At 70.6% G+C, this 48764-nt stretch carries 44 protein-coding genes; 16 read left to right on the top strand and 28 right to left on the bottom strand.

What is annotated here, in order from left to right:
- Positions 1-182 precede the first annotated feature (182 nt).
- From ACFQE5_RS15980 to ACFQE5_RS15995, 4 genes are read left to right on the top strand one after another with little or no spacing between them, the layout of a single operon-like run.
- Positions 183-1277: an alpha/beta fold hydrolase gene (locus ACFQE5_RS15980; RefSeq protein ID WP_379585934.1), complete on the top strand. Its 1095-nt coding sequence runs from the start codon at positions 183-185 to the stop codon at positions 1275-1277.
- A 13-nt stretch (positions 1278-1290) separates the two neighbouring features.
- The gene (locus ACFQE5_RS15985; protein WP_379585936.1) at positions 1291-1932 is read left to right on the top strand and encodes a hypothetical protein; all 642 of its coding nucleotides are present in this window, start codon (positions 1291-1293) and stop codon (positions 1930-1932) included.
- A 45-nt stretch (positions 1933-1977) separates the two neighbouring features.
- A complete protein-coding gene (locus tag ACFQE5_RS15990) occupies positions 1978-3735 on the top strand; it encodes a GMC oxidoreductase (protein WP_379585938.1) in 1758 nt (585 codons plus the stop codon).
- A complete protein-coding gene (locus tag ACFQE5_RS15995) occupies positions 3732-4724 on the top strand; it encodes a hypothetical protein (RefSeq protein WP_379585940.1) in 993 nt (330 codons plus the stop codon). The genes ACFQE5_RS15990 and ACFQE5_RS15995 overlap by 4 nt, the downstream gene beginning before the upstream one ends.
- 45 nt (positions 4725-4769) lie before the next feature.
- Here ACFQE5_RS15995 and ACFQE5_RS16000 read toward each other — a convergent pair whose 3' ends face one another.
- The 7 genes from ACFQE5_RS16000 to ACFQE5_RS16030 are packed head-to-tail and all read right to left on the bottom strand — an operon-like array spanning position 4770 to position 9594.
- On the bottom strand, positions 4770-4961 hold the full coding sequence (locus ACFQE5_RS16000) for a hypothetical protein (RefSeq protein ID WP_379585942.1): 192 nt from the start codon (positions 4959-4961) through the stop codon (positions 4770-4772).
- Positions 4943-6112, bottom strand: coding sequence for an acyltransferase family protein (locus ACFQE5_RS16005; protein ID WP_379585943.1), 1170 nt, complete (start codon positions 6110-6112; stop codon positions 4943-4945). The genes ACFQE5_RS16000 and ACFQE5_RS16005 overlap by 19 nt, the downstream gene beginning before the upstream one ends.
- Before the next feature lie 29 nt (positions 6113-6141).
- Positions 6142-6486: a fumarate reductase subunit FrdD gene (gene frdD, locus ACFQE5_RS16010; protein WP_379585945.1), complete on the bottom strand. Its 345-nt coding sequence runs from the start codon at positions 6484-6486 to the stop codon at positions 6142-6144.
- The gene (locus ACFQE5_RS16015) at positions 6486-6914 is read right to left on the bottom strand and encodes a hypothetical protein (RefSeq protein WP_379585947.1); all 429 of its coding nucleotides are present in this window, start codon (positions 6912-6914) and stop codon (positions 6486-6488) included. Before ACFQE5_RS16015 ends, frdD begins: the two co-directional genes overlap by 1 nt.
- Complete coding sequence (locus ACFQE5_RS16020) at positions 6911-7654, bottom strand: succinate dehydrogenase/fumarate reductase iron-sulfur subunit (protein ID WP_379585949.1); 744 nt, start codon at positions 7652-7654, stop codon at positions 6911-6913. Before ACFQE5_RS16020 ends, ACFQE5_RS16015 begins: the two co-directional genes overlap by 4 nt.
- A 4-nt stretch (positions 7655-7658) precedes the next feature.
- Positions 7659-9398, bottom strand: a complete 1740-nt coding sequence (frdA, locus tag ACFQE5_RS16025) for a fumarate reductase (quinol) flavoprotein subunit (RefSeq protein ID WP_379585951.1) — start codon at positions 9396-9398, stop codon at positions 7659-7661.
- 16 nt (positions 9399-9414) lie between these two features.
- The gene (locus ACFQE5_RS16030; protein WP_379585952.1) at positions 9415-9594 is read right to left on the bottom strand and encodes a hypothetical protein; all 180 of its coding nucleotides are present in this window, start codon (positions 9592-9594) and stop codon (positions 9415-9417) included.
- Positions 9595-10282: 688 nt separating this feature from the next.
- On the opposite strand from ACFQE5_RS16030, the gene ACFQE5_RS16035 reads away from it, so the two are divergent.
- The gene (locus tag ACFQE5_RS16035; protein ID WP_379585954.1) at positions 10283-10657 is read left to right on the top strand and encodes an OsmC family protein; all 375 of its coding nucleotides are present in this window, start codon (positions 10283-10285) and stop codon (positions 10655-10657) included.
- A gap of 39 nt (positions 10658-10696) precedes the next feature.
- Here ACFQE5_RS16035 and ACFQE5_RS16040 read toward each other — a convergent pair whose 3' ends face one another.
- From ACFQE5_RS16040 to ACFQE5_RS16065, 6 genes are all read right to left on the bottom strand, one after another.
- Positions 10697-11248, bottom strand: coding sequence for a hypothetical protein (locus ACFQE5_RS16040; protein WP_379585956.1), 552 nt, complete (start codon positions 11246-11248; stop codon positions 10697-10699).
- Between the two features lie 59 nt (positions 11249-11307).
- Entirely contained in the window at positions 11308-12732 is a 1425-nt protein-coding gene (locus tag ACFQE5_RS16045) for an APC family permease (RefSeq protein ID WP_379585957.1), read from the bottom strand.
- 43 nt (positions 12733-12775) lie between these two features.
- Positions 12776-14710 (bottom strand): primary-amine oxidase, encoded by a 1935-nt coding sequence (locus tag ACFQE5_RS16050; RefSeq protein ID WP_379585959.1) that lies wholly within the window; start codon positions 14708-14710, stop codon positions 12776-12778.
- An 86-nt stretch (positions 14711-14796) separates the two neighbouring features.
- Positions 14797-16338: a class I adenylate-forming enzyme family protein gene (locus ACFQE5_RS16055; protein ID WP_379585962.1), complete on the bottom strand. Its 1542-nt coding sequence runs from the start codon at positions 16336-16338 to the stop codon at positions 14797-14799.
- 5 nt (positions 16339-16343) lie between these two features.
- Positions 16344-17330 carry a phosphotriesterase family protein gene (locus ACFQE5_RS16060; protein WP_379585963.1) on the bottom strand — a complete coding sequence of 329 codons (987 nt, stop codon included), beginning with the start codon at positions 17328-17330 and terminating at the stop codon, positions 16344-16346.
- 86 nt (positions 17331-17416) lie between these two features.
- The gene (locus tag ACFQE5_RS16065; protein WP_379585965.1) at positions 17417-18673 is read right to left on the bottom strand and encodes an NAD(P)/FAD-dependent oxidoreductase; all 1257 of its coding nucleotides are present in this window, start codon (positions 18671-18673) and stop codon (positions 17417-17419) included.
- A 155-nt stretch (positions 18674-18828) separates the two neighbouring features.
- Here ACFQE5_RS16065 and ACFQE5_RS16070 point away from each other — a divergent pair, with 155 nt between their 5' ends.
- The 4 genes from ACFQE5_RS16070 (at position 18829) to ACFQE5_RS16085 (ending at position 22451) form a co-directional block, all read left to right on the top strand.
- The gene (locus ACFQE5_RS16070; RefSeq protein WP_379585966.1) at positions 18829-20397 is read left to right on the top strand and encodes a helix-turn-helix domain-containing protein; all 1569 of its coding nucleotides are present in this window, start codon (positions 18829-18831) and stop codon (positions 20395-20397) included.
- A 75-nt stretch (positions 20398-20472) separates the two neighbouring features.
- A complete protein-coding gene (locus ACFQE5_RS16075) occupies positions 20473-21255 on the top strand; it encodes a DUF2182 domain-containing protein (RefSeq protein WP_379585968.1) in 783 nt (260 codons plus the stop codon).
- A gap of 32 nt (positions 21256-21287) precedes the next feature.
- Positions 21288-21887, top strand: a complete 600-nt coding sequence (locus ACFQE5_RS16080; protein ID WP_379585969.1) for a DUF1326 domain-containing protein — start codon at positions 21288-21290, stop codon at positions 21885-21887.
- 132 nt (positions 21888-22019) lie between these two features.
- A complete protein-coding gene (locus ACFQE5_RS16085) occupies positions 22020-22451 on the top strand; it encodes a DUF5313 family protein (protein ID WP_379585971.1) in 432 nt (143 codons plus the stop codon).
- A gap of 4 nt (positions 22452-22455) precedes the next feature.
- On the opposite strand, the gene ACFQE5_RS16090 is transcribed toward ACFQE5_RS16085, so the two are convergent.
- The 3 genes from ACFQE5_RS16090 to ACFQE5_RS16100 all read right to left on the bottom strand — a co-directional run bounded on the left by ACFQE5_RS16090 (position 22456) and on the right by ACFQE5_RS16100 (position 24697).
- The gene (locus tag ACFQE5_RS16090; RefSeq protein WP_379585973.1) at positions 22456-23910 is read right to left on the bottom strand and encodes an amidase; all 1455 of its coding nucleotides are present in this window, start codon (positions 23908-23910) and stop codon (positions 22456-22458) included.
- Positions 23911-24012: 102 nt separating this feature from the next.
- Positions 24013-24303 carry a GlsB/YeaQ/YmgE family stress response membrane protein gene (locus ACFQE5_RS16095; protein WP_379585975.1) on the bottom strand — a complete coding sequence of 97 codons (291 nt, stop codon included), beginning with the start codon at positions 24301-24303 and terminating at the stop codon, positions 24013-24015.
- A gap of 112 nt (positions 24304-24415) precedes the next feature.
- The gene (locus tag ACFQE5_RS16100; RefSeq protein WP_379585977.1) at positions 24416-24697 is read right to left on the bottom strand and encodes a metal-sensitive transcriptional regulator; all 282 of its coding nucleotides are present in this window, start codon (positions 24695-24697) and stop codon (positions 24416-24418) included.
- 142 nt (positions 24698-24839) lie between these two features.
- On the opposite strand from ACFQE5_RS16100, the gene ACFQE5_RS16105 reads away from it, so the two are divergent.
- Positions 24840-27404: an AMP-binding protein gene (locus ACFQE5_RS16105; protein ID WP_379585979.1), complete on the top strand. Its 2565-nt coding sequence runs from the start codon at positions 24840-24842 to the stop codon at positions 27402-27404.
- Positions 27405-27448: 44 nt separating this feature from the next.
- On the opposite strand, the gene ACFQE5_RS16110 is transcribed toward ACFQE5_RS16105, so the two are convergent.
- The 8 genes from ACFQE5_RS16110 to ACFQE5_RS16145 form a co-directional block, all read right to left on the bottom strand.
- Positions 27449-28789: a flavin-containing monooxygenase gene (locus ACFQE5_RS16110; RefSeq protein WP_379585981.1), complete on the bottom strand. Its 1341-nt coding sequence runs from the start codon at positions 28787-28789 to the stop codon at positions 27449-27451.
- A 125-nt stretch (positions 28790-28914) separates the two neighbouring features.
- Positions 28915-31278 (bottom strand): DUF1989 domain-containing protein, encoded by a 2364-nt coding sequence (locus ACFQE5_RS16115; protein WP_379585983.1) that lies wholly within the window; start codon positions 31276-31278, stop codon positions 28915-28917.
- Positions 31279-31435: 157 nt separating this feature from the next.
- Positions 31436-31726, bottom strand: a complete 291-nt coding sequence (locus tag ACFQE5_RS16120; protein WP_379585984.1) for a hypothetical protein — start codon at positions 31724-31726, stop codon at positions 31436-31438.
- Positions 31727-32812, bottom strand: coding sequence for a hypothetical protein (locus ACFQE5_RS16125; RefSeq protein ID WP_379585986.1), 1086 nt, complete (start codon positions 32810-32812; stop codon positions 31727-31729).
- A gap of 336 nt (positions 32813-33148) precedes the next feature.
- Positions 33149-34141, bottom strand: a complete 993-nt coding sequence (locus tag ACFQE5_RS16130) for an NAD(P)H-dependent flavin oxidoreductase (RefSeq protein ID WP_379585987.1) — start codon at positions 34139-34141, stop codon at positions 33149-33151.
- A complete protein-coding gene (gene folD / locus ACFQE5_RS16135) occupies positions 34134-34988 on the bottom strand; it encodes a bifunctional methylenetetrahydrofolate dehydrogenase/methenyltetrahydrofolate cyclohydrolase FolD (protein WP_379585989.1) in 855 nt (284 codons plus the stop codon). Before folD ends, ACFQE5_RS16130 begins: the two co-directional genes overlap by 8 nt.
- A 10-nt stretch (positions 34989-34998) precedes the next feature.
- Entirely contained in the window at positions 34999-35904 is a 906-nt protein-coding gene (purU, locus tag ACFQE5_RS16140; RefSeq protein ID WP_379586277.1) for a formyltetrahydrofolate deformylase, read from the bottom strand.
- A 33-nt stretch (positions 35905-35937) separates the two neighbouring features.
- On the bottom strand, positions 35938-37272 hold the full coding sequence (locus tag ACFQE5_RS16145; protein WP_379585990.1) for an NAD(P)/FAD-dependent oxidoreductase: 1335 nt from the start codon (positions 37270-37272) through the stop codon (positions 35938-35940).
- Between the two features lie 167 nt (positions 37273-37439).
- Between ACFQE5_RS16145 and ACFQE5_RS16150 the strand changes: the two genes are divergently transcribed.
- On the top strand, positions 37440-38189 hold the full coding sequence (locus tag ACFQE5_RS16150; RefSeq protein ID WP_379585992.1) for an IclR family transcriptional regulator: 750 nt from the start codon (positions 37440-37442) through the stop codon (positions 38187-38189).
- A 19-nt stretch (positions 38190-38208) separates the two neighbouring features.
- On the opposite strand, the gene ACFQE5_RS16155 is transcribed toward ACFQE5_RS16150, so the two are convergent.
- Genes ACFQE5_RS16155 through ACFQE5_RS16170 form a run of 4 tightly spaced genes read right to left on the bottom strand, consistent with a single transcriptional unit; the run spans position 38209 to position 43348 of the window.
- A complete protein-coding gene (locus ACFQE5_RS16155; protein WP_379585994.1) occupies positions 38209-38871 on the bottom strand; it encodes a sarcosine oxidase subunit gamma in 663 nt (220 codons plus the stop codon).
- A complete protein-coding gene (locus ACFQE5_RS16160) occupies positions 38864-41749 on the bottom strand; it encodes a 2Fe-2S iron-sulfur cluster-binding protein (RefSeq protein ID WP_379585996.1) in 2886 nt (961 codons plus the stop codon). Before ACFQE5_RS16160 ends, ACFQE5_RS16155 begins: the two co-directional genes overlap by 8 nt.
- Positions 41746-42015 carry a sarcosine oxidase subunit delta gene (locus tag ACFQE5_RS16165; protein WP_379585997.1) on the bottom strand — a complete coding sequence of 90 codons (270 nt, stop codon included), beginning with the start codon at positions 42013-42015 and terminating at the stop codon, positions 41746-41748. Before ACFQE5_RS16165 ends, ACFQE5_RS16160 begins: the two co-directional genes overlap by 4 nt.
- Positions 42016-42052: 37 nt before the next feature.
- The gene (locus ACFQE5_RS16170) at positions 42053-43348 is read right to left on the bottom strand and encodes an FAD-dependent oxidoreductase (protein WP_379585998.1); all 1296 of its coding nucleotides are present in this window, start codon (positions 43346-43348) and stop codon (positions 42053-42055) included.
- Between the two features lie 249 nt (positions 43349-43597).
- Between ACFQE5_RS16170 and ACFQE5_RS16175 the strand changes: the two genes are divergently transcribed.
- The 5 genes from ACFQE5_RS16175 (at position 43598) to ACFQE5_RS16195 (ending at position 48656) form a co-directional block, all read left to right on the top strand.
- Positions 43598-44992: a glutamine synthetase family protein gene (locus tag ACFQE5_RS16175; protein WP_379586001.1), complete on the top strand. Its 1395-nt coding sequence runs from the start codon at positions 43598-43600 to the stop codon at positions 44990-44992.
- A gap of 109 nt (positions 44993-45101) precedes the next feature.
- Positions 45102-45953: a class II glutamine amidotransferase gene (locus ACFQE5_RS16180; protein ID WP_379586002.1), complete on the top strand. Its 852-nt coding sequence runs from the start codon at positions 45102-45104 to the stop codon at positions 45951-45953.
- Complete coding sequence (locus ACFQE5_RS16185; protein WP_379586004.1) at positions 45950-46735, top strand: GltB/FmdC/FwdC-like GXGXG domain-containing protein; 786 nt, start codon at positions 45950-45952, stop codon at positions 46733-46735. Before ACFQE5_RS16180 ends, ACFQE5_RS16185 begins: the two co-directional genes overlap by 4 nt.
- A 63-nt stretch (positions 46736-46798) precedes the next feature.
- Positions 46799-48211: an FMN-binding glutamate synthase family protein gene (locus ACFQE5_RS16190; RefSeq protein WP_379586006.1), complete on the top strand. Its 1413-nt coding sequence runs from the start codon at positions 46799-46801 to the stop codon at positions 48209-48211.
- Complete coding sequence (locus tag ACFQE5_RS16195; RefSeq protein WP_379586008.1) at positions 48204-48656, top strand: hypothetical protein; 453 nt, start codon at positions 48204-48206, stop codon at positions 48654-48656. The genes ACFQE5_RS16190 and ACFQE5_RS16195 overlap by 8 nt, the downstream gene beginning before the upstream one ends.
- The last annotated feature ends 108 nt before the right edge of the window (positions 48657-48764 follow it).

Raw genomic sequence — 48764 nt, forward strand, 5'->3', positions numbered from 1 at the left:
GCTGACCCGCCGGCTAGGGGGACCGGCGGGTCAGCGCGCCGACGGTGCGCCCAGGGGAGGGGCCGGGTGGGGCGACCGAGAGGCACGGACGCCCCACCCCTCACCGATCGCGCACGCCCACGCCGCGTGCACCGGCGGTCCGCGCCGCGACGTCGATGCCGTGCCCGACAGCGGGGAGAGGCATGACACGCGAGATCGCGCTGTACACGCTCGAGGGCGTTCCCGATGCGAGGATCACGACGCATCCGTTCAACACCGACGATGGTCTGGGGCTGAGCATGTTGCGGTTCGTCCGTGACCCGGCCGGTGACGTCGTCCTGATCATCCACGGGCTCACGACGTCCAGTGACATGTTCATCATGCCCGAGCACCGGAATCTGGTCCGGTTCCTGCTCGACAACGGCTTCACCGACGTGTGGACCCTCGACTTCCGGATGAGCAATCGGTTCCCCTACAACCGCGCCCGGCACCGGTTCACGATGGACGACATCGCGTTGTTCGACTTCCCGGCCGCGCTGCGAACGCTGCGTGCGGTGGTGGGCGAGCGGCGCGTGCATGTCATCGCCCACTGTCTGGGTTCGGTGTCGTTCATGATGAGCCTGTTCGGCGGTGCGGTCGGCGGCATCGCCAGCGTCATCGCGAACAGCGTGGCGCTCACGCCGCGCGTTCCACCGTGGTCGCAGGTGAAGCTCGCCGTCGCGCCGGATCTCGCGGAGTACGTCCTGGGCCTGCCCTACCTCGACCCGAACTGGCACCAGGAGCCGCGGTTCACCCCGGGCTGGCTGCTCTCCCGCCTCGTCGACCTGGTCCATCCGGAGTGCGACGTTCCGGCCTGCCACATGTTGAGCCTGATGTGGGGCACCGGCTGGCCCGCGCTCTACAGCCACGACAAGCTGCACCCGGTCACCCATGCCCGCGGCGGCGACCTCTACGGGGCCACCGGCGTGCACTACTACCGGCACGTCCGGACCATGGTCCGGGCCGGCCGGGCGGTCAAGTTCGACCGGCGGGACGCGCGCTACGACGCGTTGCCGGATGACTACCTCGCCGGGGCCGCCGAGGTCGGCACGCCGGTCCTGTTCGTCACCGGCGAGAAGAACCGGGTGTTCACCGACTCCAACATCGTGTGCTACGAACGGCTGGAGGCGGTCGCGCCGGGACGCCACGAGCTGGAGGTCATCCCGGGCTACGGCCACCAGGACGTGTTCATGGGCAAGGACGTGCACCAGGACGTGTTCCCGCGGCTGCTCGAGTTCCTCCAGCGACAGGGGGCCTGAGGTGGGCGAACCGGTGCCTCCGGCGAGCGAGGCCACTGCTGCCGGGCTGACCTTCCGGGAGCAGATGACGGGGCCGTTCGCCATGGGCGTCACCGATCCGCACGAGGGGGCCCGGATCGGCCGGCGCACCGGTTGGCGGCTCACCCTGCACGCCACGGTGACGATCGGCGACATGGCCGCGTTCGTCGCTGCGCCGCAGCATCCCGGCACCCTCGCGGGCGAGATCGAGTTCCCCGGGATCGTCGAGCGGCTGCCCTTCCGGGACGGCGTGTTCCAGCTCTTCGCGCCGTCGAAGGATCCGGACCTCACCCTGTTTCGCTACGAGGCGCCGGTCGTGCTGAACGAGCGCCCGCACTACCTGGCCGGGCGCAAGAACGTGCGCGACGACCCCGGATTCGACCTCTGGCCGGACACCACCACCCTCGACGTCCGCCTGCACGACGGTCCGGACGCCGGCGGCGAGGTGGTCGGTGCGGGAATCCTGCGACTCGGCGTCACCGATCTCGTCCGGCTGCTGCTGTCGATGCGGGTCCTGCACCCCGCGTCGCCCGCGCAGGCCGCGGGAGCGCTGGCGGCCTTCGCCGGCCTGTTCGCCCGCAATCTGGTCGAGAGCTACGTCCTGCGGCCCCGGGCCCGGGCGCGCCGGACCGGCTGACCGCGCCGCGGTGGACATCAGGGGCACCCGCCGAGGGAGACGCGCATGAGTGCACAGTCGTCACGTCCGGTCGAGCACGCCGACACGGTCATCGTCGGGTCCGGCTTCGGCGGGTCGGTCGCCGCCCATCGGCTCGCGGCGGCGGGCTGCGAGGTCGTCGTCCTCGAGCGGGGTCGCGCCTATCCACCCGGAACCTTTCCCCGCACCCCGCGGGAGATCGGCCGCGCGTTCTGGGACCCGAGCGAGGGCCTGCACGGGATGTTCGACGTCTGGACGTTCCACGGCTTCGACTCGCTGGTGTCCAGCGGCCTCGGCGGCGGGTCACTGATCTACGCGAACGTGTTGCTGCGCAAGGACGAGCGCTGGTTCGTGCACGAGGACCCGCTGCCGCACGGCGGGTACGAGGACTGGCCGGTCACCCGCGCGGAGCTGGATCCGCACTACGACGCGGTCGAGCGGATGCTCGGCGCCACCCCGTACCCGGTGGAGCACCCGGCCTTCGCCGGCACGCCGAAGACCGAGGCGATGCGGCGGGCCGCGGCCGACCTGGGGCTGGACTGGCAGCTCCCGCCGCTCGCGATCAGCTTTGCCCCCCGGCCGGGCGCCGAGCCAGGGATCGGGCTGCCGATCGCCGAACCGAAGCACGGCAACATCCACGGCCTGCCGCGGCGCACCTGCCGGCTCTGCGGCGAATGCGACATCGGCTGCAACGACGGCGCCAAGAACTCCCTCGACCACACCTACCTGTCGGCCGCGCAGGCCGACGGCGCCGACATCCGGACCCGCTGCGAGGTGCGCACGATCCGCCGGCGCGACGGCGGCGGCTACGAGGTCGGCTACGTCGTGCACGACCCGGCCACCGAGGGCCACCGCACCGCCACCCGCGAGCTGCCCGAACACACGATCACCTGTGATCGGCTGGTGCTGGCCGCAGGGACGTACGGCACCACCTACCTGCTGCTGCGCAACCGCGAGACGCTGCCGGGCCTGAACCTGCGCGCGCTCGGCACCCGGTTCTGCGGCAACGGCGACCTGCTCACGTTCCTGCTGCCGCCCGACGACCACCGGATGGGGACCACGGTCGACGCCAGCCGCGGCCCGGTCATCACCAGCGCGATCCGGATCGGCGACGCGCGCGACGGCGGGGACGCGACCGGGCGCGGCTGCTATGTCGAGGACGGCGGCTATCCCGGCTTCACCGCGTGGCTCATCGACTCGACCGACGTCACCGGCAGGCTCCTGCGGACCGGTGAGTTCCTCGCTCGGTGGCTGCTGGGATGGCTGCTGAGGTGGGAGGACACCAGCCTGAGCCGCGAGGTCTCGCGGCTCGTCGGCGACGGAACCCTCGCGGCGGGGGCGCTCCCGCTGCTGGGCATGGGCCGCGATGTCCCCGATGGGGTGATGGGCTTGCGGGGTGGCCGGCTGGACGTCGAGTGGACGACCGCGACGAGCATCGAGTACTTCGGCCGGCTCCGCGACGTCATGCGCCGCCTCGCCGACCACCTCGGTACCCGGTACGTCGACAACCCGATGTGGTTCTTCCGCCGGGTGGTGACGGTGCACCCGCTCGGCGGTGCGCCGATGAGCCGTCGACCCGACGACGGGGTGTGCGACGGGTACGGCAGGGTGTGGAACCTGCCGGGGCTGTACATCGCCGACGGTTCGGTCATGCCCGGCCCGGTCGGGGCCAACCCGTCGCTGACCATCGCGGCGCTGGCCGACCGGATGTGCACGCGGATGCTCACCGAGCGCGGCGGGGCGACGGCCCGGCCCCCGACGGGGCGGGCGGGTGGGTCACGGTGACCCGGATCGCCGTCGCGATCGTCCACGGCATCGAGATCTCGGACCCGGACTTCGCGGCGACGCCGACGCGGCTGCTGCGCCAGGGCTTCGCCCGCGAGCTCGGCGTACCGGTGGCCGACACCGAGGACATGCTGGTCGTCGAGCCCGTGCACTGGGCGCCGTACCTGGAGAGGCGCCAGCGCGAGCTGTTCGCGAAGATCTACCCCGCGCAGACCGGGCCGTCCTTCGTCGACGAACTGAGCCGGCTCATCAAGATGATCAACGCAGGCGGGGTGGCCGCGCTCGTGCCGTTCGTCGCCTCGCTCCTGAACCCCTTCCGGTGCGGCCTGCGCTCGCTTCGCTATCCGGCGGCGCGCTGGATGGTCGTTCACTTCGTGGGCGACGTCATCGCCTACGACCGCACCGCGGGCGCGACCAACTACACCGCCATCCACGAGACCTTCGCCCGGGGCCTCGCCGCGCTGGCCGACCGGGCGGGCGAGGACGCCCCGCTCTGCGTCATCGCCCATTCCTTCGGCAGCGTGCTGGCCAGCGACTACGTCTATGACCGGCAGCAGTCCGACCAGGGGCGGGCGCTCGTCGCCCCGGCCGTGGCCGCCGCCGCGGGTCCCTCCCCGCTCGCCCGCGGGGAGACGCTCGGGTGGTTCTACACGATGGGCAGCCCGCTGGCGCTGTGGAGCCTGCGCTATCCGGCCGCGGAGCTCGACCGGCCCATCGCCTTCCCCGGATCGGGTCTGGCCGACCGGTACCCGGGGTTGCCGGGCGAGTGGGTCAACTTCTACGACGCGGACGACGTCATCGCCTACCCGATGCGTGGCCTCAGCCCGGCCTATGCGCGCGTCGTCACCGAGGATCGCGCCGTCTCGGTGCACGGCTGGAACCCGATCTTCGCCACGCCCTTGGCCCACCCGTACTACTGGTCGGATCGGGCGGTCATGCAGCGGATCGCGCGCTCGCTCGCGGCCGCGTGGACGCTGATGGATCGCTGACCGGAACGGTCGTTCGCGTCCGAGGTGGAACCGTCAACCGGCGCCTCACCCGATGTCGGCCTGTTCGACGACGGCGCACAGGAGTTCGGAGCCGATCGGCGAGCGGGTAGCGCTCGGCACTCCGGCGTCCGTCACCAGGTACCGGTGCGCCGCGCGCACGTCGAGCGCCAGCCCCGCCCCGGTCGGCGTGCCGGGCCGGCGGATCCACCGTCCGCCGATCAGCCTGCGCCCGGCCACGGTCGTCCGTACCCCGTCATCGGGCGGGTCTCCGCGCGGCCGAAGAGCGCGACCAGCCCGGCGAGCACGACGGCGGGCACCACCAGCCACAGCGGCCGTTGGGCCCACCACGCCGCGGTGGGCTCGGGGTGGACCGCGAGCCCGATCGCCTGGACGAGGGCGAGCGTCACCAGCAGCGCCGTCATCTGCCACAGAAACACGGTCATGGCCACCGCGTTGACCGCGGCCACCGCCGTCCACGCCCGTTGCCGTCGCATCCAGGCCGACAGCAGCGGGCGCAGCAGCAGGATCACACCGAGCTGGAACACCGCCAGCGCCGCGACTCCCGCCGTGGTGGGGTACATGTGGCTGAGCCCGGCGCCCTCGGTGGCGACCATCGAGGCCGGGTAGACCTCGAGCGCGGCCACGACGATCAGGCCGACGAGGCCGGCTGCGGCGAGCGCGCAGCGCCGGGGCACGGGGTCGAGCATCCCGTCCCGCCACAGGTAGCCGAGCTGGTGCACGAACACCCACACCAGGACGGTGTTGACCCCGCCGAAGACCTCCAGTCCGGCGCCGAAACGCGCCAGGTCGACGGCGACCACGGCCGCGCCGAGCAGCGCCACGACGGGACCGGCCGCGCGCCGATGGGCCGCGGCGGTCAGCGGCACCAGCAGCACCACCCCCAGGTAGACGGCCAGGAACCACAGCGGCGTGACGACGATCGGGCCGTAGGCCGACACGCCCGGATGGTCCGGCACCGCGCTCGATGCCACCGCCTCGATCACCGCCCAGACCCCGAGGAACACCGCCCAGACCCCGAGGAACACCGCGGCCGGGCGGAGCAGCCGGACCAGCCGCCGACGCAGGAACGGCCATGTGCGGCGCTCGGCGCGATCCCAGGCCGTGAGGTTGGCGAAGCCGCCGATCAGGAAGAACACCGGCATGACCTGGAGCAGCCAGGTGGCCAGCCAGGCCAGCGGAATGTCGGCGATCGGGTTCGCCATGACGTACTGGCCGTCCTGGTGGCGGATGACCGACAGTGCCCAGTGCCAGACGACGACCACGCCGATGCAGAACGCCCGCAGCAGGTCGACGGTGCGGTCATGCGAGGCGGGGGTCGCCGCGATGCGACGGTGCAGAGCCCGGCGCACCGCGGGCAGCGTCGGCACCGGCTGATCTCGTGGCCGGGGGCGGGTCATCAGAACAGCACGATCACGGCCCAGACGGATCCGGCGACCGCTGCGCCGTAGCACAGCAGGTTGATCGGCACGCTCAGGCGCCTGAGCCGCAGGCCGTCAGAGAGGGTGTACCGGAACCGGTGGGCCCAGTGCAGCAGCGACAGCACACACAACCCGAGCAGCACGACCGTGGCGAGCGGATGGCTCAGCACGGCGAGCAGGTGCGCGTGCGTGGGCACCAACTGCCCCAGCGGGAACAGGACACCGACCAACAGCAGCAGCACCGGGACGAGCAGGGCGGACACCACCCCACCCGCGCTGAACAGCAGCCAGGCCACCGCCTCCGCGGACGACCGCTTCGCCATCACCACCCGCCCAACACGACCCGAGCCACGACCCCGGACACCACCAGCCACGCGGCGAAATGGCCCGCCGCGACCATCCGGGAGGGCAGCCGCCGCCCCCGCAGCCGGACCACCAGGGCCTTCGGGGCCAGGTTGAACCAGGTGATCGCGTGCAGGAGGACGAAGGCCAGCGCCACGACGTTGAGCACCAGCATCCCCGGTCGTCCGCTCGATGCGAGGAACCGCTGGTAGGCGTCGCTGCCCTGGTGGACAGCGGTGACCAGCAACAGCAGATACACCACGAACCAGGCGACGAACAGGCAGGACAGCTCGCGCAGCACGAACATCAGGTAGGTCCGGCGGTGCGCCCACCAGAACACCGACGTCCGCGGCCGGTACGGTCCGGCCGGGACCCGCTGCGCCGGGGACTCGGGTGCGCGCTCGCTCATCGCGCACCCCACGGCATCAGGACCGACCACAGCGTCCGGGTCGCCGCGGTGAGCTTGTAGCGCTGGATGGCGCCGGCCGGGTCCACGCCCTTGGGACAGGCGGTGGTGCACTCGCCGACGTACGTGCAGGCCCACACCCCGGCCGCGGTGGCAAGCAGGTCCAGCCGCTGGTGGGCGCCCTGGTCGCGGGAGTCGAGGTTGTAGCGCTGGGCGAGCGCGATCGCCGCCGGACCGAGGAAGTCCGGTTCGAGCCCGTACACCGGGCAGGCCGCATAGCAGAGCAGGCAGTTGATGCACATGCTGTACTGCGTGTACTCGGCCAGTTCGGCGGGCGTCTGCCGGAACTCGCCGTCCTCGACGCCCGGTTCGTCCTCCCGCACCAGCCACGGCTTGACCGTGGGCAGCTTGCGCAGGAAGTCGTCGATCTGGACGACGAGGTCGCGCACGACCGGGAAGTTCGCCAGCGGCTCGACCCGAACGGGGCCCGGCGCGTAGTCGGCGAGGAAGGTGCCACAGGTCAGTGCCGGGTCGCCGTTGACGGTCATGCCGCAGCTACCGCAGATGCCCATCCGGCACGACCAGCGGAACGACAACGTTCCGTCGAGCCGGTCCTTGATGTAGTTCAGCCCGTCGAGGACCGCCCACTCCTCGCGCAGTGGGACCTCGTACTCCTGGACCCTCGGCGAGGCATCGGTGCCGGGCCGGTAGCGGGCGACCTCCAGCGTGATCGTGTCGGGCATGCGCTCATCTCCCGTAGATCCGTTCGCCGGGTGGCCAGCGGGTGAGGGTCACCGGCAGGTAGTCGACACGCGGGAGGCCGCTCGAGTCGCGAACGACCAGCGAATGCGCCAAGAACCGGGCATCGTCGCGGTCCGGGAAGTCCGTGCGCTGGTGCGCGCCCCGCGACTCCTCGCGGCGCAGCGCGCAGGCCACGATGGTCTCGGCCACGTCCAGCATGAAGCCCAGCTCCAGGGCCGCGACCAGTTCGGTGTTGAAGGTCCGGCAGGTGTCCTCGATGGTGGCCTTGCCGAACCGTTCCCGAAGCTGCTGGAGCTTGTCGGCGCCCGCGACCAACGACTCGGAGTCGCGGTAGATACCGGCGCAGTCCTGGATGGTGTGCTGCATCTCGGTGCGGATGTCGGCGATCCGCTCCCGGCCGTCGCGGCGGGCCAGCAGGTCCCGCTCGAGGCGCCGCCGCTCGTCGGCGACCTGCGTCTCGATCGCCCGGCCCGGTCGGGTCGCGGCCGCGGAGGCGAACTCGGCGGCCGCGAGCCCGGCCCGGCGCCCGAACACCAGCAGCTCCGGCAGCGAGTTGGAGCCCAGCCGGTTCGCCCCGTTGATGCTCACGCAGGCGACCTCGCCCGCCGCATACAGGCCGGGGATGCCGGTGGCGCCGTCGAGGTCGGTGTGGACGCCACCCATCATGTAGTGCTGCACCGGCCGTACCGGGATCAGCTCGTGCACCGGGTCGATGCGCTCGTACCGCAGGCACAGCTCGCGCACGAACGGCAGCTTGCTGTCGATCACGGCCGTCCCGAGGTGGCGCAGGTCGAGATGCACCACCGGTCCGTACCGGGTGTCCACGGTGCGGCCCTTGCGCTGCTCGTGGACGAACGCCTGGGACAGCCGGTCGCGGGGGCCGAGCTCCATGCTGCGCAGCACCGGAGTGGGGCAGGGGGTGCCGAGGTCGTAGTCCTGCAGGTAGCGGTAGCCGTCCTTGTTGAGCAGCCAGCCGCCCTCCGCCCGGGCCGCCTCGGTGATCAGGATGCCGGTGAACGGCAGGCCGGTCGGGTGGTACTGGACGAACTCCATGTCCTTGAGCGGGGCGCCCGCGAGATAGGCCAGCGCCATCCCGTCGCCGGTCTTGATGTTGCCGTTGGTGGTGAACGGGTACACCCGCCCGCATCCGCCGGTGCACAGCACGACGGCCCGGCCGGTGACGGCCTCGATCCGGCCGGTGGCCAGCTCGATGCCGACCACGCCGTGCACCCGGTTCTCGTCGACCAGCAGCCGGGTCACGTACCACTCGTCGTAGCGGGTGAGCTGCTCGTACCGCAGCGAGGTCTGGAACAGCGTGTGCAGCAGGTGAAATCCGGTCTTGTCGGCGGCGAACCAGGTGCGCATCTTCTGCATGCCACCGAACGCGCGGACCGCGATCTCGCCGTCGGACCTGCGGCTCCACGGGCAGCCCCAGTGTTCCACCGTCCGCAGCTCGCGCGGTGCCTCGGCGACGAACGCCTCGACCGCGTCCTGGTCGGCCAGCCAGTCACTGCCCGAGATGGTGTCGTAGGCGTGCTCGTCCTGGGTGTCACCGGTCGCGATGACCGCCGCGGCGCCACCCTCCGCCGAGGCCGTGTGGCTGCGCATCGGGTAGACCTTGGACACGATCGCCACGTTCAGGCGCGGATGGGTCTGCGCGATGGCGATGGCGGCCCGCAGCCCGGCACCGCCACCGCCCACCACCACGACGTCGTGGTCCGCCATGCCGGAGCGTCCCCGCTCATTCGGCGTGTTCGGCGGACAGCTGGTTCACCAGGACTCTGCCGTCGTGCCGGGTGACCCGGGTGCGGCAGCTGCCGTCGTGGAACTGGTGCGAGATCTCCCGGCAGCCGCAGTCGTAGCGGACGTCGTCGCACACCATGCCGGAGCCGTCATCCTCGTGATAGCGGCTGCCGCTCACTCGCCGTCCGCACGGGGCGCTTTCCCCGGTGAATCCGGTGCTCGTACCGACCACGGTCCACCTCCTCACAGCGGGGCCGATCGGCTCCAGGCGCGGCGCGGGGTCGTGGTGGAGGGAACGGCCACGAGTGACGCGTTCGCTGCACATGGCACAGCCTGCGGGCGGCCGAGTCAAGCACGAATTGGGTGGGATCCCGAGTTTGGTCCCGTAGCCCGGGCGCGAGGTCCCGGTGGGGCTGTGAGCTGCGGTGGCGCTCCGCGGCTGCGGTGTCGCGCAGCAAGGACGGTGGCCGAACTCCGCCCCGCTCTCCGCGGGCGGGCACGGGCACATCCTCGAACCGTACCCATGCTGTGACCTCTGCCACAGAAAGTTCGACGCATTAAATCCGCCGCTATGGTCCACTACGAAAGACGGACGTTCAGATACGGCGCTCCTTATCTGACTGGAACACGCGTATCGACCGACCGAGCCCCACTATGTGGATACCCCCTGACCGAAGCTTCTCCGGAGGTTCGATGGAACGAGCGTGAACGTGTCTGAAATATGAGTTCGAGCTATCGCCGTCACATGCTCTGTGCTGGAGGAAAAGAGATTGTCCAAAGCATCCATCATTCCGTTTGCTCTGCACGGAAAGGGGACAGGTGTCCTCTCGACGGTTTCTGTCGAAGGATCCGAACACACTGCGACCATGGAGGGGCACCCCGCGTTCGGGGGCACAGAGTCCTACCTGAGCCCGCTCGACATGGTCCTGGCGTCGCTCGTGGCCTGCACCCAGGTGACCGGCAGGATCGTGGCAACCGGCATGAAGGGTGCGGAGCTGGGTGAGTGGGAGGTCGACCTCACCTCGCACCTCAGCAACGCGGTCCTCGTATTCGGCGAGGAGGGTTCGCCGAACTTCAACGACGTCGAGCTCAACGTCGCGGTGGAGACGAACATGTCCGAACAGGAGTTCGCTCACTTCACGAGTGAGCTGGAGCGACGTTGCCCCATGGCAGCCCTGTTTCGTGAATCTGGCGTCGAGTTCAAATTGAGCTGGTCGAACCGGCCACTGATGAGGACCTGACCGTCACGTACCTGAGAGTCGAGGGCTCACCGGTTCCGGCTAGGGACCGGTGAGCAGGCGGGTGAGGAGCTCCAGCTGGGCGTCCGCCTCGTCGGGGCGGAGCCGGACGGTGTAGGGCGGCAGCGGCGGGAAGTACAGGGCGGTGATCGTGCCGGCAAGGGGCCGCAGCTGCGCGGTCCGTCCCTGCGGGGACTCCGTGAGGCGGATCTCGGCGAGCTCGGCGCGCGCGATCAGCGGCCGGAGGGCGGGGTCCGAGCCGAGCGCGTCCGCCCACCGTCGGGCCGTGTCGCCCCTCGTTCGCGGGACGAATCGGCCGGGGCGCCCGAAGCGATAGCCGAGTGGGGCGATCGGCCGTCGTATTTCCTCGTTCGTTCCGGTCCACAGGGTGTCGATGAGGGCGCCGAAGATTCGGAAACAGGTCGCGAAGCCCACCTCGATCGCGATGTGCTGACCGATCCGGCCTCGGGCGTATCGGTGTTGCGGTTCGACGAGAGGATCCAGCCCGGCCCGGCGCATGGCCTCGACGGCGACCTCGAGAATCGTCTGGCGGCGGCCCGCGTAGAGCAGCGAAACGCGATGCCGCAGCGACAACGGTGCCAGCGGCCCCGGCGGGTGCTCGGATGGGCGGCCCCTCGCGTCGCCGCGCGCGGTCACTCCGGCCCGCCCCCGTCGGAGGCCGAAGCCGGGTGCGGCGTCTTTCGCGCGAGCGCGTAGGAGATCAGCGCGGCGAGCAGGGAACCGGCGAAAATGTAGAGGGACATGATGCCGTAGGTGGCGTGCAGTCCCTGGAAGGCGAAATAGAGCGCGAATCCCGTGCCCGCAGCGCCGATGATCGGCACCACGAGAGGGAGCCGGAACGGCCGGGCGACGGTGGGGTTGGTGAAGCGGGAGATGATGACCAGCAGGTGCCAGAAAATGTAAATGATCACCCAGGCATAGGTGCCCGCGAAGATGAGGGCGACCACGTCATGGAAGAAGATCGCGACGACGCAGTACAGCGCCGCGGTGACGAGGATGGCAACCCATGGCGTGCGGAAGCGGGGGTGCAGGTAGGCGAATGCCCGCGACAGCGGACCGAAGAGGTAACCGTCGCGGGCGACGCCGTAGAGAATCCGGGGCATCGCGGCGAGCACGATCACCATGGACGTGTACGTGGCGGCCGCGGTGGCCAATGCCATCAGGCCGCGTCCCCACCCGCCGAACATGGCGTCACCCACCACCAGTTGCGGGCAGCTGCCGTCGCAGCCGGCCGGCCCCAGCGCGGTGGTGGCCCATTGTCCGAGGGGTTGCGTGCCGCCCACGCCGGTGCCCATGAACGCGGAGGTGGCGAGGATGGCGAGCAGCCCGAGGATGATCCCGACCGGCAGGTTGCGCCGGGGGTTGCGGGTCTCCTCGGCCAACGGCGCGACGAACTCGATGCCGACGAAGCTCCAGTAGGCCAGGGCCAGGGCAGCCAGGATGGCGGACCATTCGAAGACGCCGATCTCGCCGGCCCAGTTGCTCGCCGACCACGATCCGGTGTTGGAGAACCCGGCCCAACCGGCGAGGCCGAACAGCCACCGGATGGCGAGCATGCCGACGAGGACGATCGCCTCGATGATCGCCATCGTCCGCACGTGCGCGAGATTGGGCAGCACGGCCAGCACCGTCATCGCGACGATCCACGGGGTGAGGCTGCCGGTGGCGTTGAACAGCGCCTGGAGCCCGAAGGAGCCCGCCGAGATCTCCAGCGCGCCCACGAGGCCGAACATGCCGTAGAACGCGAAGGCCAGGAAGATGCCGGTGATCGCCGAGGCTCCCCGCCAGGGGATCGCACGCGCGCCGTACTCGTAGAGCGCGCCGGCCCGCGGATAGGTGGTGGACAGCTCCGCGCAGGACAGGCCGAGGAACAGATTGATCAGAAAAGCGATCAACAGGGCGATGAGAAAGGCCAGACCGATGGTGAAATAGCCGACGAAATCGCTGACCAGGGTGCTGGCCGCGACGACGAGGCCGACCCCCGCCACAAAGACCGACCACGTTCCCAGCGTCTTTTCGAGCCTGGGCTGTTCCGTGCCGACAGCGTGGTTGTCCATCGGGGGCCTCCCCGATCAGTCAATGGTCAGCGGCAGTGTCCCATCAGCGGCAGTGCCCATTCATCGGGCGCGGCGCGTCCAGCGCGGGATTGCGGTCGAAGAACCCGGTCGGCTGCAGCGAGAACCCGGCGTACTGCGCGGGCATCACCGGCCAGTCCTCCAGCCGCGCGACGTGGTGGGAGCCGAAGGTGTACCAGACCACGAGGTCGGTGTCGGCCACCGGCCGGTCCGCCGCGGTCCAGCGGAGCAGCCCCTCGCCGCCCTGATGCTGGTTCGGGTACTCGCCCGCGGCATGCCGCTCCCGCTCCGCATAGGGCGTCACCCACAGATGGTGGGCCATGAAGCCGGCCCGCCGCAGCACACTCGCCTCGGGCCGCACCAGCGGCACGACGTTGTCGCGCGGCTTGAGCGCGTATCCCGTCGGCTCACCGACGGCGTTGCGCTCGTGCGGGTTGACGATCTTCCAGTACCGAGCCCGGTCCAGGCTCATCCGCCGCTGCGCGGCCAGCTCGGTGTCCAGCAGCGTCTCCCGGGTGCGGAAGGCGTTGCCCAGCGGGTTCTCCGGACCGGCCGGGTCGGTCTCGGTGTCGATCTCGTAGATCGAGTTGGCCACGCCGTCGACGTCGAAGTCCAGCCGCATGTTGAACACGTGCTGGTGAATCGGGGCGTAGAGGCCGTCGGCGTTGAGGAGTTGGCCGTGCGTCGGCCTGGTGCCCGGTGGCACGGCGCCGGTGGACATGATTCCGGTCAGCTTGACCTCGAACTGGATCGTCCCGTCCTGGTAGAGGTACCAGAAGAAGCCGTACTCGTAGTTGCCCACCGTCGCGATGAACGAGATCACCAGTCGCCGCGACCGGCGGACCTCGGTCTTGTCGGTGCGGAAGTCGGTGTGCTTCCACAGCAGGCCGTAGTCCTCCTCGTGCAGGCACACCGCGTTCGGGATCGTCACCGGGTCACCGTTGCCGTCGGCGACGACGCCATCGAAGTAGTAGATCTCGCCGAGGCAGTCGCAGCCGAACTCGAGCGGGTTCGCGAGCGTGCCGATGTTGTACTCCCCGGCGTCGAAGGCGTTCTTGCGCCGGTGGGTGGGTGCCGGGTCGCCGTAGGGCACGACCATCTCCGACAGCGACGCGCGGTGCAGCACGGACCGCTCGCGGTCGCCGTCGGTGTAGCGGACCGTGTGCAGCACCAGGCCCTCGCGCGGGGTGAACCCGACCCGCAGGCGCCACTTCTGCCAGCGCACCTCGTGCCCGTCGACGGTGAACGACGTTCCCTCGGGCTGGGTGATCGAGATCGGCCTCAGGTCGGTGCGCGGTGCCGGGACGTCCGCCGCGTCCGGCGCGTAGTTGCCCGGCTGCCGCGGGACGGCGATGACGCCGTGGTCCTCGATCTTCACCACACGTTTGGCGTTCGTGTCGACATAGACGATGAGGTTCTCGACGGGGTGGGCGTACCCGTTGTCGTCCGGGCCGTCCAACTTGATCCAGACCAGGGCGCGCAGCAGGCGCCCGGCCTCCTCGTCGCCGTAGTGCCCGGCCGACCACGGATCGACCATCACCCCGTCGAACTCGGTGATGCCGCGACGGCGCAGCGCGTCCTGGACCTCGGCGTCGGACTTGACGATCGTCTCGCACTCGAAGAACTCCTCGAGCAGCACCTGCGGCTGCACGCCGGGCACGTGCTCCCAGCGGGTCACCACGCCGTCCGACAGCGACACGACGGCCTCGTAGGTGTGCCCGCCGGACTTGTCGAGCACGATCGCGGCCGCCTCCCGGGCGGTGACGGTGCCGTCGTGGTCGAAGGCGAGCACCGCGGCCTTCGGCGGCTCATGCAGGACGACGGAGACGAACCGGGACGCGTCGCCGAGATGCCCGGCTTCGCGCAGCAGGCCGACCGCGCGAGTGATCTCCTCGGCGGACAGCGGCTCCAGGGGATGAACGGTGGAGGCCCGAGCTGGGCGCTGTTGCGTCGTGGTCACGCTGCCTACAATGTCATTGAGAGGAAAATCACACCAGGGTTTCGGTTCGGGCCGGTAGTCGATCCCCACGCGCGTCAACGCGACGCTCAGCGGCCATGCACCGGCTCGCCCCACCTCGTGTTCTCGCGCAGCTGCCGCTTGAGAATCTTTCCGCCCGGGTTGCGCGGCAGCAGTTCGGTACGGACGGCGAAGAACTGCGGGACCTTGAAGTCGGCGAGGCGTTCACGCAGGTAGGCGACCACGCGGTCGGCGTCGAACTCGTTGCCGGGCAACGGCACGACCACGGCGCCGACCTTCTCGCCCAGCACCTCGTCGGGAACCGGGACCACCGCCGCGTCCGCCACCCCCGGGGCGCCGGCCAGCGCGTTCTCCACCTCGACGCAGTACACGTTCTCCCCGCCGCGGTTGATCATGTCCTTGACCCGGTCGACGATGTACACGAGGCCCTGGGCGTCGATCCGGGCCAGATCGCCGCTGCGCAGCCAGCCCTCGACGAAGGTCTCCCGGGTGGCGTCGGGCTTGTTCCAGTAGCCGGCGACCACATTCGGGCCGCGGATGAGCAGCTCGCCGACCTCGCTCGCCGGGTCCACCGGGTCCAGCGAGAGGTCCACGACGGGCGCGGCGAAACCGACCGACTCGACGTGCTCGGCCGCCCACTCGTGCGGCAGGAAGGTCGCGATCGAGGAGGTCTCGGTGAGCCCGAAGCCGTTGCCGACCCGCGCGTTCGGGAACCGGTCCTGGATCCGCCGCACCAGCGACGGGGCGATCGGGGAGCCGCCGTAGGCGACCCGGGTCACCGCGCTGACGTCGAACTCGGCGACGTTCGGCTGGGCGACCGCGAGCGCGTAGATCGCGGGCGCGCTGGTCAGCAGGTTGATCCGCTCGTCGACGACGGCGCGCAGGAAGGCCTGGACCTCGAAGGTCGGCAGCACGACCGTCGTGCCGCCGATCGCGAGCTGCACGAGCAGCTGGCTGTTGCACCCGGTGACGTGGAACAGCGGCACCGAGACGAGATTTCGCAGCGTCGGACCCTCGGTGCGATCGAGGCCGATCACCCGCACCGCTGTCTCCACATTGGACAAGAAGTTCTCGTGGCTGGTCATCGCCCCCTTGGGGAAGCCGGTGGTGCCGCTGGTGTAGAAGATGGCGGCGAGGTCGGACGGGGCGAGGTCCTCCTGCGCCCGTGGCGGGCCGTCGGGCAGCGGCTCGCCGGGCCGCAGCACGAACGTGGCGCCGGAGTCGGTGAGCACATAGTCGATCTCAGGCTGCGCGAACCGGGTGTTCACCGGTACCGCGACCGCACCGGCCAGCTGCGTGCCGAGCAAGCCCAGCACCCAGTCCACCCCGGCGGGCAGCAGGCTGGCCACCCGGTCACCGCGGCGGACACCGGCCGCGGTCAGCCCGCCGGCCACGCGGGCCGCGCGGTCCCAGAGCTGCCGGTAGCTCAACCGTTCCCCGCCGATCTCGACCAGCGCCTCGACGTCCGGGAACCGCTCGACCGAACTTCGCACCATCGTGACGAGAGAGCTCGGCAGGTCGGTGGTGTAGTGCGCGATCCCGCGGGCGTCGCGCTCGATCCCCGAGGTGTCGAACGGGGCGGCCCCGCGGGGGTAGGGCTCGATCGGCATGGGGATCAACCCTCCTTCGGGGTGAAGTAGCGGCGCGGGTTGCCCACGAGCATCGTGGTGAGCTGCGTGTCGGTGACGCCCCGTTCCCGCAGCGCGGGCAGCACGTCCGTGCTGATGTGCAGGTAGTGCCAGTTGGGTGCGGTCTGCGCCAGCGCCTGCTGGGCCGTCTCGCCGGAGAAGAAGTCCATGTAGCAGGCGGCGTCGTGAGAAAGCACGATGCGGTCGGCGTAGCCCTGCTCGCACAGCGTCGCGATCGTCGCGACCCGGTCCGCCGTCGGATTGAACAGGTCGAGACCGAACCGGTCGCAGCCGATCGTCGCGCCCTGATCCATGATCCACTTGAGATAGCCGAGGTCGTTGGTGTCCCCGGAGTGTCCGATGACGACCTTGGTGAGGTCGACGCCCTCCTTCGCGTAGAACTCCATGGCGAGCCGACCGGTCTGGTGCGCCGCGTTGGTGTGCACGGTGATCGGCGCCCCGGTCTCGTGGTGTGCCGCGCAGACCGCCCGCTGCACCCGGGTCTGATCGGGGGTCAGCCCGCGCTCCTCGACCACACATTTGAGAAACGCCGCCTTCACCCCGGTGTCGGCGATGCCCTCGCGGATGTCGCGCACGAACAACTCGGTCATCAGCTCCGGCCCGCCGAGCAGCGTGCCGGGCCCCCGGTAGTGGAAGTAATGCGGAATCTCGTCGAAGGTGTAGAGGCCCGTGGCCACCACGATGTTGATGTCGACCTCCGCGTTGATCCGCGCCACGCGGGGGAGGTAGCGGCCGAGGCCGACCACCGTGGGGTCGACGATCGTGGTGACCCCGGCCTGCGCGAGCGCGCGCAGCTTGCCGATCGCGTCGGCGACGCGTTCCTCCTCGTCCCACCACGGGGCGCCGTAGTTCTGCAGGACGTCGGGCGTGAGCACGAAGACGTGCTCGTGCATGAGCGTCACGCCCAGCTCGTCGACCCCGATCGGTCCACGTACCGTCTCGACCGTCGCCATTGACGCCTCCTCCCGGAAACAGCACGCAGCTCGATCGTGGTGCTGATCACACGAAACGGTCAATAGGGGGCGGACGGCCGCGGGGTTCAGCGGAGCGGGTCGAACGGGCCCAGCTCCGCGGGGGGATGGCCTGTGGTGATCCGCTCGGCGAGGAGCTGTCCGGTGACCGGCCCCAGGGTGATGCCCCACATGCCGTGGCCGCCCGCGACGAAGACCCGCGGCGACCGGGTGGTGCCGATGAGCGGCAGACCGTCCGGGGTGCAGGGGCGCGAGCCGACCCATTCGTCGGTACGGGTGTCGAGATCGGCGCCGCGCAACAGCGGACGCGCCGCGTCGGCGATCGCACGGATCCGCCGCGGGTCAAGGGGCGCCCCGGGGGAGCGGAACTCCATCATCCCGGCGACCCGCAGCCGGTCGCCGAGCGGCGTGCAGGCGACGCGCTGCGCCGGGAGGTAGACCGGTCCGGCGGGCACGTGCTCGATCGGAATGCTGAAGCTGTACCCGCGGCCTGCCTGCACCGGGATGCGGACGCCGAACGGCCGGGCAAGGTCGCCCAGCCAGGCGCCGGTGGCGATCACCACCGCGTCGGCCGCTTCGGTTCCGCCGCCGGCCAGGTCGATCTCGACGCCGCCGGAGCCGGCGCGGATCGCGACGGTCTCGGCGCCGTCGCGGATCGTCCCGCCGCGCCGCCGCACGCTCTCGGCCAGCTGCAGCACGTAGCGGCCCGGGTCGAGGAAGCGCTGGCCGTTCAGCCGGATGGCGGCCCGGACGTGATCCGAGAGCGACGGCTCGACCTCGCGGGCCTCGGCACCGCTGAGCACGTCGAACTCGATGCGCTGGCCCGCGGCGTTGATGTGCTCGAGCTCCTCGAGCAGCACCGCGCGTTCGGCCTCGGCGCGGTAGGCGGCGAGGAAGGACTTGGCCTCGACGGTCTCGGCGCTGACGCCGCCGGCAGCCAGCGCGTCGAACGCGGTCAGCGCGCGGCGGTTGAGCGGGACCAGCGCGGCCATCGACGTCTTCCAGTGGGCCGTCGTGCTGTGCCGGGCGAAGCCGGCCAGGAACCGCAGCAGCCGCGGATCCGCGCGCGGCGGTACGTAGACCGGGGAGGCGGGGCTGAGCAGGGCGCGCAGCCCGTACCGAAACACCGCTGGTTCGGGCAGCGGCGTGGCCAGGCCGGGAGTGAGCCAGCCCGCGTTGCCCCAGGACGAGCCGGCGGCGACCCCGGTGCGGTCGAGCACGGTGACCGCCACACCGCGGTCCTGCAGGAACCAGGCGGTTGCGAGGCCGATCATGCCCGCGCCGATCACGGCGACGCGGTCGGGGACAGCTGCGGCGGGGACCATCAGGGGTTCCTTCGACGACAGGCGGATGGATCCGATACTGCGCCTGGGTACCCGGCCTGTCTGCGTGCGATTGCGACAATCTGGACGCGGCAGGCTGTGTGACAGGCACAATCAGCGGACAGAACTCCGCCATCGGTATCCCCCGGGAGGAGCCCGTGATCACCATCCAGGCGCTGGTCGACGCGGTGGGCGGGGCGCTGCTTCGGCTGGTGGCGGACGGCGAGGGCGGTGCGGTCGAGGACATCACGCTGGCCGAGCCGGAGGCGGGGATCGTCGGGGTGCCCGGCGATCTGGTGCTCGGCGTCGGGATCGGCGACGCGGGCCCGGCCCTGGACCTGCTGGAGCGGGCGGAGCAGGCCGGGGCCGGGGGAGTGGTGCTGCGGGCCGGGCCGGCCCGCGACCCCCGGGTGGTCGCGACCGCGCAACGGCTGGGAATGGCACTGGTCGAACTGCAGACGCACGCGTCATGGAGTCATGTGGTGTGGCTGCTGCGCGGAGTCCTCGACCGGGCCGCGGCACCGGGTGCGCCGCTGCTCGGGGACGCCGGGGTGCACGGCGAGCTGTTCGCGCTCGCCGACGCCGCCGCCGCGATCGTGGACGCGCCGGTGACCATCGAGGACGCCCAGTCCCGGGTGCTCGCCTACTCCGCCCGCCAGGAGCACACCGATCCGGCCCGGGTGTCCACGATCGTCGGGCGCCGGGTACCCGAGCCGGTCCAGGCCCATTTCCGGGCCCGCGGGGTGTTCCGCAAGATGGCCCGCTCCAGCGAGCCGTTCTACGTCCCCGAAGGCCCGGACGGGACGCTGCCGCGGATGGTCGTGCCGGTCCGGGCCGGCGGGGAGTGGCTGGGTTCGATCTGGGCGGTGGTCACCGGTCCGGTCCCGCAGGCGCGTATGCACGAGCTGACCCGGGCCGCGTCGGTGCTCGCGCTGCACCTGCTGCGCCTGCGCGCACAGGCCGAGATGGCCCGGCGGGCCACCACCGAGCAGATCCGGGCTCTGCTGCGCGGCGCCGCACCGGGCACCGACACCGGGCCGTGGCTACCGGGGGGCCCGTGGCGGGTGGCCGCCCTCGGCGCCCCGGAGGCCACCGCGGACGTGGGCCGGAGCCTGGACCTGTGGGAGTCGATCGCCCGCCGGTTCGGGTGGCAGCAGCCGTTGCTCGCCGATCTCGACGGCGTCGTGTTCGCCCTGGTGACGGTGTCCGGGCGGGCAAGCACGGCAGGCTCGCTGGCCTGGCTGCGCGGACTGATCGACGCGGTGCATCGGCACGATCCCGCGCTGCGGGCCGCCCTCGGCGGCCCGGTCACCGACCGCGGCGAGCTGCCTCGTTCGCGCGCCGAGGCCGCCGAGCTGGCCGTCGTGGCGGGCACCGACGAGTTCCCCGAACCCGTCCTCGGGATCGAGGACGCCTGGTATGCCGTCGTCACCGCCCGGGCGAGCACCGCGGTGCGGGCGCAGGACGGTCTGCTCGGCGGTCCCCTGCCCGCACTGCTCGCACACGACCGCGCGCACGGCACGACCTACGTCGAGACCCTGGCCGCCTGGCTCGACCACGCCGGCGAGCCCAAGACCACCGCCGCCGCCCTGCACATCCACGTCAACACCCTGCGCTACCGCATGCGCCGGGCCGCCGAGGTGACCCCGCTCGACCTGCCCTCGCCCGGGGTCCGGCTCGCCCTGCAACTCCAGCTCGCGGCGCTGGGTTTCCGAACGGAACGATGAGGATGTGATATTGACCACGGCTGTGACCGTCGGCCACGATACCTCGACCGGTGCGGTGAGAGGAGACCAGGACCGATGGTCGGCCAGGTTCACCCCTCGCACCGGGCGCGGGTCCGCGATCCGGGCGTCGTGCTGTGGGCGGTCGCGGCGGCGTGCTGGGCCGCGCTGTTGGTGTCGCTCGTGTCCGGCGTGGGCGCGCATGACCATGGCCTGGGCGGCCCGGGCGCGCCGGCGCCGGCCGCGGTGCCGGTGTTCGTGGGTTCGTGGGTGCTGATGGTCGGGGCGATGATGCTGCCCACCACGGTCCCGATGGTGCGGCTGTTCACCGTGGTCAGTGCCCGCCAGCCGCGGCCGGCGGCGGCCAGGGCGGCGTTCCTGGCCGGCTACCTGGCGCTGTGGACGCTCTTCGGGCTGGTCGCGTTGGCTGCGGCCACCGGCCTGCAGGTCGCGGCGGCGTCGTGGTCGTGGCTCGACGTCGGTCCGCGCTGGGTGCTGGCCGGGGTGCTGGCCGTCGCGGGCGCCTTCCAGTTCAGCGGGCTCAAGGGGCGCTGCCTGACCCAGTGCCGCGACCCCAGGGCGTTCCTCTACCAGCACTACCGCCGGGGCGTTCGCGGCGGCTGGGAGGTGGGACTGCGCCACGGCTGGTCCTGTCTGGGCTGCTGCTGGGCGCTGATGCTGGTCATGTTCGGCGCCGGGGTGGCCGATCTGCTGGTCATGGTCGGGCTGACGGCGGTGATGGTGGCGGAGAAGAACACCCGGTGGGGGCGCTGGATGGCCGCGCCCGTGGGGGTGCTCCTGCTGTTCGCGGCCGCGGCGGTGGCGCTCGGGATCGTGCCCGCGGGCGCCGGGCATGCCTAGCACGTGCGATGCACCGATCAGGAGGAACCGGCATGGGATATCAGCTGAAGGGCCGGATGGCCGAGATCTGCAGTTGCAAGTCGCTCTGCCCGTGCTCCGTGGGTGAGGACCCGGACAGTGGCTACTGCGGCTTCAACTGGGTGTTCCACTTCGACGAGGGACAGATCAACGGGGTCGAGGTGGCCGGTCTGAACATGGGGCTGCTCGGCAACCACCGGGGCAACGTCTTCGACGGCCGGGTGCGGGTCGCCGTGATCATCGACGAGCGCGCCGACGATACCCAGCAGGCCGCCCTCGTCGAGGCCTTCACCGGCAAGGCGGGCGGGCCGCTGGCGGACCTGGTCGGCCTGGTCCAGGAGATCGTGGGGGTGACCCGCGCGCGGATCGAGTTCGACGTGGACAAGGGCACCGGATCCTTTGCCGTGCAGGACATGTTCGAGTGCCAGGTGCAGGGCTTCACGGCGCCGGACGGGACCTCGACCACGCTGAACCACACCATGATCGGTGCTGTGCTGGGGTCGACCGCCTACCCGGGCAAGGTGATCCGGCACGCGGTGACCGACACGGAGTACGGCCTGCAGTTCAAGGGTCGCCAGGCCACCCAGACCGAGTTCCGCTACGAGGTCGCCTGAGCGGCCGGGGTCCTGGCCGGCCGCGGAGGAACCATCGGTCCCTGGCGTACCATTGACACCGAGTCATCGTCCGTATCCCCTTCCGGGGATCCACCGTCGGCCGGGGTGCGGGTGAACGAGGAGAGCAGCGTCATGAGCACATCTGATGCGCTGCCGCCGCCGTCACGGCGCCCGGGACCGTTTCGTTGGCTGTGGTACGCCGTCGGGGGCCGGCTTCCGGCGCGATACCGGGAATGGGTGCTGTACGACCTGACCTGCCGCACCTGGCCGATTCGCCATCTGGCGCGGCTGCTGACGCAGCTGGTGCCGGTGGCCGCCGTCCTGATCGTGCTGCTCCCGGGCCCGTTGTGGGTCCGGGTGATGGCCATCGTGGGCGGCTCGCTGATCGGGCTCATGTACTCCTACGTCTTCCTCTACGAGGCGACCGAACGCAGGGCGACCAAGGCCGGCTACCCGCACGGCACCGCGCAGCACGTCCGTGAGGAGCGCCGCGCGGGCCGTGCGCTCGGTCAGGCCCTCGAGGAGTTCGAGCGCCGCAACCGGGTCCGGCATCCCCGAGGGTGAGCGGCTAGAGGCCCATCTCGTCGAGCAGCGGTGGCCAGTGGTCGCGCCACGGTGCCGCGGTCTCGAACGCGGCCGAGGCGCGCAGCACGAGCGCGTCGTCGAGCCGGCGACCGACGAGCTGGAGCCCGACGGGCAGGCCCTCGGAGGTGAATCCGGCCGGGACGGTCGCGGCGGGATGGCCGGTCATGTTGTGCGGCAGCGTGAACGACAGCCAGTAGAACGGGTCGACGGAGCGGCCGTCGATCACGGTGGGGCCCTGGATCCCGTGCTCGAAGGGGGGCACGGCCAGGGTCGGGGTCAGCAGCAGGTCGAAGCGGCGGAAGAAGCGCCACGCGGCGTTGTAGATCGCCTTACGCCCCATCACGGCGCCGGTCAGCTGCTCGGCGGTCCACTCGGTGCGCAGGACCTCGGCGAGATGCGGGGTCATGCGATCACCGAGCGCGCCGGCGAGGCGGCGCAGCCCGGCCAGGTCGCTCTCGTTGACGACGACACCCCAGAAGGCCTCGTACGGATCGGCCCAGCCGGGGTCGGCCCGCTCCACGATGCAGCCCAGGTCGCGTTCGAACACCTCGGCGGCACGGTCCACGACCTCGCGCACCTGCGGGTCGACGGCGGCATAACCGAGGTCGGGACTGTAGGCCACGCGCAGGCCGCGCAGGTCGCCGTCCACGGCGCGCCGCCAGTCCACGTCGTCGGACCGGATGCTGAGCCGGTCGCGGTCGTCGTAGCCTGCGATGACCGACAGCACGAGCGCCGCGTCGGCGACGGTGCGGGTCAAGGGGCCGATGTGCTCGAGCGACTCCCAGCTCGAGACCCCCGGATGGCGCTCGTCCTTGGTGCCCGGGTACAGCGGCACCCGGCCCATCGTCGGCTTGATCCCGTAGAGGCCGCAGAAGCTGGCCGGGATGCGGATCGACCCACCGCCGTCGCTGCCGAGGGAGAACGGACCGATCCCGGTGGCCACGGCTGCGCCGCTCCCCGCGGAGGAGCCGCCGGAGGTGCGGTCGAGGTTCCACGGGTTGCGGGTCGGCTCCGCGAGGGGAGTCTGCCCGGTGCCGGAGTAGCCGAACTCGGGGACCTGGGTCTTGCCGATGACGATCGCGCCCGCCGCCTGGATCCGTTCCACCACGACGTCGTCCTCGTCGGGGACGAAGTCGGCATAGGCCGCAGATCCGGAGGCGGTGCGGATTCCCTTGGTGCAGATCAGGTCCTTCACCCCGGTCGGCACACCGCCGAGCGGTCCGAGGTCGTGACCGGCGACGATGTCCGCCTCGAGGCGTTTGGCCCGCTGCTTGGCCTCCTCGGGAACGACGGTGGTGAAGGCGTTCAGGACCGGGTCGAGCTGCTGCATCCGGTCGAGCACCGCATCCACGACCTCGACCGGCGAGAGCTCCCGTGCCGCGATCCGTCCGGCGAGGGTGACGGTGTCCATTCGGCCGATCTCGGCAATTGTGGCCATCTGACCTCCCCGTGCCAGTGGGCCGGGCCGATACCGCGGCCCTGGGGGGAGACAAGCACGGGGAGGCCGAAGGGACAAGCGTCAGCCGACCGTTGGGACCTCCTACGAGTGGATTCCCCGTCGGCTACCGCGCCGGGCGTACATGCCGGCCGCGAGGGCCACCCCGATCGCGGCGACCGCGACCTGAAGGATGATCTGGATCCAGGGGATCCCCCCACTGGCGTTGGAGTAGCCGAAGGCGGCAGCGATCGCGCCGCCGATGAACGCGGCCGCGATCCCGATCACGAGCGTCAGCCAGATGGGGATCGGCTGCTTGCCGGGGACGACGAGGCGCCCGAGGGCGCCGATGATGAGTCCGATGATGATCGCGGAGATGATGCCGGTGATCTGCACGTCGCTGCCTTCCCGTGGATGAGCTGTCGGGCAGGAGTACCCGGAATCGGCGGGCTTGCACCCTGGATCCGGCTCACCGGCACGCGGAACCCGCTCCCGCTCCGCCCGCGGGTCAGGACTTGACGAGCCGGGCGATCGCCGCACTCGCTTCGGCGATCTTGGCGTTGGCGACCTGGCCACCCTCGGCCACCGCCTGGCTGACGCAGTGCTTGAGGTGCTCGTCCATCAGGCCGAGGGCCACGGCCTGCAGCGCGCTGGTGGCCGCCGAGACCTGGGTGAGCACGTCGATGCAGTACTCGTCGTTCTCGATCATCTTCGCGATTCCGCGGACCTGGCCCTCGATGCGCCGCAGCCGCTTGAGATAGGCGTCCTTATCCTGGGCGTACCCGTGCACGCTGGCCTCCCTGGCTCCCCTCGACCTACCGGAAGCATACCGTAGGGGGGTATCTGGGGCAATCGACGGAGCGGCCGCTCGCCGTCGGTGACGTCACGCGCTGCGATTGCCTGTTGGAATGCTGAGCCTTTCCTTATCTAATGTGAGCGTGGACTACCTCAGCGGACCCCCGCCGTTCGTCGCGAACCTGCACCTTCATGGCGATCGGCTCGCGGTCGTGGCGCCCGACGGCACCGAGATCACCTACCGCGACCTCGCGGAGCGGGTCCGCGAGACGTCCGCGCGGCTGGGTCCGCAGCGACGGCTCGTCATGGTGGCGGCGTCCAACGACGTCGAACCGCTGGTGACCTACCTCGCCGCACTGCACGGCGGCCATCCGGTGCTCCTGGTCGGCGGCGAGGACCGGGAACGGCTCGACGATCTCGTCGGCCGCTACGACCCGGACGTGCTCGGCTCCTACTCCGACGGCTCGTGGCGGCTCGTCGAACGCCACCCCGGGTCCTCCCACGCGCTGCACCCGGAACTCGCGCTGCTGCTGGCGACCTCGGGCTCGACCGGCTCGCCGAAGCTGGTCCGGCTCTCGGCGGCCAACCTCGCGTCCAACGCCTCCTCGATCGCGAGCTACCTGGACATCCGGGAGACGGACCGCGCGGCGCTGACGCTTCCGCTGCAGTACTGCTACGGGCTGTCGGTGGTCAACAGCAACCTGCTGCGCGGCGCGGCCGTGCTGCTGTCGGAACACTCGGTCACCGATCCGCGGTTCTGGTCGGCCTTCCGCCGGCACGGCGGGACCAGCATCCACGGGGTGCCCTACACCTTCGAACTGCTCGACCGGGTCGGGTTCGCGCAGATGCGGCTGCCGCACCTGCGGTACGTGACCCAGGCGGGCGGGCGGCTGGAGCCGTCGGTGGTGCGCCGGTACGCCGAGCTCGGAGCCCGCGACGGCTGGCGCTTCGTCGTGATGTACGGGCAGACCGAGGCGACCGCGCGGATGGCCTTCCTGCCGCCGGAGCTCGCGGCGAGCTGCCCGTCGGCGATCGGGATTCCCATTCCGGGCGGATCGTTCGAGATCGAGCACCGGCGCCGGGGCGTGGGCGAGCTCGTGTATCGGGGTCCCAACGTCATGCTCGGCTATGCGCACGGCCCGGACGACCTCGCCCGGGGTCGGACGGTCGAGGCCCTGCGAACCGGCGACCTGGCCCGGCGTCGGCCGGACGGGCTGTACGAGGTGGTCGGGCGGCGCAGCCGCTTCATCAAACCCTTCGGGCTGCGGATCGATCTGGACCACCTCGAGCGACAACTGGCCGACGAGGGCCACCACGGGGCCTGCACCGGCAGCGATCGCGAGCTCGTCGTCGCGGTGACGCGCGCGGCTGGTTCGGACGAGCTGCGGCGCGCGCTCGCCCAGCGGCTCGGGCTGCCGCTGGGCGCCGTCCGGGTCGTCGTCCTCGACGAGCTACCCCGGCGGGACAACGGCAAGCTCGACCACCGGGCGATCGCCGAGCTCGACCGGCCCCGGCCCCGGTGGCGACCGGGGCCGCGGCGGCCGCGCGAACCCGGCTCCGTCCACGATGCGTTCCGGACGGTGTTCGGGATCGCCGAGGTCCCCGACGGCGCGACGTTCGTGAGCCTCGGCGGTGACTCGCTGTCGTATGTGCAGATGACCGTTGCCCTGCAACGCGTCCTCGGTCACCTGCCGGACGACTGGCCGACCACCCCGATCGAACGACTCGCGCGACTGCGTCGGCGCCACCGCTTCTGGGTGATGACCGAGACGGCCGTGATCCTTCGCGCCGTCGCGATCGTCCTCGTCGTGGGCTCGCACATCGGGCTGTTCCACGTGCTCGGCGGCGCGCACGTGCTCCTCGGGGTCGCGGGGTGGGCGTTCGCCCGGTTCGTGCTGGCGAATCCGGCGCCCGGCGGGCACACCCAGGCGATCCTGCGCGGCCTGGTGCGGATCGCGGTCCCGAGCATGGTGTGGATCGCCTGGCGGGCGGCGGTCCAGGACGACATCCAACTGCGCAACGCCCTGCTGGTGAACTATCTCCTCGACCCCGGGGTCTGGGGCTACTGGTTCGTCGAGACGCTGTGTCAGATCATGGTCCTGCTCGCCGCCGTCCTGGCCATCCCCGCGGTGCGGCGGCTGGAGCAACGACACCCCTTCGGGTTCGCCCTGGCGGTTCTGCTGGTCGCGCTCGTCGGCAGGCTCTACCCCGATCCTGGCAACGAGTTCTCCGCGCGGCTGATGAGTCCGCATCTGGTGCTGTGGATCTTCGCCCTGGGGTGGTTGGGCTACCGGGCGAGAACCGGCTGGCAGCGGGGGACGGCCGCGGTCCTGGTGCTGGCGCTCGTCCCCGGCTTCTTCCACGACCCGCTGCGCGACGCGGTCGTCGTCGCCGGGATGCTCCTGCTGCTCGTCCCGCGCCTGCCGCTCCCGCGCCCGGCGATTCGCCCGACCGGTGCCGTCGCCGCCGGATCCCTGGCGATCTACCTGACGCACTATGCCGTCTACCCCGAACTGCTGGCGTCGCTGCCACCGGTGGTGGTCGTTGCCGTCTGCATCGGGGTCGGAGTCGGCTGCCAGTGGCTCCTCAGCACAGTCGTCAGCACCGTGGCAAGGGTCGTGTCGGCGAGGCGGTGGTGGCGCGAGGATGGTGGCCCGGGGCACGCGAATCCCGTGCCCACGGTCGCCGCCGCGGTTCGATGACTCGCCGTCTCGAGCCTGCGGCTCGCTGACGACCGATCCCCGCGTCAGTCCCTGAGGTAGCTCTCCAGGCTGTCCTCGAGCGCGTCCTTCCACGGCGTGTGGTGGGCCGGCGCCATCGAGCCGGTCATCACACTCCGGTAGCTGTGGTTGCGAAAGCCCATGATGTCGTCCTTCTTGTGCTTCTTCCACTCGAAGAACGCCTGGTTGGAGCCCTCGATGTCGAACGAGGGGTAGTCGGTCTCGGCGATCAGCTCCTGGACGTACGCGCCCTGGTAGGCGATCGCCGCGTAGTCGTCCGGCAGGGCATCCTCGGCTTCGACCCGCGCCGTCACGTCGGCCAGTCGCTTCTCGACCGAGTCGGGTACAGGGATCCGTCCGGCGATGATGTCGCGCACGTACCACGCCTGCGCGTCGAACATGTTGAACGTGTACCACTGGTCCTGCATGCCGAGGTAGAACAGCTTCGGGTTGTGGACCCAGACCACGCCCTTCCAGAGGTCGGCGGTCGCCAGCCGGTTGGCGGTCTTGAGGCGCAGATCGTCGGGCAGGAACGGGAAGTGGTGCTGGTAGCCCGTGCACAGGATGATCGCGTCCACCCGTGCGGTGCTGCCGTCGGCGAAGGTGGCGGTGTTGCCCTCGACCTTCTGCAGCAGCGGCACCTCCGTCCAGTTGTCGGGCCAGGTGAAGCCCATCGGTGCGGTGCGGTGGGAGACGGTGATCGACCTGGCGCCGTACTTCCAGCACTGCGAACCGATGTCCTCGGCCGAGTACGACGTCCCGATGAGCAGCAGGTCCTTGTCGATGAACTCCCGGGCGTCACGGAAGTCGTGGGCGTGCAGGATGCGGCCGTTGAAGGTGTCGAAGCCCGGGAACTCGGGTGCGTTCGGCACCGAGAAGTGGCCCGACGCGACGATCACGAAGTCGAACGTCTCCGAGCTCTCGGTGTCGGCCTGCAGGTCGTGGGCGATCACGGTGAAGCGGTCGGCCTTGGCGTCCCAGGTGACCCGGCGGACGACGGTGTTGAACCGGATGAGGTCGCGAACTCCGGCCTTCTCGACGCGCCCCTTGATGTAGTCCCACAGCACCGCGCGCGGGGGGTAGGAGGCGATCTGCTTGCCGAAATGCTCCTCGAAGGAGTAGTCGGCGAACTCCAGGCCCTCCTTGGGCCCGTTGGACCACAGGTAGCGGTACATCGAGCAGTGGACCGGCTCGCCGTGCTCGTCGAGGCCGGTGCGCCAGGTGTAGTTCCACAGGCCACCCCAGTCGGACTGCTTCTCGTAGCAGACGATCTCGGGGATCCTCTCGCCCTTCGACCTCGCTGACTGGAACGCGCGCAGCTGTGCCAGGCCCGACGGCCCTGCTCCCACGATCGCCACTCGGGTCATCGATGCTCACGCTGCCTTCCGGGTCGGTCGCCGGGCTGACGCACTCGACGCGGCGCCGATCACCGCTATCCGTGCCACCATCAATTCCTCCAGTTCGGTCGGCCCGTCGGTGGTTGTCTCCGCGATCAGGAACGGGGGCGCTGCTTGTCGGGGTCGTAGAAGGGGAAGCGGACGACGTGGGCCGGGATCCGCTTCTGGTGGCCGTCGAGCTTGCCCACCTCGACCTCGGTGCCGAGCGCGGCGTGCTCCACGGCGATCCGGCACAGCGCGATGTTCGTGCGCAGGATCGGTGAGCGCGTCGCGCTGGTGATGACGCCGACCTGCGAACGTCCGATGTGGACGCAGTCGCCGTGCGCGGCGGGTTCGTTGCCGGCCAGCTCGAGGCCGACGAGGGTGCGCTGCGGGCTGGCCTTCCGCTTGAGCAGCGCCTCGCGGCCGATGAAGTCGTCCTGCTTGGTCTGCAACGGGACGGTGAACCCGATGCCCGCCTCGAACGGGTCGGTCTGGTCGCTGAAGTCGTAGCCCGCGAACACCAGCCCCGCCTCGATCCGCAGGATGTCGAGTGCATCGAGACCGAGCGGGAGCAGGCCGTGTGGCCGGCCGGCCTCCCAGACCGCGTCCCAGAGCGCGGGCCCGTCGTCCGGATGACACCACAGTTCGTAGCCGAGCTCCCCGGAGTAGCCGGTACGCGAGACCAGCAGGGGGATCCCGTTGTGGTCGCCGATCCGCCCGATCGCGAACCGGAACCAGGTCAGGTCGGTGAACGCGGGCTGGGTCGGCGGGGTCCAGATGATCTCGGCGAGCAGGTCGCGGCTGGCCGGGCCCTGCACCGCGATGTTGTGCATCTGGTCGGTGGAGTGCTTGACCCACACCCGGTCCAGGCCGAGCCGCTGCGCCTGCTGGCGCAGCCACGTCCCGGAGTACTCCTCGCCGCCGACGAAGCGGAAGTTCGTGTCCCCGAGCCGGAACACGGTGCAGTCGTCGATCATCCCGCCGGTCTCGTTGCACATCGCGGAGTACACGACCTGGCCGTGGGAGAGCCTGCGGATGTTGCGGGTCACGCAGGCCTGCAGGAGCGCCTCGGCGTCCGGTCCCAGTACCTCGAACTTGCGCAGCGGCGAGAGGTCCATGACCGCGGCCCGCTCGCGGCAGGCCCAGTATTCTTCGATGGCCCCATGCCCGTCGAAGCTCGCGGGCAGCCAGTAGCCGCGATATTCCGTGAGCTGCCGGGTGAGCGCCGTGGTCCGCGGCGCGAAGGCCGTGTCCTTGGTCAGGGTCGCCGGTTGTTCGGGCGTCACCCGATGTGCGATGGCCATCGAGAACTTCCGTTTCGCGTCGTACACCCGGACGTGGATGTCCGTGGTGATCCAGGCGTTGGCGGGATCGATGTCGTCGGGACAGGCGGAGGACGCGCACACCAGGTCGGTCCCCGCGCGCAGCAGCACGTAGTCACCGGGACGGGACCACGGCTCGTCGAAGATCAGCTGGTTGTGGGCGTCGAACGCGGTGTTGTAGAAGAGGTTCAGCGCCGGCCAGCCCGCCCGCGGGGCCACACCGTAGCGGGCCAGCTGAGCGTTGAAGTTGTCCGTGCAGTTGACGTGCCCCGGGTAGCCGAGGTCCTCGTAGTACTTGCGGTTGCAGGCCAACCCGAAGGTGTCGTGCCGGCCGACGGTGTCGCGCACGACCTCGACGAGCGGCTGCATGTCGGGGTCGTAGAACTTCCCGTACAGCCCCGGCTGCGGATAGGCCTGGCCCATGAAATAGCGGGTGGCGGTCGCGTCCAGGCCGCGCTCGACCCCTTCGGCCAGCCGACGTCCGTGGAAGGCCAGGAAGTCCGAGCACTGCCGGCCCTCCACGTCGATGATCTGGATGTACTGGCCGGCCTTGACCTCGTAGGAGGCCGCGGTCGCCCGGTCCACCCGGAAGTCCAGGACGGGATCGGCGAGCGGTTCGGGCAGCCGCGGCTCCAGCGGCGCGAGCGGGCTGGACCGCCGGACCTCGAGCATCAGGTCCGACGCCGGGTTGGCGGCCGGGTCGTCGATCCGCATGGTCAGCGACGGCGCGGCGACCAGCACGGTGGCAGGCCCGCGGGCGGTCATGGTCTCGGCGGCACCGGCGGGCGACCACTCGCCGAACAGGATCGCGGCCCGCAGCCGGGTCGGGTCCACCCCGTGGGCGATCACCTCGGCCAGCACGGGGTCGGTGATCCGGTCGCGGTCGGCCGTCGCGGCCAGCGCGCGCAGGGTCGTCGCCGGGCCGTCGGGAGCGATGCCCAGGGCGGTGCCGTCCGGCGACCCGTCGGGGGCGAGCACCGTCAGCTCCGCCCGCTGCCGGCCCTGGCGGTCCACGACGGTGAGTTCGTCCCCGCCGTGCAGCCGCACGCCGGTCACTCCGCCGGGCCGGACCCAGTAGGTCTCCAGTCCCGGCTCGGGGGACAACAGGCCCGGTGCGATCAGGCGTGGCCTGCCGGCTACTCCGGCCGCGTGCATCGGCCGTCACCTCCGTGGTCGGTCGGCTGTCGTGGGAACGGGGGCGCCGTTCAGAGCTTCTTGACGAAGGTCCGCGCCAGGTACAGCGTGAACAGCGGTAGCCCGATGAACAGGATCGTGGCCAGCACGGGGCCGGCGGGGTAGGCCCAGAACTCGTTCATGACCGGGCTCCCAACAGGCCCGACTGGGCCATCCGGGTCCGCCCGAAGGCGTTGACCGCGTACTTGAACAGGATCTTCTCCCGGCCGCCCGAGCGGCTCGGGTCGACCGTCGCGTCGAGCTCGTCGAGCAGGCCGCTGGCGTACAGGTCGGTGAGGGTCAGCCGGACGGTGCCGGTCCAGTAGGCCCCGGTGACTCCGTACTCGGCGCTGACCGCGTCGAGGATCTCGTAGTCCCACATCTGTCCGCGGTCGGCGAGCAGCCGCAGGATGTACCCCTTCATGTGCATCTAGCGCTCTCCTCCGATCACGCTGGGCGCGGTGGCGCGATGGGCGGCGGGCACGGAGCGGATCACCTCGAGCACGTCGCGTTTCTCGGTGAACAGCACGAAGCTGCCGACCACCGCGATGAGCCCGCCGACGACGAACTGGATGCCGGGCGGCTTGAGGGTGAACAGGTACAGCCAGACCAAGGCGATCGGGCCGTACAGGGCGGCGATGGCCTGCCCCCGGCCGACTCCGATCAACGGGAACGACTTGTACCAGGACACGTAGCAGAAGCCGAAGGTCAGGCCCAGCAGGACCAGCAGCAGGATGTTGGCGGGGTTCGCGAGGGTGGCGCCGATCGTCGGCCACAGCTGGTCCCCCGCGGTGATCGTGACGATCGGAACGACGATCGCCACCCAGAGCCCCACCTCCGCGGTGAACCGCAGCGTCAGGCCGATGTCGGGGTCGCTGACGTCGAGGGCCCGACCGGCGATGGCCCCCTCCAGGCCCCAGCCGATGATCGCCAGCGCGCCGCCGAGGTAGCCGAGCCAGGCGCCACCGCCTGCGCCGCTGAACTCGTCGAGGATGCCCGGGGCGAAGATCACCACCCCGCCGAGCACGATGACGACGATGCCCAGCGCGGCCCGTTTGGTGATGCTCTCCTGGTACCAGGCCCGCGCCGCGAGCGCCCCGACGATCGGGTAGAGCAGTGCCGCCACCGCGGAGAAGGCGGCCCCGACATAGGCGATCGCCACGATGGAGCCGAAGATCGCCAGCATTCCGGCCAGGCCGGCCGGCAGATACCAGCGGGAGATCTTGACCTGGGTGAGGGTCCGGACGTAGTCGCGGGACTTGCCGAGCACGGCGACCCACACGACCATCGCCAGCAGTACCGCGATGGCATTGAGGACGGTGACCACGAACGCGGCGAGCAGATAGCCGTCCCCTGCGGACAGTTCGGCGAACGGCGCCTCGCCGTAGATGGCCGAACCGGGTACGTACCACGCGCCCCACAGCACGGCGCAGCTGAGCGCCCAGATGAATCCCCATCGGACCTGTTGGTTGCGATGGCGAAGGCGTAGCCGTTCAACTCGTTCGGGGCTGGGCATGACCACCTCCCATGGGGGTGTCTGTTCCCGACGCCCCGAGGGCATCGACCGAGACCGTCGGGCGTCGAATTGGGGCCTGTCGACCAAGCGGAACGCTGGGCGGCCGGGAGCGAGCCGACCGCCGTGCGGGCCTCGCCCGAGACCAATGTGACCGGAATCATGGCAGCGGACGACGCCGCTGTAAACCCTCTGCTGAAACTTTGTTTCCCTTCGGGAAATTCACCCGGGCACGTCGGCACCCGGCCCGCGCGGGCATCGGCGCGGGCCGGTCGGTTCGCCGTCCCCCGCTCGGCCACGGCCGAGCCGGACCGGTCCGGTGATCGGCGGGACGGGCCGCTACGCCGGGTCCGGCCGATGCGCCTGCAGGGCGGCGCTGGCCTCGCGGACGATGTCGGCCACGACCTCGGCCGCCGAACCGATGTCGCGGACGATCCCGATCGTCTCCCCGACGGCGATCTGGGCCACGTCGAAGTCCTCCTCCTCGACCGCTCGGCGGTACTGCACCGCGAGTCGATCCAGGGCGCCGGTGAGCTCCTGGTCTCGCCCGTGCCAGCGGGCGACGAACGGCGTGCGCAGCACCCGGCTGGTGTAGCCGTCGGGCCACCGGTAGCCCCGGACCCGGTCGTAGACCGTGGTGGCGACGGTGTCATCGCCGGCGGCTCGCGTCGCCCGCCGATGCGCGCCCGGTGCCACCAGGGCCTCGCCGCAGGCCCAGAACCGGGTCCCGATCAGTGCCCCGTCGGCGCCCAGCACCAGTGCCGCGGCCAGGCCCCGCCCGTCGCCGATACCGCCGGCGGCGAGCACCGGAACGTCCGCGCCGAGCCCGGCCACCAGGTCCACCAGCTCGGGGACCAGGGTCATCGTCGAGCGGCCGCGCGCGGCATGGCCGCCGCCCTCGCTGCCCTGGGCGGCGAGCACGTCGGCGCCCACCTCCAGCGCCCGCCGGGCTTCCCCGGCGCTGGCCACCTGGCAGATCAGCGGGACGCCCGCGGCGCGGATCCGGGCGGCGAACGGGCCCGGGTCGCCGAATGCCAGGGTGACCGCGGCCGGACGGCGCTCGAGCGCGGCCTCGAGCAGCTCCGGGCGCTCGGCCAGCATCCAGGTGATGAACCCGCAGCCGACCCGGGTACCGCCCGCTCGATCGAACTCACGGGTCAGCCAGGCATGGTCGCCGTAGCCGATCCCGATCTGGCCCAGGCCACCGCCGGCCGACACCGCGGCCGCGAGCGCACCGCCGGCGACCCCGCCCATCGGAGCCAGCACGACCGGATGCCGGATGGCCAGCCGCCGGGTGAGCGCGGTCCGCAACGGGCCGCGGACCTCAGACACCGGCGTGGGCCGCGGCCGGGAGCCCCGCCGCGGTGACGGTGTTGCGCAGCAGCATCGCGATGGTCATCGGGCCGACGCCGCCGGGAACCGGGGTGATCGCGCCCGCGACCGCGCGCACGGCGTCGGTGTCGACGTCGCCGCAGAGCCCGTCGGCGGTGCGGTGAATGCCCACGTCGATGACCGTGGCGCCGGGTTTGACGGCGTCGGGGCCGAGCATCCGGGGCACGCCCGCGGCCGCGACCAGGATGTCACCGCGGCGGCACACCGCGGCGAGGTCGCGGGTGCGGGAATGGCAGATCGTCACGGTGGCGTTGCGGGCCAGCAGCAGCTGAGCCATCGGCTTGCCGACCAGGTTGGACCGTCCGACCACGACGGCCTCGGCGCCCTCCAGCGGCACGCCGGCCTCGTCGAGCAGCATCATCACCCCGGCCGGGGTGCACGGGCGCAGCCCCGGGGCGCCCAGCACCAGCCGGGCGGTGCTGGTCTCGGTGAGCCCGTCAACGTCCTTGTCGGGATGGATCCGCTCGAGCAGCGGCGCGGGGTCGAGGTGGCGGGGCAGCGGCAGCTGCAGCAGGATCCCGGTCACCTCCGGGTCGGCGCTGAGCCGGTCGATCAGCTCGCCGAGCTCGCCCGCGCCGATGTCGGCGGGCAGGTGGTGGTGCAGGTCGCGCATCCCGGCCTGCACGCACTGCCTGCGCTTGCTGGCCACGTAGACCGCGGAGGCGGGATCGTCGCCGACCAGCAGGGTGGCCAGGCCCGGCGGCTCGGGTAGCGCGGCCACGTCGCGGGCGATCTGCTCGCGCAACCGGGCGGCGACGGCCCTGCCGTCGATGATCGTTGCGGGCACGCTGTTCCTCCTATCCGAACACCACCGTGGTATGGCCGTTGAGCAGGACCCGGTCCTCGGCGTGCCAGGCCACCGCCCGTGACAGCACGGTCCGCTCGATGTCCGCGCCGCGCCGGGTGATGTCGGTGACGTCGTCGCGGTGCGAGATCCGGGCCACGTCCTGATCGATGATCGGACCCTCGTCGAGGTCCTCGGTCACGTAGTGCGCGGTCGCGCCGACCAGCTTGACCCCGCGGGCCTTGGCGCGCTCGTACGGACCGGCCCCGGCGAAGGCCGGCAGGAACGAGTGGTGGATGTTGATCGCGGGTACCCCGAGCTCATCGAGGAACGACTTGGTGAGGATCTGCATGTAGCGCGCCAGCACGATGAAGTCGACCCGGCCCGCCAACAGCTCCAGCTCCTGGCGCTCGGCCTCGGCCTTGGTCGCCTTGGTGACCGGAACGTGGGCGTACGGCACGCCGAACCCGGCCACCGCGTCGGCCAGGTCGAGGTGGTTGGACACCACCTGCACGACGTCGATCGGCAGCTCCCCGCGCTCCCAGCGCCACAGCAGGTCCAGCAGGCAGTGGTCGAACCGGGACACGAACAGCGCCACCCGCTTGGGAGCCGCTGCGGATCGCAGCTGGAAGTTCAGCCCGAGTCGCTCGGCCACCTCCCCGCCGAACTCGCATTCGAGGGCGCCGAGGCGTTCGGCCAGCCCGGGCAGGTGGAACACCACCCGCATGAAGAACCGGCCGCCGACCGGGTCGGTCGAGTACTGGTCGGACTGGATGATGTTGGCGCCGCGGGCGTGCAGGAACGCGGTGATCGAAGCGACGATGCCCGGACCGTCGGCGCAGGAGACCAGCAGCCGGCCGATATCGGCGGTCGGCTCCCGTTCGACGGCTCGCGCACCGTCGGCCCGCCCGGACCGCATATCCGCGTCGTCGGCCTGCAATACCTTCATCGCTCAGCTCCAGGGGAAGGGCGAGTTGCTCACCGGGTGCAGTTCGCCGGTCTCATACCGGGTGAATCGGAACGGCTCGAGCAGCTCCTGGGGTTCGCCCAGCAGCTCCCGCGCCACCAGGGCGCCGACGCCGATCATCTTGTATCCGTGGTTCGCGTCGGCGATGACATACGCGTTCGTCCGGAAGATGTCGAACACCGGGAAACTATCGGGGGTGAACGCGCCGATACCGCCGGACGGCTCGTCCCGGTACAGCGAACGCTTCTGTTCGAACCTCTTGTGGCAGGCGGCCAGCGCCGAGGTCCACATGCGGACGAAGTCCTTTCCGACCACGAACTCAGGGCTGTCGGTGCCGTACGGGTCGACCGCGACCTGGTCGGCGGGCCGCGGGACGCGCTGCGGCGAGGCGCCGCCCTGGACCCCGCCGAAATGAAAGTCGGGCTTGTAGTAGATCCCCCAGATCCGGTCGGTGATCTGGCTGCCGTCGATGTCGTCGAGCAGCCTGGCGTCCGAATCAACGTGGATCACCGGCGGGAGGTTGCCGCGGTTGTCCATGAACTCGCTGGGGTCCATGTTGAGCGTCCCTTCCTGCAACGCCCAGTAGGTCCACATCGGATGGTCGTGGATCTTTGCGCCGTCGGGCATGGTGACCGTGATCGTCGAGGGCAGGTCCAGCATCGCCCAGAGGTCGCGCACCCACGGACCCACCGCGATGACGACCGTGTCGAACGTGATCGTTCCCTGGTCGGTCTCGACCGCGGTGACGGCGCCGCCGCTGATCCGAGCCCCCGTCACGGTCACGCCGGTGGCGATGCGCACCCCGGCCGCACGCGCCTTGCCGGCCAGGCCGCGCAGCGAGGCCTGGTTGTTGGCGTATCCGCCACGCTTCTCGTGCAGCAGGACCGAGATCCCGGGTGCCTGCCAGTCGGAGAACAGGTCGAGCATGTAGTCGCGGCAGGCGTGCTCACCCTCGACGAGCACCGATTCGTAACCGATCGCTCGTTGTTCGGCATGAATCTGGACGACATCGGCATGCATCGCCTCCGGGGCGAGCTGGATGTATCCCACGTCGTGATAGGAGAACGCCTCCGGGTCGGACTCCCAGACCCTCACCGAATGCGCCATGAGCTCGCGCATGGCGGGCTGAAAATAGTTGTTCCGGATGACACCGCAGGCGACCCCGGAGGCGCCTGCCCCGATATCGCTCTTGTCGATCACGAGAACGTCGTCCCCGGATCCCTCGCCCCGGGCCTGCAGTTCGGTGGCGAGGTTCCAGGCCGTGGACAGTCCGTGAATGCCTGCGCCGATCACCAGATATCGGACGTGTTGTGGGATCATCGTCGACTTTTCCCTCGCTCTCGAGTGGAGGTGCACGGGTCGCGAAGGGTCTGCCGGGGAACCGGACGAACGGGGCGATGGAGGAACCCTCGACTGGCCCTGCCTGACGATGCCGGACTACAATTGCCGGATCGGCAATACTGTGTCCTGACGGGAGATATTCTACTATGGCCCGCACAGGTAGACCAGCGACGCGGCAGATCGGATCCGTTCAGCGGGCCATCGCGGTGCTGGACGCGCTCGCCGAGGCGCGCACCGAGGTCGGCACCAACGAGATCGCCCGGCGCACCGGGGTCAACGTCAGCACCATCTCCCGGCTGCTGGCGACGCTCACCGCTGCCGGTCTGGTCCAGCACATCCCGGCGACCGGCCGCTATCGGCTGGGGATCCGGATCCTGCAGCTGGCCAGCGCGGCCCGGGAGACCCTGGACATCCGGGCCCTCGCCCGGCCATATCTCGAACAGATCGCCGGTCTGACCTCGGAGACGGCGACCCTGTCGATCCCCGGCGAGCACGAGGTGATGACCCTCGACTTCGTGCAGAGCCCGCGGTCGGTGCAGAGCGTCGCGCAGATCGGACGCAACAGCGTGCGGCACGCGACCGCGGTCGGGAAGGTCTTCCTGGCACACGGCGGACGCCCGCCCGCGAAGCTGCCGGCGTTCACCCCGCACACCATCGCCGACCGGGCCGCGCTGGTCACGGAGATCCGCACGGTGCGGGAGCGGGGTTTCGCGACCGCGCGGTCCGAGCGTGAGCCGGACCTGCACGCGGTCGCGGTACCGATCCTGGACCAGCGGGGCGCCCTGGTCGCCATCCTCGGCGTCCAGGGGCCGGCCAGCCGGTTCGGCGAAACGGAGATGGGCGCCGCCGTCGAGATCATGCGCGAGCGGGCACGGGTCATCGCCGCGGCCTACTGACCGCGGCGACGACCCGCCGTCAGCCCGCGGCCCGGGCCGGAGCCGTGACCTCAATGCCGAACTCGGCTCCGGCGTCGAGCAGAGCGTCGAACAGGTACTGCCCCGACGACCGCTCGCAGTGCAACAGGTAGGACGGCACGCCATCGACGTCGTCCCGGACGACGTCGGTGACCAGCCGGGCGACCGAGGACCGGAACGCCGCACCGTCGGCGATGACGTCGTCGGACAGGTCGATCGCGCACACCTTGGCCAGCATCGCGGGTACCTCGGCGCCGCGCAGTCGCAGCAGCGCCCTGCCGTGGGTGAGATCGATGACCGAGGCGAACTCTCCGGTGCCCGCGACGAGCGTCTCGAGCCGGTCCCGGAGTGCCGGGGCGGTCCCGGGCGCGGCGAGGACGAGCCACTCGCCGGGCCCGGAGCCGATCACCAGCGCCGCCGCCGGCCCCTGGGCGTGCAGGTCGGCCGGGCCGCGGGCCGCCCGGCCGAACCCCACGCCGAGCAGCCGGGCGACCGCGCCGTCGAACGGCGCGCGCACCGCCACCTTGGCCATCGGGGTCTCGTCGGCGATGGTCAGCGCCGCGGTGGACCGCGCACCGCTGACCTCCCAGCCGTGCTCGATGCGGGGCTTGATCGGTGCGATGGGGCTGCGCGCCACGGGTTGGGCCGCGATCAGGTCAGACACGTTGCCGCTCTCCCTCGGGGTCGACGTGTGCGAGCTGGGGGGTCACGGTCGCCGGGATGTCCCGGCCGTCGGGCAGCCGCACGGTGACGACCGTGCCGGGCTCGGCGAGGCCGGCCTGCAGCTGGCCGAGGCAGATCGACCGGCCCAGCGTCGGCGACATCCGGCTGGAGGTGATCCGGCCGGCGATCCGTCCCCCGGCGAGGATCTGGCTGGCCTCCGGTGGCACGATCCGGCCGTCGATCGGCTGCAGGCCGACCAGCAGCGGATACCCGCCGCGTTCGGCCTGCCAGGTCAGCTCCGGTTTGCCGACGAAATCGGGTTTGTCGAGCTTGATCAGCGAACCGAGCCCGGCGGTATAGGCCTGGGTCAGGCCGTCGGTGTCCTGGCCGACGATGAAATGCCCCTTCTCCAGCCGCAGGATCCGCTGGGCCTCGATCCCGAACGGGGCGACCCCCAGATCGGCACCCGCCGCCATCAGCTGCTCCCAGACGTGCAGGCCGTAGGCCGCGGGAACGTGGATCTCGTAGCTCAGCTCGCCGGTGAACCCGATGCGCCACAGCACGCAGTCCGGTACGCCGGCCACCGTGCCGGTGCGCACGTTCATATAGCCGAACGCCTCGGGCGACAGATCGACCCCCTCGGCCAGCCGGCCGACGAGCTCGCGGGAGCGGGGCCCGGCGACGTTGATGCTGGCGTAGGCGGTGGTGACCGGGGTGACGTGCACCTGCCAGTCGGGGTGCTCGGTCTGCAGCCAGTTCTCCACCCACTCCCACACCGTGCCCGCGCCGGAGGAGGTGGTGCTCATCAGATAGTGCTGCTCGCCGAGCCGTCCGGTGACGCCGTCGTCGAGCACGACCCCGTCCTCGGCGCACATCACGCCGTACCGCACCCGACCCACGGCCAGGTTGCTCCACCTGTTGACGTACAGCAGGTCGAGCAGCTCGGGCACGTCGGGGCCGCGCAGGTCGAGCTTGCCGATCGGGGTGACGTCGATGATCCCGACGGCGTTGCGCACGGTGCGCACCTCGGCCGCCGGGTCGCCGTAGTGTTCGGGCCGGATCCACTGCCCGGCGACCAGCGGGACCGCGCCGTGGCGGGCGTGCCAGTCCTGCATGGGGGAGTGGCGGACCGGCTCGAAGATCCGGCCGGCCAGCGCGCCGAGGGTGACCGGGGCATACATCGGCCGCCAGGTCGTGGTGCCGGTCTCCTCGATGGTCCGTCCCGTGGCCTCGGCGACGACGGCCACCGCGTTCACCGTCTCCAGCTTGCCCTGGCCCGGACCCATCGTGACGGTGGTATAGCGCTTGACCAGCTCGACCGAGTCGTAGCCCTCCGCGACCGCGGCGAACAGGTCCTTCGACGAGACGTCCTCGGAGAAGTCCACGAAGCCGTGCGTACTGGCGCGGAACAGTTCCGGATGCGCCGCGGGCGCGAGCTCGGGGATCTCGACGGGCTCGGCGGGGACCTGCGCGAGGGGACGGTCGGCGGACCGCGTCGGGATCAGCGCGTGCCAGCGGGCGCGGGTCAGCGCGGCGCGCCGGGCGGCCTCCCGGCCGGTCGCCGCGGCGTGCGCGGCGATCTGCTCGGCCGAGCCGTCCCCGATGATCCGTCCGGTCGCCAGGACGTTGTCCGCGAGCCTGGCCGGGTCGGGCCGGAACCGGGCCGAGCGCGGGTCGTAGGAGGGCCGGTCTCCGGACATGTTGAGCAGCGAGGTGGGCGCGGTCCAGCCGACGGCGGTGACGAGCAGGTCGGCGTCGATCCGGCGGCCGTCGGACAGCTCCACCGACTGCACGCCGGAACGCCCGCGGGCGCGGGTCACCGTGCGGCCGTGGCGGGCGTCCACGACGGCGGCCACCTCGACGCCCGCACGCCGCAGATCGGCGACCGCGGCGTCGCCCTCGGGGTTCGCGGTCAGGACGACCGCGCGTTCCCCGGGTCTGACCGCGTACAGGTTGATCAGACGGCGGACCGCGGTGGACAGCAGCACGCCGGGCAGGTCGTTGCCCTCGAACACGTACGGGCGCTCGATGAGCCCCGGCGCGACCACGAAAGCCTTGGCCCGGACCTTCACCAGCCGCTCCACCACATGCGGCAGGTTGCGCTGCACGACCGCGACCCAGTTGTCGTCGAAGCGGCCCCCGACGACCGAGTCGGTCAGGACCTCGATACCCGGTTCGGCGGCCACCTCGGCGGTGAGCCGGCGCAGTTCGTGCAGCTCCTGCGGACCGCCCCAGCGCAGCCGCCCGCCGAGCGCGTGCTGCTCGTCGACCAGCAGCACCGAGGCACCCGCCCGCGCCGCGGCCAGCGCGGCGGACATCCCGGCCGGGCCGCCGCCCGCGACGAGCACGTCGGGGTGGGCGTAACGCTTGTCGAAGTAGTCGTGGGCGGTGTCCGGCGAGACCGTCCCGGCATGGACGAACTGCCGCAGCACCCGCTCGTAGACCGGCCAGAGCCGCTCGGGCTTGATGAACGTCTTGTAGTAGAACCCGGCCGAGAGGAACCGCCCGACCATCCCGTTGACGGCCTTGACGTCGAAACGCAGGGACGGCCAGGTGTTCTGCGACCGCACCTCCATACCCGCCTCGACCAGCCGGTGCGCGGCACGGACGTTCGGCTCGTCGCCGACCTGCAGCTGGCATCCCGGGTCGAGGTAGTCGGCGGTCAGGATGCCGCGCGGGCGGTGGTACTTGAAGCTGCGGGAGAACACCCGCTCGCCCGCCGCCGCGAGCGCGGAGACGATGGTGTCGCCGGGGTGCGCGAGGTGCTGCCTGCCGTTCCAGCGGAACGTCAGCGTGCGATGGCGGTCGATCACCTCGCCGTCCTGGGGGCCGAGGCGCATCGCCCCGGTGCCGGCGAGGGCGAGCTGCTCCTGCGTCATCGGGGTGCCTCCGCGGCGCGTGGTTCGTCGGTTGCCCGAAGCTCGTTGGACTCGGTGTGCCGTTCGACGGTGAAGTACCGGCGGCAGCCCGAGCCGTGGTACCAGGTCTCTCGGGACCAGCCCCGGGGGTTGGTGGCGAAGTAGAGGTAGTCGCGCCATTGCCCGGGGGTGGCGGTGTCGGGGTGGGGGCGGGCGTGCGACTCGCCCCGGAAGCGGAACTCGGTGGAGTTGCGTGGCCCACACCAGGGACACGTCAGCAGCATCATCTGTCGATCACCTTCTCGTCCATTCGGGGGCGGGCGCTCAGTGGCCGACCGCCGCGGCGCCCTTCTCACCGACGAGGCGTCCCTGCCGGAAACGGTCGAGGCCGAAGGCCGAGATGATCTCCGGCGGGCGCTGGGCCGCGATGCAGTCGGCCATGGCCTCACCGGACACCGGGCCCGCCTTGAAGCCGTAGGTCCCCCAGCCGACGTCGACGTAGAAGCCCTCGACCTCCGTCGGGCCCATGATCGGGGAGTAGTCCGGGGTCATGTCGCACAGCCCGGCCCATTGCCGCAGCAGGCGCATCTTCGACAGGGCCGGCATGAGCTCGAGCACGTGGCCGGCGACGCCCTCGGTGAACTCCAGGGAGCCGCGCATCGAGTAGGACGCGAACGGGTCGACGCTGGCGCCGAACACCAACTCGCCGCGGTCGGTCTGGCTGACGTAGACGTGCAGGGTGCCGGAGACCACGACGGTGTCCAGGAACGGCTTGACCGGCTCGGTGACCGCCGCCTGCAGCGGGAAGGTCTGCACCGGCATCCGTACCCCGGCCATGTCCGAGATCAGCGTCGCCCAGCCCGCGGTGCAGTTGACCACGACCGGGGTGGCGATACGGCCGCGGTCGGTCTGCACCCCGGTGACCCGTCCGCCCGCCACGTCGATGCCGGTGACCTCGGTCCGCTGGTGGATGTGTACGCCGTTGGCGTCGGCCGCGCGGGCGTAGCCCCAGACCACCGCGTCGTGCCGGATGATGCCGCCGGGTGGGTGGTAGAGCGCGCCGAGGATGGGGTAGCGGGTCGTGGTCGAGGTGTCCAGGTAGGGCACCAGCTCCTTGATCGTGTCGGGTCCGATGACCTCGGACTCGACGTTCTGGAGCTTGTTGACCTCGGCGCGCCAGTGCATGGTGCGCAGCGAGCTGTCGTTGTGGGCCAGCGTGAGGTGCCCGCGCTGGGAGAACATGACGTTGAAGTTCAGCTCGGCGGCGAGACGCTCGTAGAGCTTCACCGAGCGGTCGTAGAAGCGCACGCCCTCGGGCGTGAGGTAGTTCGAGCGCAGGATCGCGGTGTTGCGGCCTGATCCGCCGCCACCGATGTAGGACTTCTCCAGCACGGCGACGTTGCGGATCCCGTGGTTGGTGGCGAGGTAGTAGGCGGTGGCAAGGCCGTGGACACCGCCGCCGACGATCACCACGTCGTAGCTGTTGCGCATCGGATGGACCCGCCAGGCGCGGGACCATTCGGCTCCGGTCAGCCCGTGCTGGACCAAACTCCATGCCGAGTAGCGCGGGGTCCCGTTGCGGCGGTGATGTCCGTTCACCCGGCCGTTGGTTGGGTGCACGCGTGCCTCCAGGCTCTGGCGTGTGGGAGGGGGCAGGTGTGTGACCCAGAGCATAGGAGTGCACGGAAGAGATGTCTACTGGAAGTAGACGAGGTTGCCTAACATGAATCAAAATAGGGTAGCCTAACTTATGTACGTACCGATTCTGCGATTCGGCGAAGGGTCTTGTCTCCCGGTGCGAAACGCGGTCTACTCCCTGTGGCCGCTCTCACGTCAGGTCCGCACCGGTAACGACCCAGGAGGCCGCCCATGCCTACTGATCTCGAGAACTTCGTCAACCAGGACGGTCGCGACGAGGCAGTCCGTCAGGTTCGCCGCCAGATCGACGAGAAGGGAGTCACCTACATCTACTACCAGTTCGTCTCGGTCACCGGTCGCATCATGGGTAAGGGTGTGCCGGCCGAGCACTGGGAGCGGATGACGGAAAAGGGATTCCAGCTCGTTTACGGGTCGACGGCCAATCTCTTCATCGACCGGAAGGGCGACTACATCGGATACGGGCCCGACGCCTGGGAGCTCGTCGGGCTGCCCGACGTCGAGACATTCCAGATCCTGCCGTGGGACCCACAGACGGCCCGCGTGTTCTGCACGCTCTTTCGCGGTCGCGAGGAGGAGCAGGATCCCGGTGCGTATCTCACCTCGGACTGTCGCGGCAATCTCGCGCGAATTCACGCCGAGTTCGAGCGCGAGACCGGCATGCACCTGAGGGTGGGGACCGAGCCGGAGATGATGTGGCTCAAGCTGAACCCGGACGGCACCCCGTCGGTCGAGGGCAAGACCAAGCCGTTCTGCTACCACATCGACCAGTTCGCCGAGCTCCAGCCGCTCATCCACCGCGTGCTCGAGTACTGCAAGGCGATGGGGCTGGACATGATCCAGGGTGACCACGAGGACGCCCCCGGCCAGCTCGAGCTCAACTGGCAGTTCGACCGTGCCGAGCAGACCGCCGACCGGCTCACCACCTACCGGCAGATCTGCAAGCAGGTCGGCCGCGAGATGGGTGCCTTTCCCTGCTTCATGCCCAAGCCGTTCATGGGCGTCTCCGCGAACTCCTGTCACCACAACATCTCGCTGTGGCAGGGCGATACGAACATGTTCCTGCCCGATACCGACAACCCGAGAATGCCGGGCAAGATCGGGCTGAGCGCGCTCGGTGGGATCCTCGAGCACCTGGACGCCCTGGTCTGTGTCACCGCGCCGACCGTGAACTCCTACCGCAGGCTGTGGGACACCGGGTTCTGGGCCCCGGTGTATGCCAACTGGGGATTCCAGAACCGCACGACCACGGTGCGGGTCAGCGCGCCGGGGCGCTTCGAATACAAGGCGACCGACTCCTCGGTCAACCCGTATCTGTCCTTTGCCGCACTGATTCAGGCGATGGGTGACGGGATCGCCCGCAACATCGACCCCGGCCCACCGGAGAACCGGAACAGCTACGAGGTCAGCACCGGGCAGGCGACGCACAAGATCCCGATGAACCTCGGCGACGCGCTCGCGGCGCTGGAGCGCGACCAGGTCGTCCGATCCGCGCTGCCCGGCGAGATGTACACGATCTTCGAGCATTACAAACGCGACGAATGGGAGCGATTCTGCGCCACGGTGACGGAATGGGACATCAACGAATATCTGGACATCCTGCCCTGACCGGGGCCCGAGCAGGAGAGGGAGGACCGCCGTGTGCGGGATAGCGGGAATCATTCATCTGGATGGCGCCGGCGACATCGGGCGTGAGATCACCCAGATGCTCCAGTCGATGAAGCATCGGGGGCCGGACTCCGCGGGCTACGCGCTCTACGGCGAGCCGAGCGAGCTGCTCGTCATGCGGTTCACGCTCGCCGACCCCAACGATTCCCAGGACTTCGACTTCAGCGAGCGGCTGGAGCGTAGCCGTCGCGAGGTCGAGTCGCGGCTGTCGAAGATCGGGGCAAGCGTCGACCGCGTGCAGAGCGAGTCGGCCTACGCCTACCGCGCGACGTTCCGTTACGAGGGCGAGCTCAAGCCGCTGGCCGACTACGTGGAGAACATCCCCGGCTGCGAGGTGCTCTCGCTCGGGCACTCGCTGGAGATCGTGAAGGACCTCGGCGACGCCGACACCGTCGCCGGCACGTACCAGCTCAACGACTTCCGCGGCACGCACGGGATCGGTCACGTCCGGATGGCAACCGAGTCCGATGTGGATATCGCGGGCGCGCACCCGTACTGGGCCTACCCGTTCTCCGACGTCGCCGTGGTGCACAACGGCCAGCTGACCAACTACCACCAGTGGCGCAGGCGGCTGGAGCGGTCCGGGCACCGGTTCCAGTCCGAATGCGACTCCGAGATCATCGCCGTCTACCTGGCCGAGCGGCTGGCCGCCGGGATGAGCCTGGACGCCGCGATGAAGGAGAGCCTCGACGATCTCGACGGGGTGTTCACCTACCTGGTCGTGACGAAGGACAGCCTCGGTATGGCCAAGGACGAGATGGCGGCCAAGCCGCTGGTCCTGCACGAGGGCGAGAACATGGTCGCGCTCGCCTCCGAGGAGAGCGCGATCCGCGCGATCCTCCCGCAGGAGATCGACTCTTACGACCCCTACGAGCGCGAGGTGATGGTGTGGTCGCGGTGACGGCTGGCGAGCGCGGTGTCCGTTACGACGTTCGCGGGCTCGCCGAACCGGATGCGGTGGCGCCCAAGGTCGCCAAGATCGACGGTGACACGGCGTCGTTCGACGCCGCCGACCTGAGCCCCCGTCAGATCAACCTGGAGCTGCGGCGGCTGGTCTACGGCGAGGGCATCCGCGAGGTGACCATCGACAACCCCGGGGCGAAGCACTCGATCGCCGTCGGGATCCTCACCCGCTGCCGGATCCGGATCAACGGCAGCCTCGGCTACTTCGGCTGCGGGCTGGTGGACGGTCCGGAGATCCACGTGACCGGGCGGGTCGGCTGGTCGGTCGCGGAGAACATGATGTCCGGCGTCGTGGTGATCGACAAGAACGCGGGCTCGCTCACCGGGGCGGCGATCCGCGGTGGCGACCTCGTCATCCGCGGTCATGTCGGCGCGCGCACCGGCATCGACCAGAAGGGCGGCACGATCATCGTCGGCGGCAACGCCGGGGCGACCACCGGGTTCATGATGCAGCGCGGCCGTCAGATCATCTGCGGCGACGCGGGCGGCGGGCTCGGCGACTCGATGTACGACGGGGCCATCTACGTCGCGGGCAAGGTCGCCTCGCTCGGGGTGGACTGCGTGGAGGCCGAGATGACCCCGGCGGACGAGGAGCTCATCGATCGCAAGTTCCGCATCTACCGCCTGGACCGCCCGGACTCGTTCCGCAAGTTCACCTGCGGCCGCAAGCTGTGGAACTACGACAGCCTCGAGCCAAGCGAGCGCAAGCTCGTCCTGTGACGGACCGCCCCGCCGTCCCCACCACCGCGGCCCGGCGCGGCCGCGCGATCCAGGAGTGAATGGATGACCTCCCACAACGGTGCGCTGAGCACGGACAGCCTCGGCGAAAGCCCCATCTTCACCCCGCGCGTCATCAACGACATCCACGCGAAGGCGGAGCTCGGCCGCTACCGCATGCGCGGGTTCTCGATGTTCAAGCCGATCCCGCACTGGGACCAGCTGATGTTCATGCCCGGCACGCTCACCCGGTTCGTCATCGAGGGGTACCGGGAGAAGTGCGAGACCAAGACCGTCCTGGGCGCGCGGTTCGCCAAGCGGCCCCTGGAGCTGGACATCCCGATCTACGTCACGGGGATGAGCTTCGGGGCGCTGTCGCTGGAGGCCAAGATGGCGCTGGCGAAGGGCGCGTCGATGGCCGGCACCGCGACATGTTCGGGTGAGGGCGGCATGATCCCGCCCGAACGCGACCTGTCGACCAAGTGGTACTACCAGGTCATCCAGAGCCGATACGGGTTCAACCCGCACCACCTGATGCTCGCCGACGCCGTGGAGTTCTTCATCGGGCAGGGCTGCAAGGTGGGGCTCGGCGGGCACCTGATGGGGCAGAAGGTGACCGAGCAGGTCGCCGAGATGCGCTCGCTCCCGGCGGGGATCGACCAGCGCAGCCCGGCGCGTCACCCGGACTGGCTCGGGCCCGACGATCTCTCGCTGAAGATCCAGGAGATCCGGGAGGCCACCGACTACCAGGTCCCGATCCAGCTCAAGCTCGGCGCCGCCCGGGTGTACGACGACGTGCGGATGGCCGCCAAATGCGGGCCGGACATCATCTACCTCGACGGCGCCGAGGGCAGCACCGGCGCAGGTCCGCACATCGCCACCGAGGAGACGGGAATCCCGCTGATGGCGGCGATCCCGGAGGCGCGCCGGGCGCTCGAGGACGTCGGCCTCGCCGACGAGATCGACCTCGTCGTCGCGGGCGGCATCCGCAACGGCGGCGACGTGGCCAAGTGCCTGGCGCTGGGGGCCAAGGCGGTGGCGATGGGGCATTCGATGCTCATGGCGCTCAACTGCAACAAGGAGATTCCCGGCGTCACCGACTACGAGGGCACCGTCGGCGTGCCCGCCGGCCGTTGCTACCACTGTCACACCGGGCGCTGCCCCGTCGGGGTCGCCACCCAGGACCCCGAGCTGCGCAAGCGGCTGGTCGTCGACGAGGCCGCCGAGCGGGTCTACAACTTCCTGCACACCCTCACCCTGGAGGTCCAGATGCTCGCCAGGGCCTGCGGCAAGACCGATGTGCACAGCCTCGAACCCGAGGACCTGTGCGCGCTCACCACCGAGGCGGCGGCGATGGCCAAGGTTCCGCTCGCGGGTACCGGCTACATCCCGGGCGTGACCGAGAAGCAGGCGCTCTCGGAGATCCGGTCCCTGCTGGCCAAGCACGTCGCCAACGAGGGGAGTGCCCGCGATGTCTGACCAGTTCGACCTCTCCTCCCGCAAGCTGACCACCCGCAAGGGCATCGACACCGAGGAGCTGACCGGCAAGACCTTTCCCTACCAGTTCGACCGCTCCCTGGTCGAGGACATCGACCTCGCCACGGCGACCCCGGGTGAGGACCTGAACTGGCTGGAGGACATCCACCTCATGGAGGAGGACGGCATGCCGGCCGTGTTCGACCGCTACACCAACGCCTTCCTCAAGATTCACTTCGAGATTCCCGAGGGCCGGGGGGACGAGTTCGCCCGCAAGGTGTTGATCAAGCATCTGCAGGAGGGGAACTCCTACGGCGTGTGGCTCAAGCACAAGCACGCCAAGTTCCCGCAGCCGTCGCTGGGGTCGTGGATCGAGGGCTCGCCGACCGTGGGTGAGTCCTGGACGCCCCCGCGGTTGGCGGGCTGGGAACCGCCACCCGGACACTAGGCCGGACGGCGGGGCCGGATCCGAGCAGACCGGCCCCGCCGTCGGTCGTTCGCTTCCCGCGTAGCGCGCCGCTACGTCGGCGACCCGCGCGCCGCCCGGCGGCGCGCC

The sequence above is a fragment of the Pseudonocardia hispaniensis genome (assembly GCF_042658695.1).
GTDB classification, from domain to species: domain Bacteria; phylum Actinomycetota; class Actinomycetes; order Mycobacteriales; family Pseudonocardiaceae; genus Pseudonocardia; species Pseudonocardia hispaniensis.

Bases quoted from the DNA above. Each gene is read 5' to 3' on its own strand.
- ACFQE5_RS16065 (WP_379585965.1), bottom strand. From the start codon at position 18,673: ATGGTCCCCGCCGCAGCTGTCCCCGACCGCGTCGCCGTGATCGGCGCG.
- ACFQE5_RS16145 (WP_379585990.1), bottom strand. From the start codon at position 37,272: ATGATCCCACAACACGTCCGATATCTGGTGATCGGCGCAGGCATTCAC.
- frdD (WP_379585945.1), bottom strand. From the start codon at position 6,486: ATGGCGAAGCGGTCGTCCGCGGAGGCGGTGGCCTGGCTGCTGTTCAGC.
- ACFQE5_RS16090 (WP_379585973.1), bottom strand. From the start codon at position 23,910: ATGGCCACAATTGCCGAGATCGGCCGAATGGACACCGTCACCCTCGCC.
- ACFQE5_RS16175 (WP_379586001.1), top strand. From the start codon at position 43,598: ATGCCTACTGATCTCGAGAACTTCGTCAACCAGGACGGTCGCGACGAG.
- ACFQE5_RS16150 (WP_379585992.1), top strand. From the start codon at position 37,440: ATGGCCCGCACAGGTAGACCAGCGACGCGGCAGATCGGATCCGTTCAG.
- ACFQE5_RS15980 (WP_379585934.1), top strand. From the start codon at position 183: ATGACACGCGAGATCGCGCTGTACACGCTCGAGGGCGTTCCCGATGCG.
- ACFQE5_RS16060 (WP_379585963.1), bottom strand. From the start codon at position 17,330: ATGGCGACGGTCGAGACGGTACGTGGACCGATCGGGGTCGACGAGCTG.
- ACFQE5_RS16195 (WP_379586008.1), top strand. From the start codon at position 48,204: ATGTCTGACCAGTTCGACCTCTCCTCCCGCAAGCTGACCACCCGCAAG.
- ACFQE5_RS16045 (WP_379585957.1), bottom strand. From the start codon at position 12,732: ATGGACAACCACGCTGTCGGCACGGAACAGCCCAGGCTCGAAAAGACG.
- ACFQE5_RS16160 (WP_379585996.1), bottom strand. From the start codon at position 41,749: ATGACGCAGGAGCAGCTCGCCCTCGCCGGCACCGGGGCGATGCGCCTC.
- ACFQE5_RS16075 (WP_379585968.1), top strand. From the start codon at position 20,473: ATGGTCGGCCAGGTTCACCCCTCGCACCGGGCGCGGGTCCGCGATCCG.
- purU (WP_379586277.1), bottom strand. From the start codon at position 35,904: ATGCGGTCCGGGCGGGCCGACGGTGCGCGAGCCGTCGAACGGGAGCCG.
- ACFQE5_RS16080 (WP_379585969.1), top strand. From the start codon at position 21,288: ATGGGATATCAGCTGAAGGGCCGGATGGCCGAGATCTGCAGTTGCAAG.
- ACFQE5_RS16055 (WP_379585962.1), bottom strand. From the start codon at position 16,338: ATGCCGATCGAGCCCTACCCCCGCGGGGCCGCCCCGTTCGACACCTCG.
- frdA (WP_379585951.1), bottom strand. From the start codon at position 9,398: ATGGCGGACCACGACGTCGTGGTGGTGGGCGGTGGCGGTGCCGGGCTG.
- ACFQE5_RS16020 (WP_379585949.1), bottom strand. From the start codon at position 7,654: ATGCCCGACACGATCACGCTGGAGGTCGCCCGCTACCGGCCCGGCACC.
- ACFQE5_RS16015 (WP_379585947.1), bottom strand. From the start codon at position 6,914: ATGAGCGAGCGCGCACCCGAGTCCCCGGCGCAGCGGGTCCCGGCCGGA.
- ACFQE5_RS16165 (WP_379585997.1), bottom strand. From the start codon at position 42,015: ATGATGCTGCTGACGTGTCCCTGGTGTGGGCCACGCAACTCCACCGAG.
- ACFQE5_RS16180 (WP_379586002.1), top strand. From the start codon at position 45,102: ATGAAGCATCGGGGGCCGGACTCCGCGGGCTACGCGCTCTACGGCGAG.
- ACFQE5_RS16120 (WP_379585984.1), bottom strand. From the start codon at position 31,726: ATGCACATGAAGGGGTACATCCTGCGGCTGCTCGCCGACCGCGGACAG.
- ACFQE5_RS16035 (WP_379585954.1), top strand. From the start codon at position 10,283: ATGGAGGGGCACCCCGCGTTCGGGGGCACAGAGTCCTACCTGAGCCCG.
- ACFQE5_RS16125 (WP_379585986.1), bottom strand. From the start codon at position 32,812: ATGCCCAGCCCCGAACGAGTTGAACGGCTACGCCTTCGCCATCGCAAC.
- ACFQE5_RS16190 (WP_379586006.1), top strand. From the start codon at position 46,799: ATGACCTCCCACAACGGTGCGCTGAGCACGGACAGCCTCGGCGAAAGC.
- ACFQE5_RS16085 (WP_379585971.1), top strand. From the start codon at position 22,020: ATGAGCACATCTGATGCGCTGCCGCCGCCGTCACGGCGCCCGGGACCG.
- ACFQE5_RS16115 (WP_379585983.1), bottom strand. From the start codon at position 31,278: ATGCACGCGGCCGGAGTAGCCGGCAGGCCACGCCTGATCGCACCGGGC.
- ACFQE5_RS16110 (WP_379585981.1), bottom strand. From the start codon at position 28,789: ATGACCCGAGTGGCGATCGTGGGAGCAGGGCCGTCGGGCCTGGCACAG.
- ACFQE5_RS15990 (WP_379585938.1), top strand. From the start codon at position 1,978: ATGAGTGCACAGTCGTCACGTCCGGTCGAGCACGCCGACACGGTCATC.